Annotated in this window: 57 protein-coding genes (1 of these 57 running past the window's edge); 17 read left to right on the top strand and 40 right to left on the bottom strand. The window is 54.1% G+C overall.

The features are described from left to right. Nucleotides 1-129 precede the first annotated feature (129 nt). From JTP09_RS03670 to JTP09_RS03700, 7 genes are all read right to left on the bottom strand, one after another. Entirely contained in the window at nucleotides 130-1,413 is a 1,284-nt protein-coding gene (locus JTP09_RS03670; protein WP_204877082.1) for a citrate synthase, read from the bottom strand. A 157-nt stretch (nucleotides 1,414-1,570) separates the two neighbouring features. Further along, entirely contained in the window at nucleotides 1,571-2,710 is a 1,140-nt protein-coding gene (gene dapC / locus JTP09_RS03675; protein ID WP_204877083.1) for a succinyldiaminopimelate transaminase, read from the bottom strand. Nucleotides 2,711-2,880: 170 nt separating this feature from the next. After that, on the bottom strand, nucleotides 2,881-3,204 hold the full coding sequence (gene fdxA / locus JTP09_RS03680) for a ferredoxin (protein ID WP_204877084.1): 324 nt from the start codon (nucleotides 3,202-3,204) through the stop codon (nucleotides 2,881-2,883). A 166-nt stretch (nucleotides 3,205-3,370) separates the two neighbouring features. Then, nucleotides 3,371-3,799 carry a hypothetical protein gene (locus JTP09_RS03685; protein ID WP_204877085.1) on the bottom strand — a complete coding sequence of 143 codons (429 nt, stop codon included), beginning with the start codon at nucleotides 3,797-3,799 and terminating at the stop codon, nucleotides 3,371-3,373. Between the two features lie 3 nt (nucleotides 3,800-3,802). After that, nucleotides 3,803-4,684 carry a PIG-L family deacetylase gene (locus tag JTP09_RS03690; protein WP_370592487.1) on the bottom strand — a complete coding sequence of 294 codons (882 nt, stop codon included), beginning with the start codon at nucleotides 4,682-4,684 and terminating at the stop codon, nucleotides 3,803-3,805. 157 nt (nucleotides 4,685-4,841) lie between these two features. After that, nucleotides 4,842-6,749, bottom strand: coding sequence for a translational GTPase TypA (typA, locus tag JTP09_RS03695; RefSeq protein ID WP_204877086.1), 1,908 nt, complete (start codon nucleotides 6,747-6,749; stop codon nucleotides 4,842-4,844). A gap of 251 nt (nucleotides 6,750-7,000) precedes the next feature. Next, entirely contained in the window at nucleotides 7,001-8,932 is a 1,932-nt protein-coding gene (locus JTP09_RS03700; RefSeq protein WP_204877087.1) for a BCCT family transporter, read from the bottom strand. 435 nt (nucleotides 8,933-9,367) lie between these two features. Here JTP09_RS03700 and pgi point away from each other — a divergent pair, with 435 nt between their 5' ends. Both pgi and JTP09_RS03710 read left to right on the top strand, forming a co-directional pair. Continuing rightward, nucleotides 9,368-11,047 carry a glucose-6-phosphate isomerase gene (pgi, locus tag JTP09_RS03705; RefSeq protein ID WP_204877088.1) on the top strand — a complete coding sequence of 560 codons (1,680 nt, stop codon included), beginning with the start codon at nucleotides 9,368-9,370 and terminating at the stop codon, nucleotides 11,045-11,047. 125 nt (nucleotides 11,048-11,172) lie between these two features. Next, nucleotides 11,173-11,913: a DUF805 domain-containing protein gene (locus tag JTP09_RS03710; RefSeq protein ID WP_204877089.1), complete on the top strand. Its 741-nt coding sequence runs from the start codon at nucleotides 11,173-11,175 to the stop codon at nucleotides 11,911-11,913. A 63-nt stretch (nucleotides 11,914-11,976) separates the two neighbouring features. Here JTP09_RS03710 and JTP09_RS03715 read toward each other — a convergent pair whose 3' ends face one another. Beyond that, on the bottom strand, nucleotides 11,977-12,636 hold the full coding sequence (locus JTP09_RS03715; protein ID WP_204877090.1) for a pyroglutamyl-peptidase I: 660 nt from the start codon (nucleotides 12,634-12,636) through the stop codon (nucleotides 11,977-11,979). A gap of 417 nt (nucleotides 12,637-13,053) precedes the next feature. On the opposite strand from JTP09_RS03715, the gene JTP09_RS03720 reads away from it, so the two are divergent. Further along, complete coding sequence (locus JTP09_RS03720) at nucleotides 13,054-13,485, top strand: hypothetical protein (RefSeq protein WP_204877091.1); 432 nt, start codon at nucleotides 13,054-13,056, stop codon at nucleotides 13,483-13,485. 118 nt (nucleotides 13,486-13,603) lie between these two features. Here the strand turns inward: JTP09_RS03720 and JTP09_RS03725 are convergent, their stop codons facing one another. From JTP09_RS03725 to JTP09_RS03735, 3 genes are all read right to left on the bottom strand, one after another. Next, nucleotides 13,604-15,589, bottom strand: coding sequence for a S9 family peptidase (locus JTP09_RS03725; protein ID WP_204877092.1), 1,986 nt, complete (start codon nucleotides 15,587-15,589; stop codon nucleotides 13,604-13,606). A 97-nt stretch (nucleotides 15,590-15,686) separates the two neighbouring features. Further along, entirely contained in the window at nucleotides 15,687-16,154 is a 468-nt protein-coding gene (locus JTP09_RS03730; protein ID WP_204877093.1) for a hypothetical protein, read from the bottom strand. A gap of 81 nt (nucleotides 16,155-16,235) precedes the next feature. Beyond that, a complete protein-coding gene (locus tag JTP09_RS03735; RefSeq protein ID WP_239478682.1) occupies nucleotides 16,236-16,637 on the bottom strand; it encodes an NUDIX domain-containing protein in 402 nt (133 codons plus the stop codon). A 147-nt stretch (nucleotides 16,638-16,784) separates the two neighbouring features. Here JTP09_RS03735 and JTP09_RS03740 point away from each other — a divergent pair, with 147 nt between their 5' ends. Further along, the gene (locus JTP09_RS03740) at nucleotides 16,785-19,004 is read left to right on the top strand and encodes an NADP-dependent isocitrate dehydrogenase (protein ID WP_204877094.1); all 2,220 of its coding nucleotides are present in this window, start codon (nucleotides 16,785-16,787) and stop codon (nucleotides 19,002-19,004) included. 84 nt (nucleotides 19,005-19,088) lie between these two features. Here JTP09_RS03740 and JTP09_RS10310 read toward each other — a convergent pair whose 3' ends face one another. The 5 genes from JTP09_RS10310 to JTP09_RS03765 form a co-directional block, all read right to left on the bottom strand. After that, nucleotides 19,089-19,880, bottom strand: a complete 792-nt coding sequence (locus tag JTP09_RS10310) for a transposase family protein (protein WP_204877095.1) — start codon at nucleotides 19,878-19,880, stop codon at nucleotides 19,089-19,091. Nucleotides 19,881-19,956: 76 nt separating this feature from the next. Beyond that, entirely contained in the window at nucleotides 19,957-20,127 is a 171-nt protein-coding gene (locus JTP09_RS03750) for a hypothetical protein (RefSeq protein WP_204877096.1), read from the bottom strand. After that, nucleotides 20,128-20,286, bottom strand: a complete 159-nt coding sequence (locus tag JTP09_RS10315) for a nucleotidyltransferase family protein (RefSeq protein ID WP_370592488.1) — start codon at nucleotides 20,284-20,286, stop codon at nucleotides 20,128-20,130. It abuts the gene before it with no gap. Between the two features lie 635 nt (nucleotides 20,287-20,921). Next, on the bottom strand, nucleotides 20,922-21,242 hold the full coding sequence (locus JTP09_RS03760) for a hypothetical protein (protein WP_204877098.1): 321 nt from the start codon (nucleotides 21,240-21,242) through the stop codon (nucleotides 20,922-20,924). A gap of 379 nt (nucleotides 21,243-21,621) precedes the next feature. Further along, nucleotides 21,622-22,251: a thymidine kinase gene (locus JTP09_RS03765; protein WP_204877099.1), complete on the bottom strand. Its 630-nt coding sequence runs from the start codon at nucleotides 22,249-22,251 to the stop codon at nucleotides 21,622-21,624. A gap of 175 nt (nucleotides 22,252-22,426) precedes the next feature. Between JTP09_RS03765 and JTP09_RS03770 the strand changes: the two genes are divergently transcribed. After that, complete coding sequence (locus JTP09_RS03770) at nucleotides 22,427-23,764, top strand: DUF2252 domain-containing protein (protein WP_204877100.1); 1,338 nt, start codon at nucleotides 22,427-22,429, stop codon at nucleotides 23,762-23,764. 444 nt (nucleotides 23,765-24,208) lie between these two features. Continuing rightward, nucleotides 24,209-24,331 (top strand): hypothetical protein, encoded by a 123-nt coding sequence (locus JTP09_RS10150; RefSeq protein WP_255521023.1) that lies wholly within the window; start codon nucleotides 24,209-24,211, stop codon nucleotides 24,329-24,331. A gap of 80 nt (nucleotides 24,332-24,411) precedes the next feature. Here JTP09_RS10150 and JTP09_RS03775 read toward each other — a convergent pair whose 3' ends face one another. The 5 genes from JTP09_RS03775 to JTP09_RS03795 form a co-directional block, all read right to left on the bottom strand. Then, entirely contained in the window at nucleotides 24,412-25,896 is a 1,485-nt protein-coding gene (locus JTP09_RS03775; protein ID WP_239478684.1) for an amino acid permease, read from the bottom strand. 236 nt (nucleotides 25,897-26,132) lie between these two features. Beyond that, nucleotides 26,133-26,603, bottom strand: a complete 471-nt coding sequence (locus JTP09_RS03780; protein ID WP_204877101.1) for an OsmC family protein — start codon at nucleotides 26,601-26,603, stop codon at nucleotides 26,133-26,135. Between the two features lie 100 nt (nucleotides 26,604-26,703). Beyond that, entirely contained in the window at nucleotides 26,704-27,201 is a 498-nt protein-coding gene (gene tpx, locus JTP09_RS03785; RefSeq protein ID WP_204877102.1) for a thiol peroxidase, read from the bottom strand. Nucleotides 27,202-27,294: 93 nt separating this feature from the next. Then, the gene (locus tag JTP09_RS03790) at nucleotides 27,295-28,641 is read right to left on the bottom strand and encodes a nitrate/nitrite transporter (protein ID WP_204877103.1); all 1,347 of its coding nucleotides are present in this window, start codon (nucleotides 28,639-28,641) and stop codon (nucleotides 27,295-27,297) included. A gap of 86 nt (nucleotides 28,642-28,727) precedes the next feature. Next, on the bottom strand, nucleotides 28,728-29,663 hold the full coding sequence (locus JTP09_RS03795) for a patatin family protein (RefSeq protein WP_204877104.1): 936 nt from the start codon (nucleotides 29,661-29,663) through the stop codon (nucleotides 28,728-28,730). Nucleotides 29,664-29,745: 82 nt separating this feature from the next. Here JTP09_RS03795 and JTP09_RS03800 point away from each other — a divergent pair, with 82 nt between their 5' ends. Then, complete coding sequence (locus JTP09_RS03800; RefSeq protein WP_204877105.1) at nucleotides 29,746-30,087, top strand: DUF952 domain-containing protein; 342 nt, start codon at nucleotides 29,746-29,748, stop codon at nucleotides 30,085-30,087. Nucleotides 30,088-30,170: 83 nt separating this feature from the next. Here the strand turns inward: JTP09_RS03800 and JTP09_RS03805 are convergent, their stop codons facing one another. From JTP09_RS03805 to ychF, 5 genes are all read right to left on the bottom strand, one after another. Next, nucleotides 30,171-30,527, bottom strand: a complete 357-nt coding sequence (locus JTP09_RS03805; protein ID WP_204877106.1) for a zinc ribbon domain-containing protein YjdM — start codon at nucleotides 30,525-30,527, stop codon at nucleotides 30,171-30,173. Between the two features lie 109 nt (nucleotides 30,528-30,636). After that, complete coding sequence (locus JTP09_RS03810) at nucleotides 30,637-31,137, bottom strand: 2'-5' RNA ligase family protein (RefSeq protein WP_239478686.1); 501 nt, start codon at nucleotides 31,135-31,137, stop codon at nucleotides 30,637-30,639. A 114-nt stretch (nucleotides 31,138-31,251) separates the two neighbouring features. Beyond that, nucleotides 31,252-31,731, bottom strand: coding sequence for a hypothetical protein (locus tag JTP09_RS03815; protein WP_204877107.1), 480 nt, complete (start codon nucleotides 31,729-31,731; stop codon nucleotides 31,252-31,254). Between the two features lie 217 nt (nucleotides 31,732-31,948). Further along, nucleotides 31,949-32,101 (bottom strand): DUF86 domain-containing protein, encoded by a 153-nt coding sequence (locus JTP09_RS10320; protein ID WP_370592496.1) that lies wholly within the window; start codon nucleotides 32,099-32,101, stop codon nucleotides 31,949-31,951. A 133-nt stretch (nucleotides 32,102-32,234) separates the two neighbouring features. Further along, nucleotides 32,235-33,320 carry a redox-regulated ATPase YchF gene (gene ychF, locus JTP09_RS03825; protein ID WP_204877109.1) on the bottom strand — a complete coding sequence of 362 codons (1,086 nt, stop codon included), beginning with the start codon at nucleotides 33,318-33,320 and terminating at the stop codon, nucleotides 32,235-32,237. Between the two features lie 240 nt (nucleotides 33,321-33,560). On the opposite strand from ychF, the gene JTP09_RS03830 reads away from it, so the two are divergent. From JTP09_RS03830 to JTP09_RS03845, 4 genes are read left to right on the top strand one after another with little or no spacing between them, the layout of a single operon-like run. Continuing rightward, entirely contained in the window at nucleotides 33,561-34,460 is a 900-nt protein-coding gene (locus JTP09_RS03830; protein WP_370592489.1) for an ATP-binding cassette domain-containing protein, read from the top strand. Between the two features lie 26 nt (nucleotides 34,461-34,486). Beyond that, entirely contained in the window at nucleotides 34,487-35,251 is a 765-nt protein-coding gene (locus tag JTP09_RS03835; RefSeq protein WP_204877111.1) for an ABC transporter permease, read from the top strand. A 33-nt stretch (nucleotides 35,252-35,284) separates the two neighbouring features. Further along, nucleotides 35,285-36,409: a sensor histidine kinase gene (locus JTP09_RS10325; protein ID WP_204877112.1), complete on the top strand. Its 1,125-nt coding sequence runs from the start codon at nucleotides 35,285-35,287 to the stop codon at nucleotides 36,407-36,409. Then, nucleotides 36,406-37,011 carry a response regulator transcription factor gene (locus JTP09_RS03845; protein ID WP_204877113.1) on the top strand — a complete coding sequence of 202 codons (606 nt, stop codon included), beginning with the start codon at nucleotides 36,406-36,408 and terminating at the stop codon, nucleotides 37,009-37,011. Before JTP09_RS10325 ends, JTP09_RS03845 begins: the two co-directional genes overlap by 4 nt. A gap of 40 nt (nucleotides 37,012-37,051) precedes the next feature. Here the strand turns inward: JTP09_RS03845 and JTP09_RS03850 are convergent, their stop codons facing one another. Beyond that, entirely contained in the window at nucleotides 37,052-37,435 is a 384-nt protein-coding gene (locus JTP09_RS03850; protein ID WP_204877114.1) for a multidrug efflux SMR transporter, read from the bottom strand. 199 nt (nucleotides 37,436-37,634) lie between these two features. On the opposite strand from JTP09_RS03850, the gene JTP09_RS03855 reads away from it, so the two are divergent. Beyond that, nucleotides 37,635-38,948 carry an amino acid permease gene (locus JTP09_RS03855; RefSeq protein ID WP_204877115.1) on the top strand — a complete coding sequence of 438 codons (1,314 nt, stop codon included), beginning with the start codon at nucleotides 37,635-37,637 and terminating at the stop codon, nucleotides 38,946-38,948. A gap of 112 nt (nucleotides 38,949-39,060) precedes the next feature. On the opposite strand, the gene JTP09_RS03860 is transcribed toward JTP09_RS03855, so the two are convergent. Beyond that, nucleotides 39,061-40,152, bottom strand: a complete 1,092-nt coding sequence (locus JTP09_RS03860; RefSeq protein WP_204877116.1) for a 4-hydroxy-3-methylbut-2-enyl diphosphate reductase — start codon at nucleotides 40,150-40,152, stop codon at nucleotides 39,061-39,063. Between the two features lie 27 nt (nucleotides 40,153-40,179). Further along, on the bottom strand, nucleotides 40,180-41,595 hold the full coding sequence (locus JTP09_RS03865) for a hypothetical protein (RefSeq protein WP_204877117.1): 1,416 nt from the start codon (nucleotides 41,593-41,595) through the stop codon (nucleotides 40,180-40,182). A gap of 168 nt (nucleotides 41,596-41,763) precedes the next feature. On the opposite strand from JTP09_RS03865, the gene xseA reads away from it, so the two are divergent. Together xseA and JTP09_RS03875 are read left to right on the top strand one after the other, a co-directional pair. Continuing rightward, nucleotides 41,764-43,053, top strand: coding sequence for an exodeoxyribonuclease VII large subunit (xseA, locus tag JTP09_RS03870; RefSeq protein WP_204877118.1), 1,290 nt, complete (start codon nucleotides 41,764-41,766; stop codon nucleotides 43,051-43,053). Between the two features lie 57 nt (nucleotides 43,054-43,110). Continuing rightward, nucleotides 43,111-43,362: an exodeoxyribonuclease VII small subunit gene (locus JTP09_RS03875; RefSeq protein WP_204877119.1), complete on the top strand. Its 252-nt coding sequence runs from the start codon at nucleotides 43,111-43,113 to the stop codon at nucleotides 43,360-43,362. A 105-nt stretch (nucleotides 43,363-43,467) separates the two neighbouring features. Here JTP09_RS03875 and JTP09_RS03880 read toward each other — a convergent pair whose 3' ends face one another. From JTP09_RS03880 to JTP09_RS03890, 3 genes are read right to left on the bottom strand one after another with little or no spacing between them, the layout of a single operon-like run. Then, nucleotides 43,468-44,688, bottom strand: coding sequence for a pyridoxal phosphate-dependent aminotransferase (locus tag JTP09_RS03880; protein WP_204877120.1), 1,221 nt, complete (start codon nucleotides 44,686-44,688; stop codon nucleotides 43,468-43,470). 10 nt (nucleotides 44,689-44,698) lie between these two features. After that, nucleotides 44,699-45,838, bottom strand: a complete 1,140-nt coding sequence (locus JTP09_RS03885) for an ABC transporter substrate-binding protein (protein ID WP_204877121.1) — start codon at nucleotides 45,836-45,838, stop codon at nucleotides 44,699-44,701. A 7-nt stretch (nucleotides 45,839-45,845) separates the two neighbouring features. Next, entirely contained in the window at nucleotides 45,846-46,313 is a 468-nt protein-coding gene (locus tag JTP09_RS03890) for an NUDIX hydrolase (protein ID WP_204877122.1), read from the bottom strand. Nucleotides 46,314-46,406: 93 nt separating this feature from the next. Between JTP09_RS03890 and JTP09_RS03895 the strand changes: the two genes are divergently transcribed. Next, on the top strand, nucleotides 46,407-47,411 hold the full coding sequence (locus JTP09_RS03895) for a mechanosensitive ion channel family protein (RefSeq protein ID WP_239478688.1): 1,005 nt from the start codon (nucleotides 46,407-46,409) through the stop codon (nucleotides 47,409-47,411). 6 nt (nucleotides 47,412-47,417) lie between these two features. Here the strand turns inward: JTP09_RS03895 and JTP09_RS03900 are convergent, their stop codons facing one another. The 4 genes from JTP09_RS03900 to galU all read right to left on the bottom strand — a co-directional run bounded on the left by JTP09_RS03900 (nucleotide 47,418) and on the right by galU (nucleotide 51,149). Then, a complete protein-coding gene (locus JTP09_RS03900) occupies nucleotides 47,418-48,371 on the bottom strand; it encodes a LysR substrate-binding domain-containing protein (protein WP_204877123.1) in 954 nt (317 codons plus the stop codon). Further along, nucleotides 48,364-48,885 carry a DedA family protein gene (locus tag JTP09_RS03905; RefSeq protein WP_204877124.1) on the bottom strand — a complete coding sequence of 174 codons (522 nt, stop codon included), beginning with the start codon at nucleotides 48,883-48,885 and terminating at the stop codon, nucleotides 48,364-48,366. Before JTP09_RS03905 ends, JTP09_RS03900 begins: the two co-directional genes overlap by 8 nt. Before the next feature lie 327 nt (nucleotides 48,886-49,212). Then, nucleotides 49,213-50,079, bottom strand: a complete 867-nt coding sequence (locus JTP09_RS03910; protein WP_204877125.1) for a hypothetical protein — start codon at nucleotides 50,077-50,079, stop codon at nucleotides 49,213-49,215. A 164-nt stretch (nucleotides 50,080-50,243) separates the two neighbouring features. Beyond that, entirely contained in the window at nucleotides 50,244-51,149 is a 906-nt protein-coding gene (galU, locus tag JTP09_RS03915) for a UTP--glucose-1-phosphate uridylyltransferase GalU (RefSeq protein WP_204877126.1), read from the bottom strand. 59 nt (nucleotides 51,150-51,208) lie between these two features. Between galU and JTP09_RS03920 the strand changes: the two genes are divergently transcribed. Continuing rightward, the gene (locus JTP09_RS03920; protein ID WP_204877127.1) at nucleotides 51,209-51,826 is read left to right on the top strand and encodes a 5-formyltetrahydrofolate cyclo-ligase; all 618 of its coding nucleotides are present in this window, start codon (nucleotides 51,209-51,211) and stop codon (nucleotides 51,824-51,826) included. A gap of 88 nt (nucleotides 51,827-51,914) precedes the next feature. Beyond that, nucleotides 51,915-52,109, top strand: a complete 195-nt coding sequence (locus JTP09_RS03925) for an FmdB family zinc ribbon protein (protein WP_204877128.1) — start codon at nucleotides 51,915-51,917, stop codon at nucleotides 52,107-52,109. Nucleotides 52,110-52,217: 108 nt separating this feature from the next. On the opposite strand, the gene JTP09_RS03930 is transcribed toward JTP09_RS03925, so the two are convergent. The 4 genes from JTP09_RS03930 to JTP09_RS03945 form a co-directional block, all read right to left on the bottom strand. After that, nucleotides 52,218-52,421 (bottom strand): hypothetical protein, encoded by a 204-nt coding sequence (locus JTP09_RS03930; protein ID WP_204877129.1) that lies wholly within the window; start codon nucleotides 52,419-52,421, stop codon nucleotides 52,218-52,220. Further along, on the bottom strand, nucleotides 52,418-56,260 hold the full coding sequence (locus tag JTP09_RS03935; RefSeq protein ID WP_204877130.1) for a DNA helicase: 3,843 nt from the start codon (nucleotides 56,258-56,260) through the stop codon (nucleotides 52,418-52,420). The genes JTP09_RS03930 and JTP09_RS03935 overlap by 4 nt, the downstream gene beginning before the upstream one ends. A gap of 82 nt (nucleotides 56,261-56,342) precedes the next feature. Then, a complete protein-coding gene (locus JTP09_RS03940; RefSeq protein WP_204877131.1) occupies nucleotides 56,343-56,807 on the bottom strand; it encodes a hypothetical protein in 465 nt (154 codons plus the stop codon). 4 nt (nucleotides 56,808-56,811) lie between these two features. Next, nucleotides 56,812-57,154, bottom strand: the 3' portion of a protein-coding gene (locus tag JTP09_RS03945) for a MurR/RpiR family transcriptional regulator (protein WP_239478690.1). The gene runs 419 nt beyond the window's last position; the window shows 343 of its 762 coding nt (coding positions 420-762); the start codon falls outside the window, past its right edge; the stop codon is at nucleotides 56,812-56,814.

Raw genomic sequence — 57,154 nt, forward strand, 5'->3', positions numbered from 1 at the left:
GCAGCATCGCCGTTCAAAAGGCACCGTTAGATACCACTAGGTAGACGAGGACGCACCGCCCCCACTCCCCTGCGCAGGGCAGGTAAGTAGGGTGGCGCGTCCTTTAGCTGCTCAGAACTCTAGCGTGGTCTATGCACCGGGGTAGTGGCGCAGACCCTCACCAATGTATACCTGGCGGGGGCGACCAATCTTGGTCTCGGGATCCTGAATCATTTCACGCCACTGAGCAATCCAACCGGGCATACGACCCAGCGCGAAGAGCACGGTGAACATCTTTTCGGGGAAGCCCATAGCGGTGTAGATCAGACCGGTGTAGAAGTCTACGTTCGGGTAGAGCTTACGCTCAATGAAGTAGTCATCAGCCAGTGCCTTCTCTTCCAGACGCTGAGCAATCTCAAGCAACTCGTTGTCGCCGCCCATCTTGCCCAGAACCTCGTCTGCGGTCTTCTTAATGATGCGAGCGCGAGGATCGTAGTTCTTGTAGACGCGGTGACCGAAGCCCATGAGGCGTACGCCGTCTTCTTTGTTCTTGACCTTCTCCATGAAGTCTTCGGGTGCGATGCCTTCGTCGCGAATCTTGCGCAGCATATTGAGTACTGCCTCGTTGGCGCCGCCGTGCAGCGGACCGTAGAGGGCGTTGATGCCGCCTGAGACGGAGGTGAACATGTTGGCGTGGGCTGAACCTACCAGGCGCACGGTTGATGCTGAGCAGTTCTGCTCGTGGTCTGCGTGCAATAGCAGGAGGGTATCGAGTGCCTTTGCCATGGTGGGGTCTACTTCGTAGTCCTCGGTGGGGAAGCCGAAGCACATGCGCAAGAAGTTCTCTGAGTAGTTCAGATCGTTCTTGGGGTAGAGCAGGGGCTCGCCCTTGTCCTTGCGGAAGGCGTATGCTGCCAGGGTAGGCACCTTTGAGAGCAGACGGAAGGTTGAGACCTCAACCTGGTGATCGTCGAAGGGGTCCAGTGAGTCGTTGTAGAAGGTTGACATGGCTGAGACTGATGCAGCGAGTACCGCCATGGGGTGAGCACCGCGGGGGAAGCCCGAGAAGAAGGTCTTGAAATCTTCGTGTACCATGGTGTGGCGACGAATCATGGTGTCAAACTTCTCTAGCTGATCTGCTGTAGGTAGTTCACCGTAAATCAAAAGATAGGCAACTTCAACAAAGCTAGACTTCGCGGCGAGTTCTTCGATAGGGTAGCCGCGGTAGCGCAGAATGCCCTCATCACCATCAATATAGGTGATCGCTGATTTAGCGTTGGCGGTGTTCATGAAGCCGGGGTCGTAGGCTACGTGCCCGGTTTCTTTCAGCAGGCCAGCGGTTTCGAAAGCGTCGTTGCCTTCAACAGCCTTGATGCCTGGTAGAGTCAGCTTCTTTTCTTCGAAGTTGAGGGTTGCTGAGTGGTGATCGGTCATTTTTCCTCCAGATGACGGTGAGAGTAAGAACTGCACGGTATTCAGCGTTGAAGCGTGTGCAGAGTTTTTTCACCTCACAAAAGTTCTGTTGCTAGACTACCCTGATTTCATGCACCAGGTCACATTTGACAAGTCATAGCGTGTAATTTTTCTACTTTTAGGTGGTTTGGGACGTCAGACGGGCTACCGCCCGGTCGATATCAGCGTCAGTGCCGGTAAGGGCAATACGCACGTAGCCCTCCCCTGCGTCCCCGTAGAAAACACCAGGGCCGATGATGATTCCCAGACGAGCAAAGCGCTCGATAGTACCCCAGGTATCTTCATCAGATTTTGCCCACAGGTACAGACCGGCTTCTGAGTGCTCAACGGTCAGACCGAATGCTTCCACTGCCGGGAACAAGCGTTCACGACGGGCACGGTAGATATCTTTCTGCGCGTTCACGTGCGCGTCATCTGCCAGAGCCACTGCCATCGCCACCTGCACCGGGGCGGGAACAATCATGCCCGCATGCTTGCGCGAGTTCAAGAGATTGCCAATAATCTCGGGGTCACCGGCACAGAAAGCGGCGCGGTAGCCTGCAAGGTTGGACTGTTTTGACAGGGAATAGACGCTGAGCACCAGTTCTTGATTCTCGCCGCTCACGCGCGGGTCAAGAACTGAGGGGACGCGGGTGCCCCCACGTTGCTCGTCCCACTGCCCCCAGCCCAGCTCCGCGTAACACTCATCGGAGGCAACCACTGCACCCACAGCACGCGCGTCCGTCACCAGTGCGGCCAGCTCATTAACATCGCGCACAATACCGGTGGGGTTAGCCGGTGAATTGACCCAGACTAAACGTACCCGTGCGCGAGTTTCATCATCAAGTTCTGCCAGCGAATCAGCGGCGATAGGGGTCGCACCGGCAAGCTGCGCGCCAATGTCATAGGTGGGGTAGGCAACAGTTGGGCGCACCACGATATCGCCCTCACCCAACCCCAAAAGGAAGGGCAACCATGCCACTAATTCTTTCGACCCAACGGTCGGTAGCACCTGGTCAAGGCTCAGTCCCGGCACATCGCGGCGGCGGGCAAACCAATCAACAATAGCCTGGCGCACCTCAACTGTGCCATGTGTGGTGGGGTAACCGTGCGCGTCCGTAGCGGCAGCCAACGCCTCACGAATGACATCAGGGGTGGGATCAACCGGTGTGCCAATCGACAGGTTCACCACACCATCGGGGTGCTCCTCCGCCAGCTTTTTATAGGGAGCCATGGTGTCCCACGGGTAATCGGGTAGTTCTAAACCAAAAGTTCGCATTGAAGGCACTTTCTTGTGATTTTCTCTTACTAGCTAAGTCTAATGAAAGATCATGAAAAGACGATGAGCCTTACATGAGTGATTACACATCGGAATATTTCGGGTACAAAAAACCCGCCTACGGCACATGCCTAGGCGGGTTTGAAACCAGCTCAACGCTGAAAAAAATATTAGTCCTGATTCTGCGGGGGCAAAGCAGCAATCATGGGGTGATCCTTCTCTATCTTGCCCAAACGCGCAGCTCCACCGGGTGAACCCAAATCATCGAAGAAGTCAACGTTGGCGTTGTAGTAATCAGCCCATTCTTCGGGTACATCGTCTTCGTAGTAGATAGCTTCTACAGGGCACACGGGCTCGCAGGCACCGCAGTCAACACATTCATCGGGGTGAATATACAAGGAACGTTCACCCTCGTAGATGCAGTCAACAGGGCACTCATCAACGCATGCCCTATCTTTCACATCAACACAGGGTTGGGCAATAATGTAAGTCATGCCGCGGCCTTTCTTCTTCAACAACGGGTGAACCTCGGATGCGTCGGTAATTGCTGACGGAGGTACCGCTGGTATGCAGATATTTTCTTTTACAGTCTAAACCGCTCAACCAGTTTGCACAGATTTTAGTGGCAGACAATACATCATGTTCTTGATACAGAAACTTTTAGCGCCGGGCAGACTCGCTTGTGGAACGCGCGCCTACAAAACCGGCAACAAGAATTCCGGCTGCCACAGACACTAAAGAGCCCATACTCCACAGCGTGCCGGCAACCCCCGGTGCGTACTCAGTATTCATAAATACCAGCATCGATCCCTCGGATGCGCGTCCGAACGCCATATACATAAGGGCGAGAAAGAGGGTGAAACCCATCACCCCACCCGTCCAGGCTCTGCGGGTATGTGAGACCAACCAAATGGTAGCAGCAAACGTCAGAATCAGGGCAAGCACAGCGCCCCAGGGCAGGTAAACGCTAGCAGAGAAATAGTAGATAAAACCGTGCCACATGGTACCTGCCAGGGCAACGATAAGACCTAGTGCAGTGGCAGTGATAGCGCTAGTGGTTGTACCCGGTGAAAGCTCATGAGGTCGCATCCGCTACCCCTTTCCCGCCAGCAGGCGGTATGTTTCGGTGGCAGAGATCTTCTGCGGCACCCGGTTGGAGAATTCAAAAATATCGTCAGAGATAATAATGACCTGCGTAGCGTGGGCACGCATCGCCTCACGCTTGCGGGAGTGATCTCCGCGAATAACAGCCTGAACACGGGCGTCTTGGGCATCGAAGTCTCCTTCTAACCCCCAGAGTAGGGCGGGAGCGTCCGCCCCCAAGAGCTCAAACGCACGCACCACGATTTCGTGGGTTCGTACGTGGTCGGGGTGCCCGTAGCCGCCACCGTTATCGTAGGTCACTACCACTTGCGGTTCGAGGGTACGAATATGCTGGGCTACTGCCTGCGCCTGCGCCTCAGCTGAGAGTTTAGTCAGGCAGTCATCGGCGGCGTCAGGGTTAGCGATGGCTCGCCCATCAGCGCCCCATGCCATACCCGAATCGCGGTAAAGCTCAGGAGCCCCCTCAACATGTGCGCTCCCCTGCCCCAAATACTCGTGATGCTTCACGCCCAGCACTTCAAGTGCCTCTGTTAGTTCTTGTTCGCGGACGCGCCCTAGCCCCACCCCGCGGTCAGTAGTGCCGGGATGCCACGTTTCAAGGTGTTTGAGGTCTTCGGGAATGACCTCGCCCATCTCACCGCGTGTAGCCGTCAGCAAACTCACCTGCGCGCCAGCAGCAGCTAGGTGTCCCATGGTCGCACCGGTAGAGGTGGATTCGTCATCGGGGTGGGCATGCACAAAAAGCACCCGTGCGTCCTCACTATTCAGCCCCTCGGGCAGTAAGGAGTACACGGCATCATCGCTCACCTGCGTGCCCTGCTCAGGGTAGTAGGGAACCTCAGTGTTCTCACCCAGCGGTGTTGTCTTCACGGGTCTCTTCTCTCAACAAAGGTTTTTGCTCTTCCGCCATTTTATAGGCTCTGCCCGCGCTCAGCAGTCAGCATCTTGTTTCAGAGCTGTACGCACTCAACGGTTAACGAAAAGTGGGAACCCTCATTGCTGAAAGTTCCCACTAAGCGTTTAGACCTTAGGCGCGTGCGCGGCGACGGTACTCGCGGACGCGCTCGTTGGCGTCCAGGGTTACCTTGCGAATGCGGATTGCCTCGGGAGTAACCTCAACGCATTCGTCTTCACGAGCGAATTCAAGTGACTCTTCAAGGGTCAGTTTGCGCGGCGGGGTCAGGTTCTCGAAGTTGTCGGCAGATGCCGAACGCATGTTGGTCAGCTTCTTTTCCTTGGTGATGTTTACTTCCATGTCATCTGCACGGGAGTTCTCGCCAACGATCATGCCTTCATAAACCTCGGTGGTGGGTTCTACGAAGAATGAGCCACGCTCCTGCAGGTTAATCATCGCGTAGGGGGTAACAACACCGGGGCGGTCAGCAACCATTGAGCCGTTGGTGCGGTACTCGATGTCTCCGAACCAGGGCTCGTAACCGGTTGCGTAGGAGCTGGAGATACCCGCGCCACGGGTTTCAGTGAGGAACTGGGTGCGGAAGCCAATCAGACCACGTGCCGGAACAGCAAATTCCATGCGAACCCAGCCGGTGCCGTTGTTCGCCATGTTCTCCATGCGACCCTTACGAGCTGCCATGAGCTGGGTAACTGCACCCAAGTACTCTTCGGGAACATCAATAATCATGTGTTCCATAGGCTCGTGAACCTTGCCGTCGATAGTCTTGGTGACAACCTGGGGCTTACCCACGGTCAGCTCAAAACCTTCGCGGCGCATCTGCTCAACAAGAATAGCCAGTGCCAGCTCGCCACGACCCTGAACTTCCCATGCATCAGGACGCTGGGTGGGCAGAACCTTAATGGAGACGTTACCAATCAGTTCTTTATCAAGGCGATCCTTGACCTGACGGGCGGTTACCTTAGCGCCCTTGACCTTACCTGCCAAGGGTGAGGTATTAATACCGATAGTCATGGAGATCGCGGGATCATCAACCTTGATGAGGGGCAGGGGTTTGGGGTTCTCAAGATCGGTGAGGGTTTCACCAATGGTGATGTCTTCAATGCCTGCAACCGCAACGATTTCACCGGGACCAGCTGATTCAGCGGGCACGCGGTCAAGCGCCTTGGTAGCAAGCAGTTCAGAGATACGAACGCTCTTGGTCTGACCGTCATGGCGTACCCACGCTACGGTTTGCCCCTTGCGCAGGGTGCCGTTGAAAATACGCAACAGCGCCAGGCGACCCAAGAAGGGTGAAGAATCAAGGTTGGTGACGTGCGCCTGCAAAACCTCATCGGGGTTGTAGGTGGGGGCAGGAACGCGCTCAATGATGGTCTTAAACAGAGGCTCAAGGTCATCGTTATCGGGCAGCGAACCGTCAGCGGGCTGGTTCAAGGACGCAGCGCCAGCCTTACCCGAGGCAAAGACAACGGGGACGTTCAACAGTGACTCTTCGTCAAGATCGGGTACCTCGTCAGCCAAGTCTGATGCCAGACCCAGCAGAAGGTCCATAGTTTCGCCGATCACTTCGTCGATACGTGCGTCGGGGCGATCAACCTTGTTCACCACAACAATCACGGGAAGTTTAGCGGCAAGTGCCTTACGCAGCACGAAGCGGGTCTGAGGCAGGGGGCCTTCAGAGGCATCCACGAGCAGTACAACACCGTCAACCATTGACAGACCGCGCTCTACCTCGCCACCGAAGTCAGCGTGGCCGGGGGTGTCAATAACGTTAATGGTGATCGGCTCGCCGTTAGTGCTGGGACCGTCGTAGAACACGGTGGTGTTCTTTGCCAAGATGGTGATGCCTTTTTCTTTTTCAAGGTCACCGGAATCCATGACGCGGTCTTCTACGTCTGCGTGGGATGAAAATGCGTGGGTCTGCTTGAGCATCGCGTCAACAATGGTGGTCTTACCGTGGTCAACGTGGGCAACAATAGCCACGTTGCGTAGATCGCTACGTGATGCGGTATTTTCAGACATGCGTTAGGGTCTCGCTTTATTCTAGGAAATATAAGATGCTTGCGGCATGCCAAAGATTTTGGGCACGTAGAACCGCAGGCTTTAGGTATATCATACCCACTGGGCTGGGATTTCTAGCTATCAGGTACACCACAAATACCGCAGGTGTGGTGAGCTACACCTTTTAAAACAACACCGGCTGAGGGTGAACCTAATGCTTATGACAGCAGTAGGCTCGCCCTCAGCCGGTGTATTTTTAGGAAGTAAAAAGCTTAGTTTTTCTTCCAGGGGGCGCGGAACTTCGAATCCTTCTGAGTCTTCGCAGCCTGGTCAGCTGCGATTTCATCAGCAGTCAGCAAGCGTTGCGCCTGAGTGTCAGTCATCTGCTCGATAGCAACGTTGTGCAAATCAACCTGGTTGACGACCTTATCCAAGCGGGCATCAACATCAGCCACGGCGTCTGCCACGGCAGCATCGACAGCCGCTTCAACACGCGCGTCCACAACCTTTGACACACTGGTCTTCACTTCTGAAGCCACCATCTCATCGATGTTATCGGCAACGCGGTCTGAGATCGCACGTTCAATTTCACGGCGGGTCTGGCGGCGCTGGGCACGAACAATGAGATTGTGTTCGTGACGCAGGGTTTTAGCCAAGGACGCGCACATCAGCAGAATCACGGCTGAGAAAGGCAGCGCGGTGAGAATCGCGACAGTCTGAATCGTAGTCAGTGAGTCAGTACCACCTGCAACAAGCAAACCAACAGCGGCAAGACCAGCAACCATAGTCCAGAACACGCGAATCCAGGTCTTGGGTTCGGGTGAGCCGTGGGTTGAAATCATACCCAGAACCAGGGCACCGGAGTCAGCTGAGGTCACGAAGAAAATGATAATCAGCAGTACAGCACCGATGATCAGGGCGCTACTTGCGGGCATGCCCTCCAGCATACGGAAGAGGATGTTTTCTGCAACAGCTGAGCCGTCCTCTTCCAGCAGACCGCCGCCCTGAAAGAGCTGGCGATACAGAGCTGAACCGCCCATGACGGTGAACCAGAAGAATGAGATCAGTGAGGGTGCCAGCAGAACGCCCAGCACGAATTCACGCACGGTGCGTCCCTTAGAGACGCGGGCGATGAACATACCAACGAAGGGCGACCATGAAATCCACCAGCCCCAGTAGAAGGTGGTCCATGCAGCCTGGAACTGCTGACCCTCATCGCCGTAGAGTGCCAGAGTGTTGAAGGTCAGCGAGATGAAGTTCTGCAAGTACGCACCGATAGCAGCAACAAACTCGCGGAAGATGAAGAGGGTGGGACCAACCAGCAAAACAAAGATGCAGACAACCGCTGCCAGTATCAGGTTGCCGTTAGAGAGGATCTTCATGCCTTTTTCAAGACCGGTCACCACTGAAATGAGAGTAACGACGGTTAGCACAGCAATAATCGCAACGTAGCCCAGCTGGGTGTTGGCATCGATGTTCATGTAGCCCAGACCAGCTGCAATCTGCATCACGCCTAGACCCATGGAGGTTGCAACACCAAAGAGAGTACCTACCAGAGCGATGACGTCGATTACATCGCCCCAGCCGCCTTCAATGCGCTTGCCGAAAATAGGCTTGAGCGCGTAGCGGATAGAAAGGGGCAACCCCTGACGGTGGGTAGCGTATGCCAGTGCAAGACCAACAATCACATAGATTGCCCAGGGGTGCAGACCCCAGTGCAAGAAGGACTGGCTCATTGCTGCCTGAGCTACCTGAGCTTCATTACCGCCAACGCCAGGACGCGGGCTGACGTAGTGCATGAGGGGCTCTGAAGCACCGTAGAACACCAGACCAATACCCATACCTGCTGCGAACAGGAAGGAAAGCCAGGTCAGAAAGCTAAAATCAGGTTCATCGTCGTCACTACCGATTTTCACGTCGCCCAAGCGGGAGAAACCAACGTAGAGAGCGAAAACCACAAAGAATGCCACAAGGGCTACGTAGTACCAACCGAAGTAACCGATTACGGTGCTCTGGAGATCCGAGAAGATCTCTTGAGCGGTGTCGGGCATTGCCAGTACCCAGCCGATGAATGCGACCATGATGATGGTTGCGGGCCAGAAGACTCGCTTAGCGAGAACGCCAGATTCGACTTTCTCCATCATTTCGCGGGTCAAACCGTTGGGGGCTAGATCCCCAGGCGGCGTTTTGACTGTACGCGTCATTTATATCTCCTTGTATATTTCGTATGTGTCTTTTCGTCTTAGCCTCGCGAGCACCGAAAGCAGGTTTATCCGGCCATCGACGCGGGACCACACCGCAGCTTCACAACGGGGGCACACGAAAAATCCCTTTGAATTTATTTCAATTTTCAAAGGGAACAGTACCTCTACCTTATCTAACCGTCGCTCTCATTTCTACAGTGGTACACCGGTTAGCAATACATGATTCATCACGGTAAGCCCCTTGATAAGGCAATAGTTAGGCAGTGGCATGAGAAAAAGAGTGGTCTATTTCGCTCCGTTTCCCCACCCTATACGTGACGGTAGTCTCCACATTTTTGTGAGCTTATGGGTTTGTGAGGGAAAATTCTTAGGTTTTGCGCCTGTTTCTGCCCTTTGGGGTAGTTCTTTCATGAGGTGAGGGTTCAAAATGGAAGTATGGACTTTTCACAGCTAACAGATGCAACCACCACCTCAGAGTGGAAGGCACTTGCAGACCACCACGATTCACTGGCCCCCGACCTTCGCGAATGGTTCGCTAACGACCCGCAGCGCGCGTCCAAGAACACCCACCGCGCAGGCGACCTCTACGTTGATCTTTCAAAGAACCTCATCACCGATGAAACTGTTGAGCTGCTGGGCAAGCTCGCGGAAGCCGTCAACCTTACGGGCTACACCGAAGCGATGTTCACCGGTGAGCACATCAATATCACCGAAGACCGCGCTGTACTGCACACTGCGCTGCGTCGCCCCGAAGCCAAGACCCCCGAGCTCGTTGTTGATGGTCAGAACGTTGATAAAGACGTTCATACCGTGCTCAACAAAATCTATGCTTTTGCAGAGCGCGTACGCACCGGCGAGTGGGTAGGCATCACCGGCAAAAAGATTGAAACCATCGTCAACATCGGTATCGGCGGCTCAGACTTGGGGCCCGTCATGGTCTACGAGGCGCTCAAGCCCTACAAGCAGGAGGGTCTAAGCGCCCGCTTCATTTCAAATATCGATCCCACCGATGTTGCTGAAACCGTCGCTGATCTTGACCCCGAGACCACCCTCTTCATTGTTGCTTCCAAGACTTTCGGTACCTTGGAGACCCTCACCAACGCGCGCGTTGCCCGCGAATGGTTGCTGGACGCGCTGCGTGATGCTGACGCTTTGGAGGGTAAGGAAGAGACTGAAGCCGTTGCCAAGCACTTCGTCGCTGTTTCTACTGCCCTTGATAAGGTTGCAGAATTCGGCATCGATCCCGAGAACGCTTTTGGCTTCTGGAACTGGGTGGGCGGCCGCTACTCCGTTGATTCAGCAATCGGCACCTCACTGGTTATCGTTTTCGGTCAGCAGGTCTTTGAAGATTTCCTCGCAGGTTTCCACGCCATTGATGAGCATTTTCGCACCACTGAGTTCTCCCAGAATGTTCCTGCCCTCATGGGTATGCTGAACATTTGGAATGTCAACTTCCTGGGTGCTCACACCCACGCCGTACTGCCCTACGACCAGTATCTACACCGCTTCCCTGCCTACCTGCAGCAGCTCACGATGGAGTCCAACGGTAAGGGCGTTCGTATGGACGGCAGCCCCGTCACCTGCGAGACAGGTGAAGTGTTCTGGGGCGAACCCGGTACCAACGGTCAGCATGCCTTCTACCAGCTCATTCACCAGGGCACCCGCCTAATCCCTGCCGACTTCATCGCTTTCGCGAACCCCGTACACCCGGCGAAGGACGGCGAGCAGGACGTTCACGAACTCTTCCTGGCAAACTTCTTCGCGCAGACTCAGGCACTGGCATTCGGCAAGACCGCCGACGAAGTACGCGCAGAAGGCACCGCCGAGCAGATTGTGCCCGCTCGCGTCTTCACTGGCAACCGCCCCACCACCTCTATCATGGCGTCAAAGTTGACCCCGTCCGTCTTGGGTCAGCTGATTGCCCTCTACGAGCACATCACCTTCGTTCAGGGGGTTGTCTGGGGTATCGATTCCTTCGACCAGTGGGGTGTTGAGCTGGGTAAGAAGCTCGCCCTTGAAATTGCACCGGCTGTAGCAGGTGACCGCGAGGTGCTGGCACAGCAGGATTCATCAACCCAGGGTCTGGTAGATTTCTACCTAGAAAACCGTAGCTAGTCTCTAGCAAAAGGTTAACTAAAGGTGGTTGTCGCTCACAGGGCGGCAGCCACCTTTTTCGTGCCCCGCAAAGACCTCTGTAAAATAGTGAGGGACAAATTTTCCCTAGCTTGGAGGAAGGATCAATGACCTCGCAGAGCCCCTACGAACCCCGTATTCCACAAGAACCAGCTGAAACTGCCAGCGGGTCAGCCGAATCGTCAAACCCGTCATCTTCTACCGGCAGCCACAGCGCTGGTAGCTACGATCCAAGCGGCAACCGTACTGAATCAGTACAGAATTCGTACGTTGCCCCGGGCGCAGACAGCCAGCCATCGCCCTACAGTGGTCAGTACCCCTACGGACAGGGCGCTTACAATAGCGGCTACAGTACACCGGGTTACGGTGTTGCCGGGTACGGCAATGCTGGTTATGTTTCTAAGCCTCGCCCCCATGTGGGCTTCGGGCAGGCACACAAAAACTGGTTTAAGTACATGTTCCATTTTTCGGGCCGTGCCAGCCGCTCAGAGTATTGGTGGGTTCAGTTAAGCATGGGTCTTGTGCTGATGCTACTGCTCATCGGTTCTGTGGCAACTTTCGTTGCCGGGATACCTACCTCAGATTCATCCGGTGAGCTGACCGACGCCGGCGTTGTTGCTATGCTGACAGGTTTTGGTTTCTACACAGCACTTCTCCTTGTTGCGCTGATTTTCTCTGTCATGATTCTGGGTCTGGGCTTCCGTCGCCTGCAAGATGCGGGTTTCCCAGGTTGGCTCTACCTGCTCAGCTTCGTGGGTCTTTCAATCGTACCTTTCGTGATGTCGATCTTCCCCTCAAAAGTTGAGGGTTATCAGTACGACAAGCCCAAGGACATTGACCGCCCCTAACCTTTAGGTTTGAAAATGCCCTGCGCTGGTAACAGTGCAGGGCATTTTTGTGCTTTAACTGTTTTAAGAAGCTATCGGGTCTAACGTTAGTTCTACTGCGCGGCTGAGCGCGACCCCAACAGTTTCAAGAGGTAGCATCGGAACTGTTTTTCCCTCTACTCCCCCGGTATCTTGGTGGGCGGTGAGGGTTTGGGGTATTAAGCTGTTACCGATAGCCGGTATATGGATGAAACCGGCGGGAATACCCGTATCGGCTAGGGTGTGCATCAGGTGAAAAAAGACGTGGTTGCAGACGTAGGTACCTGCTGTGTTTGAGATTTCGAGGGGGTAAGTATTACCCAGCTCTGAAAAGATAGCGCGGTAGGGCAGGGTGCTGAAGTATGCCGCTGGAGCCCCACCAATGATGGGGGTATCTTGGCGCTGGTCTCCTGCATTGTCGGCGATGCGCGCGTCATCGCAGTTAATGGCGATGCGCTCAAGGCTGATTTTGTCTCGTCCCACGGCAACACCCGTGGCAATCACAGCATCAGGTTTGTGGGCTTTGATGAGCTGTCGTAACTCATTGGCTGAGGTATCGAAGGCGACCGGCAGCTCGGCAAGTACCAGGTTAAGGTGCGGACGCGTTTGTTCAAGGTGGGCACGAGCGTATTCTGCAACCTGCTGGGTGGGGTTCTCGGCGACACCTTCGAAGGCACCAAAGTAGGTGATGAGCGCGGTAGACATGAGAAACTTCCTCTGACTTTCTTTGCAGGGGTGGACTGTTTACTAGCTTAGCCCGAAGGTCCGCGGGCGGGTTAACACCGAAAAATATGGCTGAATGTGAAGCTGGTAATCTTTTGACTCTATTTCCATTCACAAGTGGCTGACTAGGATCTTTACGGGGGCTATAAAAGTTATCCACAGGTTGTCGGTACACGTTTTTTGGTAGCGCGGCTTGTTAGTATTCTGTGCATTGAACCACTACGCACCACAGCGTAAGAACCATTCACACCACAAAGAACCCCATGATTACCATCATGTCCCAACCGCCTGCTGTCTCTGTATCGGCACACGGTTAGCAATCCCCCGGTAACCGGGTTTGTCAGCCTTTCAGGACGCAGCGCGGTTTCCCTACCTGCCGCGGTCTGAGACAATGGTGAGGTGAGCAGACCTACCCATAACCCCGGAACCAGCCAACCCCTGTACCTTGAAGACACCCCGGAGGCACTTAGCGAGGGCGGTTTTCACGACGAGTTCGAAGCCGAGCAAGAAACCCGAAGCCCCGCTGTCGCTGTCCATAACGCGTCCTTCACCACCGCGCTTCATCGTTTCTACGCCCAATACTGGTTACGCACCGGCACTTCAAGCACCTCAGAACTCCTCTGGGCACTGGTGTGGTTAGTAGCAGTAACCGCCATTCTGTTCGGGGCTACCGGGTACACGCGAGCGCTGGTGGATGCAGGAACCGCTTCATCACTGACCCGCACCCTCTACATGCTGGTTTTTATGGTGGACTGCCTGTGGGTCATGGCGAATCTCGGACCGCTCGGCTCAGTCATTGCAAGGTACCGCAACTACAGAGCCGCCCGTTAGCTAAGATGCCACGGTGAAATACTCCAGAAGAGCATCAGGCGCTCGCTGACTTCCGTCGAATAATGGAAGCCAACGAGCGCCTGCTTTTATAAGATGCGCGGTAGAACTCTACAGGGAATCATTCGCCGCTACGTGCGGTGTATCCCAGGTTCTTGGGCGTTTCAAAGGCGCGGCCTAAAAGGTGGGTATCAAGCCATGCGCGCACGGTCTGGTACCAGAGTCGGGAGTTTTCGGGCTTGAGGATCCAGTGCCCCTCATCGGGGTAGTAGAGGTATTTGTGCCCGAGGTGGGAGCTGTGGCGGTTGAGCGCAGCCCATAGCGCCAGCCCCTCCCCGATGGGTACGCGGTAGTCCTTGTCGCCGTGAATCACGAGCACCGGTGCCTGCACGTTCTCGATGTGCTCGTGCGGTGAGTAGGAGTTGCGTTGACCGTTTTCAGGCTCGTACATCCATTCGTGCCACGTGCCGTTATCGGTAGTGAAGTACATGCTTTGCATGTTGAATAAGGACGCGTGGGTGACGTAGCACTTGAAGCGGGTGCCTGCGTGCCCTGCTACCCAATTGGTCATGTAGCCACCGTAGGAGCCTCCCATGAAGGCAGCGTTGTCACCGTCGATGTCGGTGCGGGCGCTGGCGACTTCAATGAGAGCCATGATGTCGGTGTAGGGGGTGTCGCCGATGGTGTCCCCGCCGCGATCGAGCATGGCGCGTCCGTAGCCGAGGGAAATTGCGGGGTCGGGTAGAAGCACGGCGTAACCTGCTTGGGTAAGTACCCAGGGGTTCCAGCGGTAGGTCCAAGAGTTCCACGAGCCCCAGGGGCCGCCGTGGGCGAAGGTCACCAGAGGTAGCTTATGTTCAGCTGTTTCGGGTAGTGCTAGCCAGGCGGTGACGGTGGTGCCGTCTTCGGCAACTGTCTTGATTTTTTCGAGCTTTCCGGCACCTCGCAGGGTTTTCACTGGGGTGGGCAGTAAAGTTTCTTCTGCGGTTTCGGGGTTGATAGTCACAGGTTCCGGCGAGTGCAGAATGGAGTCACGCAGGGCGATCAGTTGCCCGTTGCCAGCGCCCAGTGAGGAGTAGTGAGTGGTACCAGTTTCTATCAGCTGACGGGTTTCGCCATCAAGAGTCCCCACAAAAATTGCTCCCGCGCCCAGGTGATCGGTAGCGAAGGCAAAACGCTGATCGTCAAGCCATAGCGCGTCGCTGGGCCAACGATCAACATCAGCGCCCTGCCGTGTTAGGGCACCGGTAGCGAAGGTGTAACTGAAAAGTTGTAGGTCGAGGCTTTGACCCGGCAACCAGATTTCAGTGCGGTAGATGAAAGCACGCGAACCGTCGGGGCTAAATGCCCCAGCACTGTAGACTGCCCGGTCTTCGCCCTCGGCAATGAGCTGGGCGGGCGCGTCCTGCTCTAAATCAATGAGATAAACACTAGATCGCGGGTGAATACCGCGCACTTTTGTCTGTAGGGTGACCAGGGCACGGGTGCTATCCGGTGATACTTCATACCCTTCAAGGACGCCGGTGGGCAGGGAAAGGCGGCGGGGTTCAGAGCCTTCGTCCATGAGGTAGAGTGTCTTGGTGCCCAACCCTAAATCGTGATCCCAAAAACGCGTGGGAAAAGAATCGTAGAGTACCGCGCTGGCACCATTTTTCTCGCGGGCATCGAGAAGTTGCGCCTGATCCTGGAGTGAATCTGCAATATGCTGGGCAGTGAAGATAAGCCGTCTGCCCGCTGCGGTGTCGCGCACCTGAAGGTTGCTAATACCACCGGGGTAACTGAAAACCAGCTGCGGTTCGCCGCGCTTGCCCAACTTCCAGATGCCTTTCAGGCTCTTCGATTCGGCTTCATCAATATCTTTGTCAAGGGTGAGGTAGAGGTCGCCGTTCTCGGCAAGCGCCAGCAGCTTCGCGTTGCTCTCAATGGTGGTGAGCGCTACAGGTTTGGTGAGTTCGGTACCCGCCTGCGCGATAGCAAAAATCTGGGTGCGGTACTTTTTACCCTCTTTGTTCAGGGTGCTGACGCTCATCATAGCGTCGCCTGCCCGGTTGGTAGTGAGCGCACCGGTACGCGGTGCGGTGATGAGGTGGTCTAGGTAGTCAGTCATAGACCCAGCATAAGCCAGCTCATATGATGTGGGGCAGGTTGTCGCTCTCCATCCCCAAACCTAGGTAAACGGCTACTTACCACTGACTTTCAGCCGGTTATTCCGGGGGGCGTTGAAACTCAAGGACGCGTTCTCCCGTCTGGATTCGATACCCGCAAAAATAAGGCAGTCGCGGTAGAGTCCTACGCCCTTGCCTTCGGGGGGGGGTAGCCAAGTAGAAGGCTTCTGAGACAAGGTGATCGCCCAAACCTACGTAGCGGTCTTGGTGGCGTGACAGGGGGCTCGCTAAAGACAGCGCTACATTGTGCGGAGTGTCAGCTACGTGGAAGAGTCCCGCTTCTGTGCGCGCCGGCTGACGCAGGCGCGGATTGTAGTTTAAGAATTTGTTACCCAGACCCAGCCAGATATCTTTGCCGTCGTAAAGGATCTCGTGCAGCCCCACACCGCGGGTGTAAAACTTGTACACGGTTTTCATGTTGCGAACGCGCAGGCGAACGGCTCCTATGTCGAGAGCATCGGGCAGTCGGTCTTGGTGGGATGCAGTTGTCGTGGGCTTTCCTTCCACGGTAGGTTTCTTCACAAAAATTACTTTGCTCCTAAAGCAATTCTTTGGAGACTCATTGATGAAGCCCACGCGCAGACTTCCCTAGACCAGGGCAGGGAAAATATGCGAAAGGTTCAAATCAGCCTGGTTCTCGCGCTCCGTTGCAGGGTTCACCCATTTGAGTTCAGCAATCTCAGCCGCCGCCTGCACAGTATCTAGGACGCCGGGGGTAAGACCTCGCACGGTAAATACATGGGCACGCACCGTCATGTCAGGCTCATTCAAGGCTCGCGCTTCAAAAACACCCAGGTCTGCCAACTGATGACTTTCTAAAACCAACCCCAGTTCTTCCCTCACCTCGCGCAGGGCGCAGGTACGCGCGTCCTCACCTGTCTCAGGCTTGCCACCGGGCATCATAAAACCTGTGGTGCCGTTTTTACGAACGGTAAGAACCCAACCGTCCTCACGCACTATCACCACCGCGCTGACCGTAATAATTTTCATGCACGCCAGTTTACGCCACCACCCAGTCAAGGGTTTATGGATCAAAAAAATTACGAAAAATTCACAACTCATTTTGTAGTGAGCACAGGCACATAGAGTAATGTAAGAGACGACACTGCCCGTAATCTTCAAGGGAGAGGCCCCTACATGGCAAAGATCATTTACACCCACACCGACGAAGCACCCCTGCTCGCTACCTACTCGTTCAAGCCCATTCTTGAGGCTTTTGCAACCAGCGCAGGTGTTGCTATCGAAACTCGCGATATTTCGTTGGCTGGTCGTATTATTGCGCAGTTCCCTGAGCATCTCACCGAAGAGCAGCGCCAGCCGGACGCGCTGGCTGAGCTGGGCGAGCTGGCGAAGAAGCCCGAAGCTAACATCATTAAGTTGCCCAACATTTCGGCGTCAGTTCCGCAGCTCAAGGCTGCCGTGAAGGAGCTGCAGGCAAAGGGTTACGACCTGCCGGATTACCCCGATGACATCGAAACCGATGAAGACAAGGAGATCCGCGCACGTTACGACAAGGTTAAGGGTTCAGCGGTGAACCCTGTTCTGCGTGAGGGTAACTCAGACCGCCGTGCTCCCCTATCGGTGAAGAACTACGCCCGCAAGAACCCCCACAAGATGGGTGCTTGGTCAGCTGATTCAAAGACCAATGTAGCGACCATGGGCATTGACGATTTCAAGGCTAACGAGAAGTCAGTCATTCTTGAGCAGGACGACACCCTGGTGATCAAGCACCTTGCAGCAAACGGCGCAGAGACCATCCTCAAGGAATCCCTGCCTGTTCTTAAGGGTGAAATCATCGACGGTACCTTCATTGACGCGGCAAAGCTTGATGCTTTCTTGGCTGAGCAGATCAAGCGCGCCAAGGAAGAGGGCGTACTGTTCTCAGTACATCTGAAAGCAACCATGATGAAGGTTTCTGACCCCATCATTTTCGGTCACGTAGTACGCGCTTACTTCTCAGAGCTTTTCGCCAAGCACGGCGCAGCTCTTGAAGAAGCTGGTTTGAACGGCAATAACGGTCTGGCAGCTATCATCGACGGCATTGGTGAACTGCCCGCTGACATTCAGGACGATGTTCGCGCTCTGATTGAAAAGGGTCTTGACGAGGGCCCCGATTTGGCAATGGTGAACTCTGCTAAGGGCATCACCAACCTGCACGTTCCCTCAGACGTTATTGTGGATGCGTCCATGCCCGCGATGATTCGTACCTCCGGTCATATGTGGAACAAGAACGATGAAGAGCAGGACACCCTGGCGGTTATCCCCGATTCTTCATACGCTGGTGTTTACCAGGTAGTGATTGAGGACTGCAAAGTCAACGGCGCTTTTGACCCGACCACTATGGGTACTGTGCCCAACGTTGGTTTGATGGCTCAGAAGGCTGAAGAGTACGGTTCACACGATAAGACCTTTGAAATTGCCACTGATGGCAAGGTTCAGGTTGTGAACTCCGCCGGTGACGTGCTGATTGAACACGAAGTCTCAGCCGGTGACATCTGGCGTGCGTGCCAGACCAAGGACGTCCCCGTTCAGGACTGGGTCAAGTTGGCTGTTACCCGTGCACGTGATTCGAAGACTCCCACTATTTTCTGGCTGGATGAAAAGCGCGCCCACGACGCTAGCCTGATTAAGAAGGTGAACGAGTACCTGCCCCAGCATGATACCGAGGGCTTGGATATTCGCATCCTCTCCCCTGAGGAAGCTACCCAGGTTTCGATTGACCGCATCCGCAAGGGCGAGGACACCATTTCGGTGACCGGTAACGTTCTGCGTGATTACAACACCGACCTCTTCCCGATTCTGGAGCTGGGCACTTCAGCGAAGATGCTCTCTATCGTTCCTTTGATTAATGGTGGTGGCCTGTTTGAGACCGGTGCGGGCGGTTCTGCACCCAAGCACGTTCAGCAGCTGGTGGAGGAAAACCACCTGCGTTGGGATTCACTGGGTGAGTTCTTAGCGATTGCTGCGTCGTTCGAGCACTTGGCGAAGAACTACGACAACGCTGCGGCTCAGGTTCTGGCGGACACTCTGGACGCGGCAACCGGTACTTTCTTGAACGAGAACAAGTCCCCGTCACGTAAGACCGGTGAGCTGGATAACCGCGGTTCGCACTTCTACCTGGCGAAGTTCTGGGCTGAAGAGCTGGCTCAGCAGACTGCGGACGCAGATCTGGCGGCTAAGTTCGCTCCCGTGGCTAGAGCTATGGGTGAGAAAGAAGAGCAGATCGTAGCTGAGCTACTTGAGGTTCAGGGCAAGCCCGTAGATCTTGGCGGCTACTACCAGCCCAACACAGAGAAGGCAGACGACGCGATGCGCCCGTCAAAGACGCTAAATGAGATCGTGGAGGGCTTGAAGTAAGCGAGAAGCTTGCAAAAAGCGCTTTCAATAACTGAATAAAATATAAGAGTGGCTGGGCCTTCACGCGAGGAGCGTGGGGGCCCACTAATCTAGAGGCTTATTCAAAAGTCTCCCCAGCCGCAAAAAAACACCAACCCCCGCACCAGAAGAAAACACCCGCCGGTAAGACCCCAACGGCCGCCTGAACCCAGTGTGCAAAACACGCCAGGCCTTAACATTTGCAATGACTTGCTCAACGACCGAACGCAACCTATTGATCTGACGATTCACTGCCTTACGATTCCTGCCTAGTTTCTCACCAGCAGGCCTCTTGTTCGGTGTCACCAGCCCTAGCCCGATATAGCCCTTATCAGCCAAAGTCGAAGAATCTAGGAACCGATTCAACCCGTGCTCCTTGAAGCAATATGCATCATGCCTAGCCCCAGGTAACGGGTCTGTCATCGCTAAGAGTTTACCGTCAAGCGTGCAGATAACCTGATGATTAAAACCAGCCTTTTTGTGCTTGCCTGAGAAATTTGTTGTACCTAATGAACGCCAGTTCCAGATGGGTATGAGTGTCCCATCAACCACCAATGAGCCAGGGACTTTTAGACTTTCTCTCAAAGGTCGATTCAGTGGAGAGAGGATTTTCTCTAAGGCGTGTTCGATGGTGTTGATGCCCCGCGATATCGTTGGCTCAGAGGTGCCGAAGAGGTCTGCTAAGAGCTCTTCGGTGAGGTTGTGGCGGTGATAGAGTAAGGTGGCTTTGAGTCCTTGGGCTAGGGTGAGCGCTGGCGGTCTACCGCCTGGTTTGCCCCAGGTGAGATGGTGGCTGAGGTTTGTTAGTAGTGTGGCGAATTGCTGGCTGGTTAGTCCTGTTGTACGCTGGTTGGGCAACGGTCTTTTCCGGTGTGGCTTTGAGAATATTTGTAGTGATTTATCCTCAATTTTTTGCCGCTGGTGGGGTCGTTGTCTAGTTGGTGGGTGCGGGGTGGTTCCTTACTTTTGAATAAGCCTCAGTTTGCGAGACTTTCTCACAAAGAATCTCAGGAACAACAACATCCACATCAACTCCGAGAATCTGACGGAACAGCTCATTGATACCACCCATACGCATCAAAAACCGGTGCTCCGGGTTACGCAACTACACCATAAAATCGATGTCGCTCTCGCTACCAGCGTCTCCCCTGGCAACCGATCCAAAAACCCGCAGATCATGGGCATCATAATGGTCAAACACAGCCTGGAGCTCGGTTTTATGTTCCAGTACTTTATCCATCAGAACCTTGGATTCTGAGGTCATTAAGCTTATATCTCATATGCTACAAGACCAGATACCCAACCAACAGGTCTACTAGGTAGCGCTCAGCCCCATCATGTGTCGCCAAGCTAACGAGCTGCCCCCTCTCACAGCTGAACACGGCCTGTTGCCCTGCCGCTTGGTAAGAACAAAGTGGCGCAGGAGACCGTAGTCCTTACCCTTGCCCCAGAGGTTCTAAAAAGTTCTAGCCAGTTCTATAATTATTTTTAGAACTCACTATAAGTTTTTAGAAGTAAATGCTCGATCGATTGGTAGCTCAAACCCTATCCTGCCCCGGTGCTGGCATAGTTGCGCATGGGCTCGCCCGTAGCAACCGAGAACATCGCAACCCAGTTAAAGAAGCCCGCTTCGGGTACTAGCATCCTGCGCAGCTCCCTCATTGAAAATGGGTCTCATCTACTCCCCCGCCTACGGAAAAATCGCTTTCACCGTTCCCGGCATGAAAGATTATCTCTCTCGCGCTGGATTGTAGAAAGTCCCATAAGAGACGTAGTAGCACCAGCCTCGCGTCCTCAAGGGTTAAGCACAAAAATACCCACACAACCTCTCAGCCGTGCGGGTATTTTTGTTATCAGCTAGCTCTTTCAAACCGAAAGAGCTGCTAGAAGCTGTGAAGCTTATTCAGCGTCGGTCACTGGCTGAGTGATTGCGTCCACGACTGCTTTGTTGCCTTCGGTGGTTGCGCTTGAGACGGTAATCAGTGAGAAGCCCTTGTCATCGCCGGCAGGAACAACAGACTCAACTGCTGAATCGCTGGATTCTGATGCTGAAGCGGATGCTGATGACTCCATTGAAGCCTCAGTTGAAGGCATAGCAGCAGCTGAACTTACTACCGAGCTGGCGTCAGTTACTGCTGACTCAGCGGTATCGTTAGAGCCGTGACCAGCCAGAACAGCGATGCTCAATAGAGCCAGCGAAGGGGCTGCAAGGGGTTTCATGGTTACCTCAAAAAGTAATGGTTAGCGTTAGAGACCACACTTTTTACTTGAGAATCATCCCCGTATATTTCAAAAGCCTCGCACACCAGACACACAATCTGGCGGCTCTTCTTGCCATTGACACACCGTAACCCATGCCAAAATACTTGCTGCGGAAAATCAAGAGACCATGTCAACAGCACTATGAGAGTTCACTTTGATAACGGTACTGCCTCTTTAAGCAGAGCACATGGGCGGCCGTGGCAGGGCTCTTAGACCTCACTAAATGTAGGTAGTAATGTGGACGCCTTAAACCACCGGGCGGTTCTTCTATTTGACCGCGCCAGCGGCAGTGCGCGTCCGCCCATCCAGTTAAGAGACCGGGTGTACTGCCCTAGCGCTACTGGCTCAGCTTTCCACCCGATTCTTCGAGATAGCAGGACGCGCACAGTGACTCGTAACCCACGTGTACCCCGTCGATTGCCACCTGGCTGCCCTCAAAGATAAAGACCCCGTTTACAGTGCGACCGTTAAACATCGCCTTGCGTCCGCACCGGCAAATAGTCTTCAGTTCCTCTAGCGTGTGGGCAATTTCGAGCAGGCGTGCCGAACCGGGAAAAGCGTGGGTTCTAAAGTCAGTGCGAATACCGTACGCCATCACCGGAATGTTCTCAGTGACCGCAATACGCATCAAATCATCAATCTGCTCAACAGTCAGAAACTGCGCCTCATCAACCAGCAGACAAGAGACAGGTAGATGCCAGTGCATGCGTTCATCAGCGTGTTCGTGCTCTGCCTGCTCAGCAGCCTCGTGGAAAAGCTCCAATGCACTATCGCCAGAGCCAATCAAAAAATCAGCCTGGCGGGTCACGCCCAGACGCGAAACAATCTCGGTATCGCCCTTAGTATCTACGCGGGGTTTAGCCAGCAACACCCGCTGACCGCGCTCCTCATAGTTGTAAGCAGCCTGCAACAGCGCGGTAGATTTACCCGAATTCATCGCACCGTACCGAAAATATAACTTAGCCACTGTTTGCCCCGCCTTCACCGCGCTGACCCAAATAAAAAACCTCACCAATTCTAGCCCACACGCGCCTGCCCAACACTGTGCATCCGTCACATTTTCAGTGCCGGTTAACCGCTGAATGCTCCCAGCAGATAGGCTAGAAGTACCCCCTCATTACCCTGTGCGAAAGGCGTTCACTGTGCTTTCTAAATCCGATATTGCTGCCCTCTCAGAGCCAGTAAAACGCGAGCGCGCTCCGCTTGATATCTTGTTGGAACAGAACCAGACCCGCCTGGCGCATTTGGTGCCGGTGCGTATGGGGCGCATGTTGGAATCTCCTTTTGCGTATTATCGCGGTACTGCCGGAACGATGGCTGCTGATCTTTCGACGGTGCCCACCTCGAACGTCAGTATGCTCATTTGCGGGGACGCGCATATTTCGAACTTTGGTTTTTATGCTTCCCCCGAGCGCAAGCTACTCTTTGACCTCAATGATTTTGATGAAGCGGGTTACGGACCGTGGGAGTGGGATCTCAAGCGGCTGATGGCGTCCGTTTATTTGGCGGCCATTGATAATAAAGAGAGCAAGTCTACGGCGTTCGAGATTACCCGCAAGACCTCCAAGTACTACCGCGAGACGCTACTTCAAATGCTGGAGCTCAGCACGCTTGACCGCTTCTACTATTCGGTGAATGCCGACAGCATTGTGGACGCGATGGATCAGGGTAAAGCGCGCAAGCAGTTTGAGAAGGTCACGAATAAGGCGCGTACCCGTAACTCAGCGCAGGCGCTGGCGAAGTTCGCGGTGAAAGAAGAGAACGGTAGCCACCGCATTGTGGATCAGCCGCCGCTGACCATGCACTCAGATGCCCTGCCCAATGAGGTGAGGGAGCAACTGTGGAGTCAGTATGTGAACAGCGCGTCCAGCGAAATTCGTTATCTTTTGCAGAGTTTCACCGAGATAGATCAGGTGCTGCGTGTGGTAGGTGTTGGTTCTGTGGGCACTCGCTGCTACATTTCCTTGCTTGAAGATATTAACCGCGCTCCCCTGTTTTTGCAGATCAAAGAGGCGCAGACATCGGTGCTTTACAGCTACGGCAGGCAGGGTGCGCAGGCGCATATTCCGGGTGGACGCGAGATTCGCGGTAACGGCTACCGGGTAGTGGCATCGCAGAAAGTTTTGCAAGCGCAATCTGATATGTTCTTGGGTTGGGTTGACCGTATTCCTGGGCATGATGGTTTACCGCGCGATTACTACATTCGCCAGTTCCGTGATATGAAGGGTTCCATCAACCTAGCTGCCCTCGATGCTGACGGGCTGAAAACAACCGCGAAGCTCTGCGCGTCCTTGCTGGCACGCGCCCATGCCCAGTCGCATCGCATTGGCGATATCGCGATTTTTGCCGAGGGCGGTAAGCCACTCGATATGGCGCTGGCGCAGTGGTCCCAAGGTTACGCGAAACAGTGTACCGCTGACTTCGAAGACCTCAAATACGCCGCCGAGAAAGGCATTGTTCCCGTTCAGTACGGTCTGTAAAAGGGTATAAATATATCGCATTACATTCCCTATTTGGTGATGCCGGTACTGTGCGGTTTGCTGGCAAAAAGATGAGTCTTACTCCCCTGTTAGGTTTTTGGTCGGCGGGCTGATTATGAACTTTATCGGTTATGAAGAGCTGGGGTGTTATCACCGAGCTGGGTGATTCGGGTATCACACTCATGCTCTTCACTATCGGTCTGAAATTCGATATCCGTCTACGGCTGCGTAAAGAGGTCTGATTTACCGCCAGCACGCACCTTGTAACAACACACTCTCTTGGGCGCAGATTTGATGATGATGCTAGCCGCGGTGGGACTGACCGCTACCGGCATGCTGAGTCTGACAGAAGCGGCGTTGCTGGGTTTCTCATGCTTTCCTTTTTCTCCACTGTTTTGGTGGTAAAAACCTTTGAAGCGGGTGCCGATAATTCCTAAGCTCGCGTTGAAAAACTCTCAGTATATCGAAAAAGTCATCAATATTTACGACGGTGCGGGTGAGACTCTCACTGAGCACGCCTACGATACTGACATCGAGATGAAGCGCAAAAACAGCCCTACGGGGTAAAACCAAAAGGTCTCACCTATTCCCCACAGAAAACTCTGGGCAGGATAGGTGAGACCTTTTGAGTGTAAGGCTGGTGTTGCCTACTTGGTGAGATCCAAGCCGGTGACGTCCATCTGGTCCAGGGGAACAGTCTTAGACTTGGTTACTGCCTTGTGAATCAGCCACACAGCGATAAAGATGGGCAAGCCGATGTACGCGCTCAGAACCTCAGCGCCGCGTCCGGCAAACACAGCCTCGTAGTTCTGACCGAGAATAACAATGACGCACATGAACAAAGCAACCAGCGGTCCCAGCGGGAACAGGGGTGCCTTGTAAGGAAGGTCCTTCACATCATTGCCCTGCGCAACGTAAGCACGGCGGAAACGGTAGTGGCAGATCGCAACGCCCACCCAGACAATGAAGCCCGAAAGACCGGAGATATTAATAAGCCAGGTATAGGCAGAGCCAGTACCAACGATGGCGGTCAAGAAACCAAACAGACCGATAGCTGCGGTCATGAGCAACGCAGGAATGGGCACACCCGCCTTGTTCACGCGAGCGAAAATCTTGGGCGCCTGCCCCTCTTTCGCCAGACCGTAGAGCATACGTGATGAAACGTAGAGACCCGAGTTACCGGCTGAGAGAATCGCGGTCAGAATAACGGTGTTCATCAAACCAGCAGCAAACGCAAGACCTGCACGCTCAAACACCATCGTGAAGGGTGAGTAAGCGATATCGGTGGCGTCCGATCGCAAGAGGTTAGGGTCGGTGTAGACCACGAGGGTACCGATGATGAAGATAGCACCGATGTAAAACAGCATGATGCGCCAGAACACGCTCTTGATAGCCTTAGGCACATCACGACGAGGGTTCTCAGCTTCACCCGCAGCAACACCAATCATTTCAGTGCCTTGGAAGGAGAAGCCAGCCACCATGAAGATAGAGATAATGGAAAGCCAGCCGCCTACAAAGGGAGCATCTCCCTCACTCCAGTGAGCAAAACCCTCACCGTGACCACCAAAGATACCAAAAATCATGGCGACACCAGCAATCAAGAAGACGATGACGGTAACAACCTTGATGGTTGCCAGCCAGAACTCGCCCTCACCGTAGGCGCGAGCGCTCAGGGCGTTCAGTGCGGTGAGAACAACGAGGAATACGCCCGCCCAGATCCATCCGGGCACGTTGGGGAACCAGAATGCCATGATGATGCCGGCAGCAACGAGCTCAGCGGCAAGGGTAATCGCCCAGTTAAACCAATAGTTCCAGCCCATGGCGAAACCGAAGGAGGGTGAGACGTAGCGGGTTGCGTACGCCTGGAAAGAACCAGAAATAGGCAGGTGCGCTGCCATTTCACCCAGTGACTGCATGAGTAGCAGTACCATGATGCCGATCAAACCATAGGCGAGGAGGGCACCGCCAGGGCCAGCGGTAGCGATGGTTGAGCCGGATGCCACGAAGAGCCCGGTGCCAATAGCGCCACCGATTGCAATCATTTGCAGGTGGCGGTTTGCCAGACCGCGCTTGAGGTTTTTGTCGTCAGTGGTGACCGATGGTGTCTCCACTGGCGCTGAATGAGATGCCATAGAAAGTTACGTCCATTTGCTGTGAAAGGAATAAAGAGAGCTTCATAAGTTTTACTTATGCCCCCTAAGCTGCTCTTTAGACTACCACCGGGGTGGTACATTCAATAGCTACTTTTGAGATTTATTGTACAAATGTGGCTGGCATCAACCCGCTGTGGGCACGCAGGGGGGGGCAGATGCGTCCGCCCCCCCATGAAATGACAACCCGCAGGTGAGGTTGTGGTGCCCGGTAGAAGCTACCCCCTGGTGGGGTTTTCGTTGATGAACTCTACCCGGGTAGCGTGCTCAACGGTGCGAGAAACAGTGCAGTCTTTCTCTGCCGAAAGTTTGATAAGACGATCTACCATACTCTGAGCTTTAGCTCCCTCGTCGGTGGCAGGGAAGGTGACCTTGAAGCTGACCTCAACATCGTCAAGGCGAACCGCGCCCTCCTCTTCAACGCGCAGCGCTGAGGACTGCACCGAGAAATTCTCGGGTTCTGCTTTACGGGAGGTCACTATGTCCACGTCTACCGATGAGCATCCGGCAACAGCTGCAAGCAGCAGTTCTACGGGGGTCAGCAGACCCTCACCCTGACCAAAATCGAGGGTAGCTCCGTTAGCTCCCCTTGCACGGTAGTGCTTGAGACCAACACGCTCAACAGTGACAGAACGGTAGTTGGGGTCAGCGGTACGCTCCGCCGGTGAGGTTTCGTTAGAATCAGCCATGGTTTTCTCTTTCTACCCTTGGTGTTCTGAGGGCACCTGTGAGGGGTATAGGTAAGCCCCGGTTATTCTGGAACCGGGGCTAAACATCAGAGGTACGGATTTATTTCAGTGCCTTGAGAGCAGCTTCGTAATCCGGTTCGGTCTTGATTTCGGGAACAAGCTGGGTGTAGGTTACTTCGCCACCCTCGTTGATGATAACCACCGAACGCGCCAGCAGACCTTTGAGCGGCCCGTCAGTCATGGTTACACCGTAGTCTTGACCGAAGGACGAACGGAAAGCTGAAGTAGCTACCACATTCTCGATGCCCTCAGCACCGCAGAAACGACCCAGCGCAAAGGGCAGATCCTGCGAGATGCTTACAACAACGGTGTTCTCTAGACCGGCAGCTTCCTCATTGAACTGGCGTACCGACTGGGCGCAGATGCCGGTATCAACAGACGGAAAGATGTTGAGAACAATCTTTTTACCGGCGAAGGTCTCAGCGCTGACGTCTTCAAGGTCAGTGTTGACGGTCAAAAATGCCGGAGCGGTTGAGCCCACTGCGGGCAGTTCGCCGGTGGTGTGTACGGGAGTTCCATCAAAAGTAATATCAGCCATGTTCTTATTGTGACTCCCATCAAGGTATAAGCACAAGCGCACGCGAGGGGGTTAAGCTAAAACTGCCAACACTGCCTATAGCGCCTACTATCTTTAGAGGTACACGCCTTTACTGTTGAGGTACCTCTTAGCTTTGGGGTATTCCCAGCAGATAACGAGGATGCTGATAACACCGAAAACAAGCTGTGCCATCATGGCATTTTTAAAGGGCTGCAAGGCATAGCTTTCGGGGTTACCTGCACCCTGAATGTCGAGGAGCAGACCCACCACGAACATCATGACGAAGGTGCCGGTGTACCCGCCCATATTCGCTATTGCTGTTGCAACACCGCGCTGGGTCAAAGGAGCGTGCGAGCGCACCACGTCAAAGGCTACCATTGAGATTGGCCCTCCGGTGCCCAAGGCTACCGCCAGAACGGTAAGTAACCACAGCGGTGGTGTACCAGGGAAAAACAGGACGATTGCCCACAAGATTTGGTTTATAGTTGCCACACCGACTGCAATGTGAACGCGGTAGCGGGTAAAACGTCTGAGAATGCTGCCGGCAAAGAAACCAAAAACGAGCAGGGTCACGATGATGGTGGTAATCAAAAAGGCAGCGTTAGCTTCGGTATATCCCAAACCACCGGTGATAAAAGGGGTTCCCCACAGCAGGGTAAAATTAAAAACAGTGAAACACAGCGAAAGGTGAATCCAGAAAGCCATGCGGATTCCTGGGCGTTTGAGCAACGATTTCAGCGCCTTAGCGATACCCGATGAGTTGGGCCCAATAATGGGTAAAGCCTCAGTGATGGGTGACGATTGGCGGGCGTTGAGAACGGTGGAATGAAAACTTTTGCTCGATACGGACGCGGGTTTGTGGGTAATTTTCTGAAAAATAGTTTGTTGCTGGGGTTTGTCGCGCAGGCAGAATACAGCGGCTACGGCACACAGCAGACACAAAGCTGCCAGGACAGTGAAGCCGGTTTGCCAGCTGGTTGTTTGCACTAAAACCACGAGGGGGGTGACCGCAACAACCTGACCCATTTGGCCGATATTGCCGCTAATTTGGTTAACGACGGGAATCTGGCGGGGCAAGAACCACTCAGAGATGAGCCTGATCATCGAAACGAAAATGCAGGCGTCCCCCATACCCACCAGCAGACGTGCCAGAACAGCGCCCCATACAGTCTCTGCATTACCCAGCAGAAACTGACCAATACTCATACTCACCATGCCAGCGGTCACCAGGGCGGGCGCACCCCAGCGGTCAAGCACAACGCCCACGGGTATCTGCGCCATCGCATAAACCACCAGCTGCGCGGTAATAAAAGACGAAAGAACGGTAGCATCAACACCAAAATGCTCCTGAGCCACCGGGCCGAGTGCAGCAAACGATGACCTGTTGATGACCGCCAAGACGTAAGCTAGTACGCCAACTGCCCAAACCAACCACTTCATCTGCATGAGACCTTTCGCCATTTTTCGCCCTTATAAGCATAGTCCCTGCCACACCGGTATTACGTTAGCACAGTAAATATAAGGGCTTATTTCAGATGTATCGTGCCCTCGTGTAGTGCCCGGCGCATCGCATCCTTACCAATATTTACCGCTTGTTTAAGGATTGCCGGGTTTGAGTCGGTCATCGAAATACTCGGTGCATCATGCGGCGGGGCGACCTGCAGCACGCGCGCAGACTCTTTTTGCAGCAGAACCTCAAGTTCTTGTTTGCGGCGGTTGCGTGCCTCCCACGCAGAAACAGCCCCCGGTGCGTGTTTAGCTAGCCACCTAGCAATAACTGCCTGGGTATATTTGTTAGTGGTTGCCAGCTCGGTGCTGGGTGCTTTAGTGCGAATCACCAGCACGTGCGTAGCGCCCTGCGCCAAAGCGGTCTCAATAGGTACATTCTCGGTCATACCGCCGTCGATAAAACGTCGCTCTGCAAGCTCAACAGGTAGACCTGAAAGTAGCGGGATGCGCGCGGTTGATTTCATGGCGCGCTTAAGAGAATTGAGGTCTTGGATCAGCGACGCTAAATCTGTGTTCTCGCCGGTATCAGCATCCGTAGCTATAGGGTGGTACTCAATGGGCGAAGAGAGCACCTCTTCAAAGCCCATTTCGGTGACGTTCACGTACACATGATCGATGAGTAAATCCCCATCAACCACGGGTTTGCCCCTGAAAAAGTTACTGATTTTAATGGCAGCTTTCATCGACTCAGGATCCCACCAACCGTGCATATTGGCGTTGGCACGCTCACACAAAAACCAGGCGGCGTTCAAAGCACCGGCGCTTGTACCGTACACAGCGTCAAAGACATTGAGGTAACCTAATTCTTCGAGCACCCCCACCATTCCCCCGCCGTAAGCAGCGCGGGAACTGCCGCCCTCCAATACTAGGACAAGCCGGGAATCATCATCACGGTTCAGAGGTAAAGAGCCACTGCGCTTGCGGGCATTCATCAGTTCAAGAGTAGGGTGCATACGCCCCACTTTACCCGCGGCATGCACTCGCAACAGTTTTTGTTTCACAGTAAGAACAGCGCAACCGGGCTACACTGAAAATATGCTCTTTCATATTGCCCTTCCCGAAGACTACGCAGCTGCCCAACACGACGGTGAGTACGCCCTCTCAACGCGCAATACACCACTGACCGCCGATGGCTTTGTTCATGCGTGCGCCTCCATTGAGCAGGTGCGTACCGTCTGGAGTGCCCACTACAGCGACCGTGATGACATCATCATTCTCGCCATCGACGATAGCTCTCTTGAAGATCACCAGCTCACCGTGCGCTTCGAACCCGGCACTCCGGACGACGGGGAAGAAGAACTGTTCCCGCATATCTACGGTGGTCCACTGCCCATTGGAGTTCTCAAAATCTACTCTTCAGGGTTGCCTATCAACTAATCTTTCTCCAACCCACGTACAAGGGCCAGTAGATTTCTCTACCGACCCTTGTACATGGTGCTCTTTAGCTATATCGCAGCAAGTTAGCTGACCTTTTTTACAACTGATGACTTGAGGTACATCTGCCCGGCACCGGGTACTTTAGCCTCAATATCGTGACCGTTCACAGGAGATTCCAGCAGGCGAATACCGCGCACCTTAGTGCCAGCCTTGATATCAGCACCGCCCTTAACCTTCAGACCCTTAGCGATGGTTACGGTGTCGCCATCAACAAGCTCATTACCCACCGCGTCCTTAACTACACTGGTGGATGCATCCACTGAATCTTCTGCAGCATCAGCATTCCACTCGTGGCCGCACATAGGGCACACCAGCAGATCGCCGTTCTCGTAGGTGAAATCTTCTGAACATTCGGGGCAAGCGGGCAAAGTATCAGCCATAGCTTTCTTCCTATCTCATCTGTGTGTAGAGGCTCTCCCCATTCTACCGGGTGTGCAAACAACCGCCCACCTGAAACCGTGTGCAGTGAGCTTTTGAGGAAAGACACCCTTAGGGAGTAAGTACCTGCGCCAGCTGAACAGCAGGACGCCAGTAGACCGCTCGCTCGGCGGTGAGACTTTTAACGTGGGGTGAAGTCAATTCGTCGAGGGCGCGAATATAATCAGGTACGACCTCCCGCGGTAGCCGCAAACCCATGGTCAGGTGAGGAACCCAACGCCTGCCCCGCCCCTCGGGATTGGCAGAACTGAGCTGCTGCGCCACGTCCTCAAGCTCAGTGGGAGCCTCCAATAACCAGGCAACTGTCTGTTTACGCTTAATACCGAAGGTCACGAAACCTACCCTGCGCATCTCAGCGGGAATCACCGGCGGCAAAAGTTGCTGAGCCAGCTCCACCACACGCGGTTCTAGGGTAGGAGCGAATGTCAATGAAATATGAGGCGTCTGGTGTTGTCGAGGAAAGCCCCTCTGTTCCAACTCATCAAAAAGACCGTAAACATAAGCCTCATCGCGCGGACTCAGTCGCAAAAGAATATTCTCGGGTGAAGTCATCAGTAGTACCCTACCAAAATCCTATAGGCGTCTACGGGGTAAAGAAAAACCGTAGCGCTTCATCTGTTCGGCGCTACGGTTTTGCTGTTTAAGGCAAAAGCTCAAAAGGTGACCTTAGTTGTTAATGGGACCTTCATCTTCGATTGCGGTTGCGGGGTCTGAGATGACGTCCTCAGGTGCCTCGTCAGCGATCTTTTCAGCCTTCTTCTTAGCTTTTTCGTTTTCTTTACGAATCTTGTCGGCTTCTTTTTCTGTCTCAGTGATTTCTTTGTCTACCTTCTTTTCAATTTTCGCAGATTCTTTTTCAGCAACTTTTTCAGCTTTAGCTTCTTCGCGGTTTTCTTTAACCTCTTCAGCCTTAGCCTTGGTTGCCTCAGCTGCAGTAGCGGCAGCTTCCTTCGCTTTTTCGGCTACGATGGGCGCCTTCTCAGCGATAGTCTCCTGCGCGGTCTTGAGACCGTCCTGAACCTTGGGGTCGTTCCACACGGCGGATGCCTGATTCTTGATTTCCTCGTAGCGTGAACGACCTGCGCGTGTGCCCAGCACGTAACCAAGGCCAGCGCCAGCAATGAATGCGATGCGAGTTTTCATCATGTACCTCATCTGTATAGGTGAATAGTGTTCACTCATTATGCCAAACCCACCTAAGGGGAGGCGCACAACACACCGAATCTTAAAAATTTATCAGGACGCTGAGTATTTAGGTGCGCGGTCAGAGCGGTGGGGTGATGGCTAGTTTTCTCGGACCTAGAGCCGCCCCGATACCGTGGAGAAAACCTTAAACATTAGAGCGACATTCCACTAATTCTCGCTAATATTGGGGGCCTGTACTCAGGTAATCCTTTAAGGCTTCCTGTAGCTGAGGTAGATGATTTTCAATCACATCACGCACAACTTCACTGTCAATCCCAACATACTCATAAACCAAGATATTCCTAAAACCTTGAATATTATGACCGTTGATAGCATGAAATCAGTCTATCGCCAAGGTCACCCAAAAGTAAGAGCCGAGATTACTGCCCCAGAGGACGCAAAAAGGCGGTCGACCGCTCCCCTACTGGCAGTAGCCGACCGCCTAAACTTCAGACCGTTGCGGGTTAGACGTTGAAGCGGAACTCCACCACGTCGCCATCAGCCATGATGTAGTCCTTGCCTTCGATACGCACCTTGCCCTTAGCCTTGGCTTCAGCCATAGAACCGGCAGCGTCCAGATCAGCGAAAGAAACAACCTCAGCCTTAATGAAGCCGCGCTCAAAGTCAGTGTGAATCACACCGGCAGCCTGAGGCGCGGTGTCGCCCTTAGCGATAGTCCAAGCGCGGGTTTCCTTAGGACCAGCGGTCAGGTAGGTCTGCAAACCAAGAGTTGAGAAACCAACGCGAGCCAGCTGATCCAAACCGGATTCGTCCTGACCGTTCATTTCCAGCATCTCGCGAGCCTCCTCATCAGAAAGCTCCACCATGTCAGCCTCCAACTTCGCGTCCAAGAAAACAGCCTCAGCCGGGGCAACCATATCGCGCAGCTCCTGCTGCTTCTCCTCAGAAGCCAGCACGCCCTCGTCCGAGTTGAAAACATAGATGAAAGGCTTGGTAGTCAGCAGGTTCAGCTCACGCAACAGAGCAAAGTCGAGCTTAGCCTCGTCCTGCTTGGAAGTCAGGGTATCGCCCCCTTCCAAGATCTTCTGAGCCTTCTGGTACTCCTCAAGCTGAGCAGGGTCGCCCTTCTTAATCTTCACAGCCTTCTCAAGACGCGGAATAGCGTTCTCAAGAGTCTGCAAATCAGCCAGTACCAGCTCAGTGTTAATGGTTTCCATATCTGAGGCAGGGTCAACCTTGCCGTCCACGTGAATCACATCGGGGTCATCAAAAGCACGCACCACCTGCGCGATAGCGTGCGCCTCGCGGATATTTGCCAAGAACTGGTTACCCAAGCCTTCGCCCTCTGATGCACCGCGAACGATACCCGCAATATCAACGAAGGAGACGGTAGCCGGCAGAATACGCTCCGACCCAAAAATCTCAGCCAAACGAGCCAGACGCTCATCGGGCAGGCTCACCACACCGATGTTCGGTTCGATGGTTGCGAAGGGGTAGTTCGCTGCCAGAATGTTGTTTTTGGTCAGTGCGTTAAAGAGGGTGGACTTGCCAACGTTGGGCAGACCGACAATACCAATAGTGAGAGCCACGGAAAAATAACCTTTGTTTTAGGGTGTTCTTAGCACCTAGTTTACTAGGCGGGACGCGCGGCACGCTTCTTTCAGCCGCCACCGCACAGGTGAGTTTGCTTGTACTTTGGCAGTAACCAGCTCGTGCGACCGGTGGAACCTATGACAATTGTCAGGGGCAAGTCATGACTTTTGACATTCTTAGCCCCTGCCAGTAGCCGGCAGACTAGAACCATGAACACAGTAACCAGGTACGCAGCGGTGAGCACCTCTCACCTGTCCCAGAGCTTTCACAGCCGTAGCGGCACAGTCGATGCCGTCAGAGATGTCAGCTTTAGTATTGCCCCCGGCGAGATTGTTGCCCTGCTCGGAGAAAACGGTGCGGGCAAATCTACTCTCATTGACATGCTACTGGGGCTAGCCTCCCCTGCCTCCGGATCAGTGACCGTTTTCGGTACTGCCCCGCGTGCCGCCATCCAGAACTCGCAGGTGACGGCAGTCTTGCAATCGGGTGGGTTGCTCAAAGACCTCTCGGTCAAAGACCAGGTTGCGATGGTCGCCGCCACTTACCCCCACGCACCCGATGTACAAGCGGTGTTAGAAACAGCCGGTATCGCAGATATCGCCCGCCGAAAAATCGGCAAGTGCTCAGGCGGCCAGCAACAGAAAATTCGTTTTGCTCTTGCGCTTCTGGGCAACCCAGACCTACTGATCTTAGATGAGCCAACCACCGGTATGGACGTCAATGCCCGCGCGTCCTTTTGGTCTTCTATGCGAGCGCAGGCCGCAACCGGTAAGACCATCATTTTTGCAACCCACTATTTAGAAGAGGCTGAAGATTTTGCAGACAGGGCTCTTGTGCTCGCAGATGGTCAGCTCGTTGCCGATGGAAGGTTAGAGGATCTGCGGGCACGGGCAGGTTTTCGTGAGGTTTCTTTTAATCTGGACGACACCGCTCCCCTGGAACTGACCCAGCAGCACACTCATGATTGGGGTATTTCTCACCTGAGATGCGCTGATGGGCGGTACACTCTGCGTTGCACTCTCGTTGAAGAATTTCTTACCTACCTACTGCCCCGGCAATCTATCAGCAATCTTGAGGTGATTCAGCCCAGCTTGGCTGATGTTTTCACCAAGCTGACAGGCAACCCTTCTAAGTAACCTCCCCCCCCCTGAAAGTTTTTCCCATGTGCCTTCTTCGTTTCATCGGCTTTGATCTCAAACAGTCGCTCTTCAATATTTCTGGCGTTTTCTATCTCATCATCATGCCGGTAGGTTTCTACCTGCTCTTTGGTGGTATGCAGACCTACGGTGAGTATGCTTTTCGTGAGGGTAACGCCGCAGCTTATGTGATGATTGGTATGGCTGTTTACGGTGCTGTTTCGGGCGCTGTCTCTGCTTCTGCATCATCGGTAGTTGAGATTGAGTCGGGCTGGGGCAGGCAGCTTGCGCTAACACCCCTAACCAGCAAGCAAGTGTTGCTCGCTCAGGTGGCTCGGGCTCTAGTTACAACTGCACTTCCAGTGCTGTGTGTAAACATCATTGCACGATTCACCAAGGCAGAGATACCGCTTGAACAGCAGATACTGTGCGCGCTAGTAACCTTCTTAGCGTCCTCTATCTTTGTGTTCTACGGGGTCGCTTTTGCCCGTATCTTCAAAAATCCCAGTGCCATTTCGGTGGCAGCAGGCTTGCTCGTGTTCTTTAGCTTTTTCGGCACGACCTTCAGCCCGCTTTCCCCCAGCCTCCTAGAATTTGCCCGTTTTACGCCCCTCTACGGCGTCACTCAGTTATCGCGCTACTTCTTCACGGGTGGCGATACCGTGACCACGGATGCAGTCAATTGGTTTGTTACAGAACCGCTGGAATACGCCGTCCTCAATTTCCTCTGCTGGAGTGTTGTCTTTGTTCTTAGCGCCTGGTTGTTGCGTCACCGTGCCCGCAGCCGCTAAGGCTAGGCTAGATATCGATAGGAGAATAAAACAGTGAATTTCTCAGCGCTCAAAGAATTCGATAAGGTAGCCACAGGTTTCTCGGGAATCTGGCTGGTGTTTCAGGTCTACCCTATCCTTTACCTGATGCAGAACGATTCTTTCAGCCCCCTATCTAAGGGGCTAGGACTCCTTTGTTTCCTAATCTTTTCTTTGACCTATCTTCTGTCTTTCGGCGCCTACCGTCTTCTGACAGCACCCAACCCTGTCAAGAAAACCCTCTACTGGAGCCTGCTTCTGCTTCTTCCCTTAGGAGGTCTGACCTTCTTTCTAGGGCCCTGGGTTCTCTACGGTACAACCTACTTTGTGGCTCTATGGTGCTTTCATGAACCCCAGCTACTGGGTATTCGCGTTGGAATTTCTATCACCGTCCTCTCTTTCATCACTCTCTTGGTATTCTTCCCACAGATATTTGAAGCAGGTGGCTTTGGTTTTATTGCCGGCTCCGGGTTTGTGGTGTTCATGGCGATACTCAGCTACTTGTCAGACCAGCATCAGCGCAAAGAAGAGGAACTTGCCCAAGCACAACAGGCTGAGAGCATCGCCCGCGACGTCCACGATATTCTCGGGCACACGCTGACAGTCATCAGCCTCAAAGCCGAGTTGGCATCGGCGCTCGCTGAAACCCAGCCAGAGAAAGCAAGCCAGGAAATGCGGCAGGTCGCTGAGCTGTCGCGCACCGCGCTGGCAGAGGTCCGAGCAACCGTCACCCGACTCAAACGCCCCGACTTCGCCGGCGAGATCGAAGCCGCATACCGGGCACTCGAAACAGCCCAAATTACCGCCCACCTCCCTCAACCAGCAGACGCCACAAAGGCAGGAAACAATGCTGCCCTCTTTAGCTGGGTTTTACGAGAAGCGATTACGAACATCGTCCGGCACTCATCGGCACAGAACTGCTGGGTTAATCTCACCGCCGAACGCCTTGAAATAATAGATGACGGTGCAACCGGTGAATTTGTGATGGGCGAGGGACTTACCGGGCTCAAAAATCGGGTGACTGAAGCAGGCGGCGACCTCATTCTCACCCACCACCCGAACACCAGCCTGCTGGTGACAATGAACGGGCAAGATACCCCAGATATTCCGTCAGCGCCCACCACAGAAAGCAAGCCATGATTAAAATTCTGATAGCCGATGACCAGCAGCTAATCCGTGAAGCTCTGGGTACGCTGCTCTCCTTACAACCAGATATTGAGCTTGTAGGAACCTGCGGACGCGGCGATGAAGTGCTGAATCTTGTGCAGGAAACTCAGCCGGACGTCATCCTCCTCGATATAGAAATGCCGGGAATGACCGGCATTGAGATCGCCGCGCAACTTACTGAATGCAAGGTAGCTACCCGCTCCCTCATAGTGACGACTTTCGGTAGACCGGGTTATCTCTCCCGCGCACTAGAAGCCGGTGCTTCAGGCTTCATTGTCAAAGACACTCCCGCCGCCCAGCTAGCTGAGACCATTCGTAAGGTTTATGCAGGGTTGAGAGTAGTTGATCCTGCGCTGGTTGCCGAAAGTTTCTCGGTAGGAGCTTGCCCACTCACCGACCGTGAGAGCGATGTACTGATAGCAGCTCAGGACGGTGCATCTGTGGCGAGCATTGCCCGGCAGCTACATCTCAGCCAAGGAACGGTACGCAACCATCTCTCGAACGCCATCGCAAAGGTGGGCGCAGAAAACCGTTTCGATGCCGCGCGCAAGGCAGAAGCAAACGGCTGGTTGTAGGTAGCGCCCCGTGACAAGTTACCCCAGCCAGCCTTTTTGATTAGTGGGTTGGTGGTGGGGTGCCAACGATTTCCAGGATGCCTGTCGCAGGGCCAGCAGCTTGGTGGGTGCTACCGCCCACGTTGAGTATGACAACCCCGGCGATAATCAGCGACACGCCCACAACTTTCACCACCGTGACCGGCTCACCCAAGAAAACAGCACCAATAGCCACAATCGCGGCGGTGCCCAGCCCACTCCACATCGCATAGGCGACACCCACCGGAATGTCTTTCACAACGTTCGCCAGAGCGAAAAAAGAAAACCCGTAGAGGGCTAGACATCCCAGCGTGGGTAGAAGTCGAGTGAACCCCTCCGTCGTTTTTAGTAGCGAGGTCGCCAACAACTCAGCAGCAATTGCCAGTATCAAAAATAGATAGGGCACAGCGTTATCCTCCCAGCTCACATAGCAATTTCACTCGTACTGTACCCATTATCGTCATCTTTACTCTCAGTCTGAACTCCAACATCATAAGACACACTTAGCAGTGTTTGGGCTTACATTCATTCTGCGCTAGTCTCAGAGATAGTGAGCTGGGGAAGATCCCCCACTATACACCCACTATTAAATAAAAAGGACTCTGATGAGCTCATCACAAACACCCCACGAGTATTCAGATACCTCAACCGCAGCCATTGAGATGAACCCGAATGCTCCCGCTAAACCCAAGTGGAACGCAAGCGACAGTACCTGGACTATTAGCCTCTTCGGTACCGCTATTGGCGCAGGCATCCTATTTCTGCCCATCAACGCTGGCTCCGGTGGCGTCTGGCCGCTCCTTTTGGCAACCATCGTTATTTGGCCCATGATTTACTTCTCGCACCGTGCGCTCTCTCGCATGGTGTGCGCCTCGCAGAACCCAGATAGCGACATCACCAACCTCACCGAGCAGTACTTTGGCGTCAGCATTGGACGCATTTTCACAGTTCTGTACTTCTGCTCCATTTTTCCCGTTCTTCTGATTTACGGCGTAGGTATCACCAACACCGTTAATTCAGTCATGGTGAACCAGCTGGGCATGGACCCCTGGCCCCGCTGGTTGCTCTCGGGCATCCTGGTTGCAGTTCTCACCGGCGTCATGCTGATGAACCAGAAAATCATGCTGACCATCACCAACGCCCTGGTCTACCCACTGATTCTGATTCTGCTGGCTGTTTCTGTTTACCTGATTCCGCGCTGGTCTTTTGACAGCTTCTCGCAGGCTCCCAGTCTCGGCGACTTCACGCTGACCTTCTGGCTGATGCTCCCCGTATTGGTTTTTAGCTTCTACCATGCACCGGCTATTTCGCAGTTCTCCGTGTCAATGCGCGAACGCTACGGTCTGCAATCAGCAGCAAAAGCAAGCCAGATCCTGCGAGCTACCTCTACCATTCTCGTAGTATTCACTATGATTTTCGTGTGGTCCTGCGTTTTGGCGCTGGGCAGCGAGGGCGTGCAAGAAGCTCGCGAGTCGAACCTTCCAATTCTTTCTTTCTTGGCTAATGAGTTGGACGCTCCCTTCATCGAAATTCTGGGACCGATTGTTGCGATTACCGCGATTTCATCGTCCTATTTCGGTCACTGGCTGGGCGCACACGAGGGTGCCATGGGCATCATTCGTTCCAACTTCAAGACCGAAGAAAAGGGTATTTCTAAGAACAAGGTCAGCCTCGCTGTTTCGGTGGTGCTGTTCTTCTGCGTGTGGATTGCAGCTATTCTCAACCCCAGCATCTTAGGTCTGATCGAGACCCTGGTGGGCCCCATCATGGCTGTGGTGCTGTTCTTGATGCCGATGTACGCTATTCACAAAGTTGAGGTTCTTGCCCCCTACCGTGGCAAGCTCACCAATGTCTTTGTGGTAATCGCTGGTCTGGCTGCTTTCAGCGCTATTGTGTACAAGCTCGGTGATCTGTTCTAAACCGCAGATACTGACTGCACGCCGTTTGTAGGTAAGACCAACCGCATATAAAACTGCCGCCCTCTAAGTCATAGAGGGCGGCAGTTTTATAGGTGTAACTGGTGAGCGAGCTTTAGCGCATGGGCTTCGCGCCGCGTCCACCTAAGTGGTTTTCGGCAGTGCCCTTGAGCGCTGAGCGCAGTTCTTTGGGCAGGGAGAAGAGGATGTCCTCGGTAGCGGTCTCTACCGGTTCTACATCAGAGTAACCGTAGTCTGAGAGCAAGTTCAGCACATCTTGCACCAGCACCTCGGGCACGGACGCGCCAGAGGTTACACCAACAGTGGCACCCCCCTCAAACCAGGCTTCATCAACTTCGTGAGCGAAGTCCACCAAGTATGCCTGCTTGGCACCGTATTCAAGGGCAACTTCTTTTAGACGCACCGAGTTCGAGGAGTTAGTGGAACCCACTACAATTACCAAATCAGCCTGGGGAGCGATCTCCTTGATAGCGCCCTGGCGGTTAGAGGTCGCATAGCAAATATCATCGGACGGCGGGTTCTGCAGCGACGGGAACTTCTCCTTCAACCGACCCACGGTCTCTAAGGTTTCGTCCACCGAGAGAGTGGTCTGCGAAAGCCACACCACCTTTTCAGGATCGCGTACAGTTACCCGCTCTACCTCATCAGGGGAGTTCACAATCTGAATGTGTTCAGGTGCCTCGCCCGCGGTGCCCTCAACTTCTTCGTGACCGGTATGACCAATCAACAAAATGTCATAGTCCTGCTTGGCAAAGCGCACAGCCTCACGGTGAACCTTATTCACCAGCGGGCAGGTGGCATCAATCGTGTTCAGCTGCCGTTCCTCAGCGGCGTTCACCACAGCGGGTGATACACCGTGAGCAGAGAAAACGGTGACAGAACCCTCAGGAACTTCCTCCACCTCGTCCACGAAAATAGCGCCCTGCGCTTCAAGGGTTTCTACCACGTGACGGTTATGCACAATCTGCTTGCGCACGTATACGGGGGCGCCATAATGCTCCAGAGCCTTTTCAACAGCGATGACAGCGCGGTCGACGCCAGCGCAGTAGCCGCGAGGGGCTGCCAACAGAACCTTTTTGGCTCCGTTCACAGGCGCAGCGGCTTCAACATCTTCGCGGGTACGGCGAACTTTGGGAACGCGGGGCAGTCCCAGGGAAATCGAGGTGTTTTCTACAGGTGCAGACATAATCTCCATTCTAAAGGTTCTTGACGCCTATGCGGTACGCCTTGTGATGCCCCTGACGGCAGCTACTACCACAGCTAGCACCAGCAGACCCGCCGAGACCAGAGCAACAGTACCGGCTAGGGAATTGTTGAAAGACGCCAAGGAGTAGGTGAACGTTGAAATCAGCTGCTGCACGAAGGTCTGACCGGTGCTGGTGGGAATATTGAAAGCGTCAGTACCGAAAGCAGAACTGTGTGCAAGTGCTCCCCCTAGCGTCAGCATGCCAGCACCCAAGAAACCAACTATTGCGGCAAATAGCAGTCGGCGGCCGGGCCACAGAGCGAACATAAACGCGCCCACGGCAATGGTCAGCGCAGTAAGAATCTGCCAGCTATCAGCAAAATTCATGAGACTTTGCACGAAACCATTGATGGGGTACCCGCCCTCAGCACCATCGAGCAAGATGAGGCGCTGATCCGCGTCCGCATTGAGGTCAAACCCCAGCGGTTTGCCCACAAACGCATCCAGCTGATCGTAGAAGTAGTTGAGGTCTATAGCAGCGGCTTTGCGTTCACCGTTGAACAGGTAAGCATGGGTATCAGCCATAACGGTCTCCCATACTTTCGGGTAAGAATCGTGGTTCACCATCGCTTGGGCAGAATCGTGTACAACGGTATTGACTTGATTGTGCAACCAGTTTTGAGCGCCCCCGTACCAGGCAGTTGAATTGCCGTCTCCCAAGATTGCTGTGGCACTGGATGAGTTCATGAAGTCATCAGCAGCAGCGCGGGCAAGATTGCCTTGGAATTCGGTGTCGTATGCCATCGACGCGCTTAGCGCCTTAAAGCTCGCGGGGTTAATGATGGTGCTTTGAACCCAGTAGGCAAGGGCACTTGCAGATCCCAAGGCTAAGAATACGGGCACGAGCAAAACGCACAGTAGTCTACGCAGGGCTGAAAAGCGAGGTTTACGGGCGGGTACGCGCACCGGTGATACCTGAGGCTGCGCATAAGTGGGCGGCGAATATGCCGGTGAGGCGTACCCCGATACTGCCGGCTGGGCGGGTGGTGCGTAGACAGGTACTTTCTGCGGTGCCCTGTATGCTGCCGTAGGCTGAGCTGATGGCTGGCTGGCTATTTGGTAGCTGACTGGCAGCGGGGGTGCCTGAACGCTGGGGTTACCCCAGTTACCATCGCCGTAGGCTTCAAGGTTTTCAAGTTTGCTGACTTTAGGACGCGCGGGAGAAGTCTGAGGCTCTACTACCCGATGCGCCGCTAACGGTTGGGTGCTCTCGGCGGTAAAAGGCACTGTTTCTTCAGCAGAAAAGGCTACCTGTTCCGCACTTGTCTTCTCAGATGCACGAACATCAGGTGCATCTCGGTGTACCGGCATGGGCAGGGTCGCGTCGGTATTTGCTGCCGGCGCCTCTGTAGTGAAATGCGAGTAATCACCAGGTGGAAGCACCTGTGTCGCTTCAAGAGGGGGGTGTTTTTTCTGCTGTGCCATGCCACCTAATCTACTGGTAGTTACTGAAAACTTGCTAGATGCTCTGCAACACATCACTTTTTATTTTTTGTACGTTTAGTTTTGTGAGCAGGCTAAAATGTCAGTCTGACTGGTTAGGCTATAGGTATGACTTCTTCTTTTGAACCATCACCATATCAGGTGCAGGTGCCTAACGCTCACCGGCAGTTAGCTCCCACTGCTGGGTCTACGTCGCCGGAGAATCCTTGGCCCCTCAAATTGCTTTCGACAAAACTTCACGAGCACGTGGCGAAAGCATCTCCTACCTGGGTTGAGGGCCAGATTATTGAGCTGAACAAGCGCGCCCGCGTCACCTACCTGACCTTGCGCGATATAGATGAGGAGATATCAGTCTCGGTTACTCTCTTCGATCAAGAAACCGCGAAAATTCAGGGTACATTAGAACGCGGTCAGCGCGTCATCATTCAACTCAAACCTGATTACTGGGTGAAAACAGGCAGGCTTTCCATGCACGGCCGCAATTTGCGGACGGTGGGCACCGGTTCAATGCTGGAACGCATTGAAAAGCTCAAGCAGTCTTTAGCTGCCGAGGGGCTTTTTGACCAGCGGCACAAAAAACCTCTGCCACTATTGCCGCATCGTATCGGTCTTATTACCGGTCGTGATTCTGATGCGATGAAAGACGTTATTCGTAACGCTTCTCTGCGTTGGCCAGCAGTTGCTTTCGAGGTCAGAGAGGTAGCGGTTCAGGGAGTTCACGCGCTGAGAGAGGTGACCCAGGCTCTCAGCGAACTCGATGCGCACCCAGAGGTTGATGTTATCGTTATTGCCCGCGGCGGCGGTTCTCTAGAAGATTTACTGCCTTTTAGCGAAGAGGCAATGGTTCGTGCCCTTTTTGTTGCTCGCACCCCTGTGGTGTCAGCTATCGGGCACGAGGCTGATAGCCCCCTCATTGACCATGTAGCCGACGTGCGCGCGTCCACCCCCACCGATGCAGGCAAGCGGGTGGTACCCGATGTTGCAGAAGAAAAAGCGCGTATCACCCAGGCGCGTGCCTTTGTTGAACGTTCAGTTCAGAATTTTATCGGCAATGAACGTGCCAGTATTGCCCAGGTTAAATCCCGCCCGGTTCTGTTGGCTCCTCGCACCAGTTTGTTGGCGTGTGAAGAAGACCTGGAACGTCTACGCTCGCGCGCTCTGACAGCGGCACGTTCTTCAGTGGTACGCCACCATGAAAATATTCGCCAGCTGCGAGCGCGTGTCACGGCTCTCTCGCCCCAGCGCACTTTGGAGCGAGGTTATGCCGTGGTGCAAACCGTTTCGGGTGAGTTGGTGCGAGACGCGCGGAATCTGCCTGAGGGTACCGAGGTAATGGTGCGAGCAGCTCAGGGTTTAGCGAAGGCAACTGTTACTGAGACCTTTGAATCGAATATTTAGGTACAGGGGTCGCTGCCCCTGACTGAGTAAAACTAAATGGCTATGAAAGGCATAATAATGAGCGAAAATATTACTTTTAATGATTCAACCGGCGGCGCTCCGGTAGAGCAGCTGTCATACGAGCAGGCGCGTGCAGAACTCATGCAGGTGGTGCAGCGTATGGAATCTGGGGCGTCTTCGTTGGAGGATTCTATCGCTCTCTGGGAACGCGGTGAGGCGCTGGCGGCTCGTTGTGAAGCATGGCTAGATGGTGCTCAGGCGCGGTTGCAGGCAGCTCAGAATAATCAGCAAGAGCACAACAACTCCTAGCACCGCTCGCAGCAGCGTCGTCTAAAAATCTGTTATAAAAATCCCACGCTGTACATACACTAGCGTGGGATTTTTATATGGGTTAAGCAGGCACCGGCGCGCGGGCTAGTTTTGCTTGTACTCAGCCAAGAAGTTTCCGAGACGTTCAAGGGCTGAGTGCAGGGTCTGAGTATCGGGCAAGAAGACCAGTCTGAAATGATCTGGCTGATCCCAGTTGAAGGCTGTGCCTGTGCTGATGAGAATTTTTTGTTCGTGCAACAAGTCTAGAGCGAACTGTTCATCTGAGGTGATGTTGAAGTGATCAACGTCGAGCTTGGGGAACAGGTAGAGCGCGCCCTCTGCTTGGTTAACGGTGATGCCTTCCATGTCACTGAGCATTTTGTAGGCTAGATCGCGCTGTTCAATCAGGCGTCCACCGGGCAAAATCAGTTCATTAATCGACTGGTAGCCACCCAAAGCAGTCTGAATGGCGTGCTGACCGGGCACGTTGGCGCACAGGCGCATGGATGCGAGCAGCTGAATACCTTCAAGATAGTCGGTTGCCTGCCACTTGGGGCCGGTGATAGCAACCCAGCCCGCACGGTAACCACACACGCGGTAGGCTTTGGAAAGCCCCGAGAAAGTCAGGCACAGCACGTCATCACCGCAGATGGATGCGGTATGAATCATCTGCGCGTCCTCGTAGGTAATTTTTTCATAGATTTCATCGGCGAATACCACTAGCCCGTGCTCACGCGCCAGCTCAACGATGCTTTCTAGAATTTCCTTCGAATAGACCGCACCGGTGGGGTTATTCGGGTTGATAATGACGATGCCCTTGGTGCGGGAGGTAATTTTCGAGGCGATATCCTCGATATCTGGGAACCAACCGTTTTCTTCGTCGCAACGGTAGTGGACGGGTTTACCACCGGCTAGAGCAGTTGAGGCTGTCCACAGCGGGTAATCCGGCATCGGCACCAGAATCTCATCCCCTGTATCGAGCAGAGCCTGCAAGGTCATGGGGATCAGCTCTGATACCCCGTTGCCCAGGTAGACATCGTTGGGCTCCATGGTGAGGATACCTTTGGTCTGGTAGTACTGCACGATGGCGGTGCGGGCTGTATACAGGCCACGAGAATCTGAGTACCCCTGGGTTTCGGGTAGGTGCTGAATGATGTCCATCATGATGGCATCGGGCGCTTCAAAGCCGAAGGGGGCTGGGTTACCGATATTGAGTTTGAGAATACGATGCCCGCGTGACTCCATATGTTCTGCTTCTTCGAGCAGGGGACCGCGAATATCGTAAAGAACGTTCTGTAGCTTCTTGGACTGCTTGTAAACTGCCATGCGATATAGATTACTCCGTCAGGCTGTCAAACCAGAACATTGCCGCCTCTTGGTGCGTAATAGAGTTCTCACCGGTGGTAAGTCTGCCGAGCCTGACGAGATCCTGGGTGGTGAGTCTGCCAGATACAGTGTTGATGGCGTCCCGAGCGCCCTGGGGCACTTCGTCAGTGCGTATCATTGGCACAATTTGCTGGGCAATAAAATTGTTGGCGTTGTCTTCTAGCACCACAAATGCGTTGTCTTCAATGTCTGGTGAGCTGGTGAAAATATCAGCGATTTGCACTGTATCGTTGGCTAGTTGATCTGATAGCTCGCCCTGGTTATTGACCGCCACAAACTTTTTCGGCTCGCACCCGTAGACCGTCTTAAGCGCGTCCAGCCCGTGACTTCTGTGCTCAAAAGTCGCGGGTGCCCCCAGAGTCAGGTCGGGGCAGTGTTTGGCTATGTCTGCGATGGAGTTGATGCCGTACTTCTCAGCGGTGGCGCGGGTGACCACCAGAGCGTCCTTGTTTTCTGCGGTGGCGGCGTTGAGAAGAGAGGTGTCAAGGGGCAGTGCTTTGTCGAGGGCCGAGATGATGTCGCTGCTAGACATGCCTCGGACGTTCAGGGGCGGCTCAGTAGCAACCGCGCTGGAGCTTGGGCTCGCAGTGGCGCTAGCTGAGGCGCTTGCGGTGGTACTGGGTTCAACCGTGGGTACTCTTGTAGCACGGTCTTTTGCCGCAGCTATATCGGTGGGGCTGAGGGTGCCCTCGGCTGTCAGGTGTAAGAGTAAGTTGCCCGTGTAGTCGGGGGTGATATCAACGGTCTGGGGGTTGTTGGTGGCGGTAGATCGCGCAGAGACTTCGGGGCTTGCCAGTATAGGTGGCGCCGCTACATCTTGGGCTGTGAGAGGACGCGCCTGCATAGCTTCTAAATACTCGGCACGTGTGTTGCCGGTGTCGGTAATTTCGACCGTGTACCCCGCCTCTTTGAGGGCAAAGGCATAGAGGTGAGCGACCATCTTTGTTTCATGGGAAATACCGGCTGAGATAGTGATGGTCCCAAAGGACGTAGCTTCTGGATCAACCGTAATAGCTGGCTTTGTGGGGACGCACGCCGATAAGAGCAAGACCAAAGCTGAACAAGTACCGGCAAGAAACCTACTCTTCACACTGCACCTACCGGCTCAGCTGGCGTTCGCGAAAACGGCGTGCCCAGTCGGTGCTGTTGGCGTACCCCATCATGGTTGCCGCAGCATCAACCAGGTGTACCTTCTGGATCTTGTCAAGATCGGCAATAGGCACCCACCGAGCTTCATCAGATGAACCACCAATTTCGTGCCGCAAAGTGCCGCCCTCAATATGTGCGCGGTAAACGATGCGCAGCGCACAAAAAACGTTCTCCGAACCGGCGTTGGGGTCAAAATAACCCGCGTCCACGCCCAAGAGGTCCTCGGGGGCTGCTTCATAGCCCGTTTCTTCGTAAACCTCACGCACCACGGTGTCGTAGGGCTGCTCGCCGGGGTCCATGCCTCCACCGGGCAGCGTCCAAGCAGGAGAGTTTCTGCGGTCGGCAGGCACCCAGCGGGTCAGAAGAATCTTTCCCTGCTCAATAATGACTGCGTAAGCTGAAGGGCGAGTATCCATAGAAAGCGGCATACTTTCCATAGTAAAGGCTGATCCCTTATGATGCATCCTTATGAAGACTCCTCAGGTGCATCAGTCAGCTAGGCTTGAAGTATGAGTTTTCAAACTATCATTGCGCAGAACGCGCAACCTGTTACTTTCATGGATTCGATTATTGACGATCTGAGCAGTCTCGATTTCTGGCTGGGAAAACCCCTGCGCATCCTGCTCATTATTGTGGTAGCGCTGTTCGTGAGTGCCCTGGTACGCCTGGTCATCAAGCACATCACAGCATCCATTGCTCGCGGTACGCACGCACGCATTATCTCCGGTGGCACCGGGGTGGGACGCTGGATGCAAGATACCGGCATTTCGAATACCCGCCAGGCCCAACGCGCCAAAACGGTAGGTTCAGTCTTACGATCAGTAGCCTCCATTGCCATTTGGGCGATGGCAATCGTCATGATTATCGCAGAACTGGGTTTCAATATCGCCCCCGTTCTCGCCTCAGCCGGCGTCGTCGGTGTTGCTCTTTCCTTCGGCGCACAATCGCTTGTCAAGGATTACCTCACCGGTATTTTCATCGTCGCAGAAGACCAGTTAGGCATTGGCGACTGGGTCGATTTGGGCGAAGCCTCGGGCGAGGTAGAGGCTGTGGGTCTTCGCACCACACAGGTACGCGATATCAATGGCACCCTCTGGCATGTGCGAAACGGCGAAATTCTGCGCGTCGGAAACTCATCCCAGGGTTGGGCGCGTACCAACATTGATATGCCTGTTCCCTACGACGCTGATATCGGCAAGGTTAATGAGGTTCTACTCAGCGCCGCCCAACGAGCTGTAGAATCCAGCGATATCAGCGAACACGTTGTGGGAAAGCCTGAGATCAGAGGCGTTGAAAAGGTCAGCGGAGAATCGATGATCGTTCGAGTGACGGTAAAAACCGCTCCCTCCGAGCAGTGGACGGTTGCGCGCGTCCTGCGTTTAGAGCTCAAGCAAGCCTTGGACGCTGCTGGCTACTGCATTCCCCTACTCAACCAGTCGGTGGTGCGTTCGGCAGATGGCACCCCGCCGACTGCTGTAGCGCCGACTTCCACTGGCACAGGCACCACAGCCTAGTCGTATTTAGCGGCGTTTCTTGCCACCGGGTTTGCCCGTCACCTTCGCCTTCTGGGCGCTGTGCTGGCGGGCATTTCCGTTTTTGCGAGCGTTACGCGCTTTACGGTCTTGCTCCTCACGGCGGGCATTAGCGGCTCGACGCTTACGCTGCGCTTCTTCTTTCTCTTTGCGTTTTTTCTCTAGCGCCTGTTGCTTACTATCGGTTCCGCGGTCTGAAGCGGCAGTGCGCCCGCGGCAAATGCCCACGAAGTCCTGCACCATTGCCTCATCAATATCTTCGCGGAACTCACGCTTCCACACCAAAGCAACAGCGCTAGTTTTGATATCAGGCACCGGGCGGTGGGTGAGATCTTTACGGTGGTACAGACGGGCAATAGAAAGCGGAACAATCAACAGCCCCAAACCGGCAGCCACCAGCTCCACTGCGTCCTTGGTGTGGCGCATCTGCGGAAGTTTTTGAGGGTTGGACGCGCGGTAGGGCTCAAAAGCAGCAGCCCACTCAGGTACAGTCTCGGGTTCCTGCAACAAAAATTCTTCAGCGAGTTCAGCAACCGGAACCTCATCGAGAATACTGAGAAGGTGATCCTGCGGCATCACCACCACCTGTTGTTCACGGTAAAGCTCAATGCGGTGGTAGCGGTCTTTATCAGCAGAGACCGGTTCGTGTTCGGGGCGTATCAAGACCATACGGGCGAAGCCATCGAGAGCCGCTAACCCAGCTTTTTCGGCGAGAGGAATTTCAGCCAGCGGGCGCACCTGCCCGTAGCGGTCATGCCAGCGCCCAAACCATTTACCCGGCATCACACCGGGCACGAACCCCACCCGCATGGGGTAGGCGTGCGCGTCAAAAGAGTGCAGGCGTTCAAAAACATCGTGGTCTGCCAGTAGCGGGGCATGTTCTTCTGCTACGAGGGGCAAACGCTCAGCAGCGGTGACGTCTTCTACCGGTATTTCAGTCATGGGTCTTCTCTCTCAACGTTGTAGCGGGCAGGGTGTGCAGCGAATGGGTGTGAAGGTGAGAGGCTCGGCGGTGCTTTCGGCGCACCAGAAGAAAAACAGAGATGAGCGCAGCTACAGCCAGTAGTGCCGCTATCCAGGGACGCTCTAACCACGCCCATACTACTGCCATACCTACGGTGCCGTAGATGCTCCCCCAGATGAGAGTGCCCGCTAGCATTGCCGGGATCCATCGTACGAGCGGCATTTTAGTGAACCCGGTGGTCATAATGACCGCGGTTTGGAGCCCCACGGTAAGAAAACAGGCAGGCACGGCCAGTACTCCCCAGGTGTTCACCAGCTTTTGGGCTCGCTGGTAGGCAGGGTGTTTGAACACTGAGCGGACGCGCTCCCAGCGTTGACCACCGGATGCAGCAAGCCTACCTAAGCTGTAGACAATGCTGGTTCGCGCAATACCCACAGCCCAGAAGAAGCTAACGGCTCCCACCAGGCTCAGGTTATCGATCCACTCTTTCATCTGCACCAGTTTACCGGCTAAAGGCTGTAGTTGACAGGTGCCGTGGGGCACGTTGGGGGCGGGCAGACAGCGATAGATGAAGGCTTACCTAAGTAAAAGATTAGGTTTTTCAAACTTTTTCTCTGTTGAGACTATACAAGAGGCACAGAATTAGGTTATATTTTTATTACCAAATAGTTCAGCTTGTGGGAAGTTTGAGCTAGACGGTATGAGGAAACTTTTTTCTTCTGCGTGTGTGATGCCAAGGGCCAGAACCCCCAACGGAGTTCTGGCCCTTATCTTTTACTTTACCCCCCCCCCAAAAAAAAATGTATGGGAGAGGTTCTCTTACGCTCGGCGGCGGTTCAATACCTGATCCAAATCAATGCTCTTGCTGCCGCGCGCTGCCGCCTCAACAACGGTCTTCGACTCAGCATGCACAGGAGCCGGTGCCTGCAACGGTTCAACAGTTCTTTCTGCATACACCACCTCAGCCTCTAAATAGGTGGGAACAGGCACCTCAACCGGAGTCCATGTATTAGCAGCAGGCACCTCAAAACTACGGTGCGCCTCGTAGCGTGCAGGTGCATCATTGGGCCCCAACACCTCAGGTTCAACGGCAGCGGCATCCACCCTACGATGTTCAACCGGGCGGTGAGTACGCGCACGACGCAGATTTTTAGCCGCTGAGGCTACAGCAGCCGGGCGGTAGACCCGCTCAGTCTCGTAAGGAGCTGCCATCTCAACAGGATTTTCCTCGTGAGCGACTGCCTCAGCTACCGTAAGATTCATCGAGCGCGGACGCGCGTCCCCGCGCTCTGCGAAAGAGACAGACTTCTTCTTCATATCTGCCACTGCGAGTGCTCGTAGGGTAGCTAATCCAGTAAAGCTAAAGCCACCCAAGAGCAGGGGCACCCACCAGCTAACAGCGGTAAACGGTGCGGCAAGGGCGGTCAGCAAAGCCAACAGCAGGCAGATTGCTGCGGCAACAAAAATCGCAGTGCGACCTTTTTTGAGAATGAAAGACTGAGCCGGATTTTCGTCAGCGACTAGAGGGTGGGAGGGGTTTTCTTCTTGCCCGTCAATGACGTCAGAAGCAAACTTTTCAGCGTTAATAGCCTCAAAAAGCGGGGTTTTAAAGCGCGATTGAGAAAACCAGATAATGACACCGGCGATGATTACGAGAAGACTCGATGCGCCAACCACAGAAGTCATATCAGACCCCACCCCTTTTAAACTCTTGCGAACACCCCCGCTGGGTGTTTCTATCACTTTACCGAAATTACACATGTGTGACTAATCAAGTGTGTCATAAAAAATCGGTGGAGCGACACATAGTCACCCCACCGATCTCTTCAGCTTCTGACGTTCTTTATTTTCTAAAGTTCAGCAGCGAATTCTTTAACCCAGGCACGCAAATCAGGGCCGAGGTCTTCGCGTTCTGCAGCGAGAATAATGTTCGCCTTGAGGTAGCTGAGCTTGTCGCCGGTATCAAAACGACGACCCTTGAAGACAACACCGTAAACGCCTTCACCTTCGCTCTCACCCTTAGCAAGAGTCTGCAGGGCGTCGGTGAGCTGAATTTCACCGCCACGACCGGGAGCGGTGTTTTCAAGAACCTCAAAAACCTGAGGTGCCAATACATAGCGTCCGATTACGGCGTAGTTTGAGGGTGCTTCTTCTACGGCAGGCTTTTCAACAAGTTCTGAGACCTTAAAGAAGTTTTCGCCCTCAACCTGAGAAATCGCAGCACAACCGTATGCTGAAATCTGGTCTTCGGGAACTTCCATCAGCGCAATGACAGAGCCACCGGTCTTCTGCTGCACAGCAACCATCTCTGACAGCAGGTCATCTTTTTCATCAATGAGATCATCACCCAGCAGCACGGCAAAAGGCTCATTGCCCACGTGTACCTTAGCGCGCAAAACAGCATGCCCCAAGCCCTTGGGATCGCCCTGGCGCACGTAGTGGATTTCGCCCAAATCATTGGTGTCACGCACCGAACGCAGCAGCTTATCTTTGCCTTGGTCTTCAAGCTGTTCCTCAAGAGTGGGAACGCGGTCGAAGTGATCCTCAAGGGCTCGCTTGTTGCGTCCGGTAATCATGAGTACATCGGTCAGACCGGCGTCTACGGCTTCCTGCACCACATACTGAATAGCGGGACGGTCAACAACAGGCAACATTTCCTTAGGGGTCGCCTTGGTTGCGGGAAGAAAACGGGTGCCCAAACCAGCAGCAGGAATTACTGCTTTAGTGATAGCACGCGATACATTAGTTTCAGTCATAACTTAAAGGATAACTGATAATGCGAAGTATTTCGCTGATGATATAGCGGGGGCTGGTTATGCCACATTTATCGAGTGCCTCACACAATAAATCTTTGTTGAGGTTTCATATTCGTCAGAATCGCGTACGTCAGCACCGTCTTTTGCAGGGATCACAAGTTGCTCAGGGGCTCTTGGCATCCGGTGTACCGCTGATCGAGGGTCTAGCCCCAAGCTCAGTGCTTGCAGCTTTTCTTCCGCTGAACACAGAACCGCCAATATTCCCCCTCCTGCACACAGCGTACGCCACAGGGCTCCAAGTGATTGTGCCGGTGGTTAAAGCTCAGCGCCAATTAGCGTGGGTAGAGTGGACGCCTCAGGGCACAACCTCCACGAACTCACTGGGAATAGCAGAACCAACCGGCAAAGACCTGGGGGCAGAAGCATTCCTTCAGGCTGATCTTCGCCTCATTCCGGCACTAGCTGTAGCGTCTGACGGCGCGCGTTTGGGCCAGGGCGGCGGCTTTTACGACCTGCTGACGCAGCCCCTGAGCGCCCCGGCGCGAGCACGCACCTACGCCGTTATTTTTGATCATGAGTTGCTGGACGCTCTCCCCGCAGAATCTCATGATTTCAGGGCACAGGCTGTGCTAACTCCCAGTGGAGTACACAAGCTGACGTCTTCTCCTCTATCTTAGGCGCCGTCCTCTCCGGTTCCCGCGGAGCGGTATGATATTTTCAGAAAATTTTACGTCTGAGCACTACATCGCGAAAGAAGTTTTACCTATGCCGGTATATGTTTATCAATGCAAAAACTGCGAATATATTTTTGAACAGCACCAGTCTTTCTCTGAAGATGCCCTCAAGACCTGCCCGGAATGCGACCAGGATCAGTTGCGTAAAAAATTCGGCAACGTAGGCGTTGTTTTTAAGGGGTCAGGCTTCTACGCTAACGACTCGAAAAAATCAGCGGACTCCTAAAATTTCGCTGTTTATTGCAGCCTCTCATCGCGGCAGCAAAAACTCCGGTGGTTCTCACCCTGTCAGGGTGAGAACCACCGGAGTTTTCGTGGTTAGGTAATTTTTAGTTTATAAGCCGTAGTGCGGAGGTTTCTGGGCTTTCATCCATTCATCCCGTTGTGCATCCTGTGATTGCTCCACGGGGGTAGCGGATGGAGTCAGTCCTGCAAGGCGGGGTTCTGAACCACCGACAGCGCTACCGCCGGTGGCTCGCCTATTGCCGCGCCGGGCACGCGGGGTAGACGAGTACTCTGGCTCTTTTCTCTCGGTCATGATGCCTTGTGCTCCCCCATCCCCAGGTAGGTGCTCATACGCTCCACTACAGCCTCAGGATCCGAGAACACTTCGATGGTCCACAGGGTCAGGTAGTTCCACCCGGTGCGTGCCAGACGCTCAGGCAGAAGGCGGGTACGTTCACGCACCGATAAGTCAGCCCAAGAGTCTGCCCCATCAGAGGAAACAGCAAGGGGAATACGCATACTTGCCCCGTCGTGGAGCATAGCGCGGGCACGCGGGCTGCGCATGGCACCAGCAGAGAGGGACTCTCCCTCAGCGGTGACAACCAAAGAAATATCGTTATTTTCAGAAGAGTGAACGCGAGCCCCGCGCTCTTTAAGACGGCGCACCAAATCGTTGAGTAGCCAGTCTCCCATATCGGTTGCCTCAATTGCATCGTTCGTCAAGAACTCATTGGCTGGCAGCTTGTCGGTAATCTGCGCACCGAAAGCCATTTCGGTATCAGCTTCTTGTTGGCGTGAGTACTCCTGGATCAAACGGTATATATCGAGTGCGCCCCCTTTGAGCAGAGCCGGGTTCATATCGTCCAGGCTCAGGCTGGTGATGATGCGGGTTTCGTGGCGGGCACGAGTCATCGCTGTTACAAAATGCTTGCCACCGTGTGCCTCCGAGAATTCCCCGAGAGAGTGGACCTCCGGTTTATGCGGAGCGCGCCCGAACCCCAGCGCCACAAAAACAACATCGCGTTCAATAGTTTCGGCGCGGGCAACATTGACAACGCGGAAAGGTTCTTTACCGGGGGCAAAGAATCCAGCTGCCTGCGGGTAGCTTTCCAACGCTCGACGCACGAAATCAGCAATACGCTGGGCATGACGCGCGGTAGAGGCAATGACCGCCAGCGACTGGTGGGGACGCTTGATGGCATGCTCAATGACGCGCCACCCCACCTGCTCCACCTCAACGGAGGGGGAATCCATGCTGGCGTTATCGCTCATACGCCCCTCAAGGCTCACGTATTCCACGCTGAGCCCCGCGACGCTCTCGGTGATTTCTTCACCCCAGGGGTAGTGGATGAGCTGACCGTTGTAGTAGTGCTCATTCAAGTACCTAAAGAGAGCGGGGTCTATGGCACGGTTGACGATGGCGAGCGAGCGCTGAGGAACGATCTTTGCTAGCACATCGATGGTGGATTCCAAATTGTCATCAACGTCCATCACTGCGTTGTGGGCAACTGCTGACACCATGAAGGGTACAGGGCGGCCGCTCACCGAGTCGCCGAAGGCAATGACCTGGTCTGCGCGAGTAATCGCTGGTAGGTTAGCTGCCAGCGGGGTCGATTCAGCGTCCAAGAGAATCACCGTGTCAAAGCGTTGATGGGCAGGAATCTTGCGGCTGATAGCAAAGGGCGAAGAAACCCACAGAGGGTAGAGAGTAGTGGCTAGGTGCGGGGCGTGGGTGAGAATCTCATAAAGGCTAAACTCGTGGGAACGCAGGTGAGATTTAAGGTATGCAGCTTCATCGGCGTACTCGCTGATCGCTTTTTGCCACTGCATCGCCAAGCGGTGTAGCAAGCGTGCAGGGGTGGACGCGATATGACGGTAGTCTGCACGGCGGAAGCGAGCTTCGAGTTCTCTTAGCTGGTTGCCGTCAAGAATTTCAATTTCTTGCGAAGCGATCATCATTTCCAGAGCAGTCTGCCACCAGGCAAGCTCTAGTTCAGCGGGTGCGTGTTCAGCGGGAATTTGACGCTCGCGTAAGTCATCCAGCAGCTCGCCGAGGCCCTGTTCTGTGAGTGAACGAATCAAGCCATCGCGCTCAGGCAGGGTGTGCAACAGGTATTCGTCATCGATGAGGTGACTCAAGCGTTTGAGTATATCTGCCGCCGGTGCGGTAATAAAATCATTGCCCTGAGGGCTGTTTTCGAGAACGAGTTCGAGACCGGTAAATTCGGCACGCAACTCATCATGATGAGCGCGCAATTCGTCAAGGTTTGCCGGTGGTACAGGAAGGCTGCCCTCTGCTGCCCAGGTAATCCACTCTTCGCGCTGGCTTTGCACCACAACCAGCGCATCGTGAATATCGCTCAGGTGTACGCCGGGGCGAATGTATTCCTTGGCAGCTTTACGCAGGCGTGAGCGTTGCATGGTGCTCATCTCGATGCCGCGTTCGCGTCGCCAGCTACCCGAGGCGGTCGCAGCGATTAAATCGGTCACCGGGCGTTCGAAGATATCACCCGTGAACTCTTTGAGAGTTTCGCGGATTCGTTCTAGCAAACCCAACTGTTCATTCCACTGCTCAAGGCTGTTGCCGGTTCGCATACCAGTTTCGTTGCCCATCAGGCTCATGGCGGCACGAAGGTTGGTCATAGATTCGTGCAGCGATTTCACCAGCTCATGAGCAGCTTGGCTTTCCTGGGTGTCTACGAGGGTGGCTTGATGCCAAGGCGAAAATTGGGTGGACGAGCGGTAGCCTGCCAGTTCGCCCAACCGCACGAGCTGTCGGGTGATAGCGGAGCGGTCGGTGAGCGCGTCCATGACATCACGGTTGAAACGAACGTGAGTTGAAGGAGCAGGCTGCTGTGCAGTCAGCGCCGCCAGGGTCTGCATCGCATCAAAGGGTGAGCAGCCCCATCGTGACTCTGTGTATTTCAAAGCGTTAAGGTGCTCAGCGAGCTGGTTGCGGGTGGTTTCAAGCTCAGCGTACACCTCAGAATAATCAGGTTCAACAGCGTTCTCATTGCGTACAATTGCTTGAATGAGTAGCTGACGGGTTTCTTCGCTCTCTCTATCTTTGAGCACGTCAAAAACGGTATCGCCCAGACCCAGCGCTGCGGTTTGCGCGGCAATAGTGCGTAGAGTAGAGCTCTTCTCCCCTACAATCAGCACCGATTTATTCTGGCTCATCAGAGTAGAGGCAATATTGAGGGCCGTGCGAATGTCGTCGGTACCGGGTGCCGAGGTGATAGCCAAAGAATGACCGCTGGAAGCTAAATCTACAACCTCCTGGGCAGATGCATCTGCATCGGCAACTAAGAATTCATCGGCTACTGGACGTGTATCAATTGGGGGTAGCGGGTTCACCGCCACGGGCGCGTGTGAGGAGAGCTCGATGCCTGATTTGAGGGCAGCGAGATCACGCACAACTTTGGTGTGCGCTGTAGCAGGTAGGGCACCGGTGCTCTCTTTAAGATCGGCGAAGGTGGAGACCAGGTACTTCGACTCAATCATCATGCCGGGGATCTTCGCGGTGGATGAGCGCATACGGTCAATCACTGGCTCAGGGTCAAGGCGCGACATTGAGTTCGCCAGGGCAGCCACATCCATGCTGCTCAAATCAATGTTGTACTCTTTACGCAGCTGACGCACCAATGCCGGATTCAGTTTGGCGGCACCCGTCAAGCGCAACTCAAAATCATCGCCGCTTGTATGCGGGGTAATAGCCAAAGGTGCAAGCAAGATGGGGGCAATGAACCGTTTCTCGGTAGCCAACCGTTGGGCTGATCCGAGATCACGAGAAAGCCATGAGGCGGTGCCAGCCACAAAATAGCCGGCATCCAAACCGTGCTCTGTCTCAAGCTCAAAAATCTTAGCCCGCAAAACACGTGCCGCGCTCATCCCCGATTCCAAGAGGGACTTCTCACGCAAAATTGTTGAGAGGCGAGTTTTGCGCCCCATCATCAACTGCGCGACGCCAGAGGGGTTAGCATTCGACAAATCAATATGAACGTAATCAACCTGGTTAAAATCAAGCAGCGCGTCAGGCCCGGTGTACAGGTCCATCTGCTCAGCCCACCGCTCAAGACCGGCAGCGCTTTCTTCATTAAAACTATCTGCTGCGGTGTAGTCTTGTTGCTGATTCTGGGCGGATTCACTCACGTTCAAACAATCCTTCGTAGTACACGTCATCGCCCCTACAGGGCGCACTCTTTATGCCAATGGTGATATAAGAAAAGGAAAACTAGCTGCCCGGCGTCATCTGGTTATAGCGGGCAATAAGGGTCAAGAGGGTAAGGACACCAATCAGCACCATACCTCCGACCAGCGCCCACCTCCATTGCGGAGCGAACTGCTCCGTGCGGTCTTCAAAGCGCAGAGAACGCACGAGGAAAAAAGCAACGAGCGCGGCGATAAGGTTGCCCACCAGAATCTGCTGAACCACGCTGAAAATACCAAAAAGTCGTACCGTTTGAGGGTTCTCGCTCTCAGCGACCTTCAGCATGACCGACTGAATCACAGACATACACGCCACTAAAAATGAAAGAGCAATAGCAGGGTGCTGCAGAGTTTCACTGAAGCTCTGTCCCACCGTCATTGACTGTGTATAGGCAAAAAACACAAAACCAGCGGCGCTGAGCATCCACACCCAAAAAAGCACAGTTCTCAGGCGCGATGAATTTTCTAAAAAGTTATAAATAGCGTTCATGGGGTTATAAATCTTGATCAATCAAGTCAATATAGCGGCGTACCACGTAATCCAATAGTACGTTGAGACCAATAAAGGAATGAAAGGGGGTGCGTTGCATGGGGATAGGACGCGGGGTCGCGGCGTATCGCAGACTGAAGTTCGCTACCGAAGACATATAGTTCATGCCAAATGCGGTCACCACAATCATGGGAATCTTCCGCAATGACAGTAAGTTAACCGTCTCTCGAATCTGCTCTGTATTGCCCGAAAGCGAAACAATGATGACAAGGTCTTCGGCGGTCATCACGTGAGCGCTGCCGGCAAACTCATTGTGAGCCGGGATCACGTGCGTAAAGCGTCCGCAC

It is taken from the genome of Rothia sp. ZJ1223 (genome assembly GCF_016900985.1).
In the GTDB taxonomy this organism is placed as follows: domain Bacteria; phylum Actinomycetota; class Actinomycetes; order Actinomycetales; family Micrococcaceae; genus Rothia.

Bases quoted from the DNA above. Each gene is read 5' to 3' on its own strand.
- JTP09_RS03670 (WP_204877082.1), bottom strand. From the start codon at position 1,413: ATGACCGATCACCACTCAGCAACCCTCAACTTCGAAGAAAAGAAGCTG.
- dapC (WP_204877083.1), bottom strand. From the start codon at position 2,710: ATGCGAACTTTTGGTTTAGAACTACCCGATTACCCGTGGGACACCATG.
- fdxA (WP_204877084.1), bottom strand. From the start codon at position 3,204: ATGACTTACATTATTGCCCAACCCTGTGTTGATGTGAAAGATAGGGCA.
- JTP09_RS03685 (WP_204877085.1), bottom strand. From the start codon at position 3,799: ATGCGACCTCATGAGCTTTCACCGGGTACAACCACTAGCGCTATCACT.
- typA (WP_204877086.1), bottom strand. From the start codon at position 6,749: ATGTCTGAAAATACCGCATCACGTAGCGATCTACGCAACGTGGCTATT.
- JTP09_RS03700 (WP_204877087.1), bottom strand. From the start codon at position 8,932: ATGACGCGTACAGTCAAAACGCCGCCTGGGGATCTAGCCCCCAACGGT.
- pgi (WP_204877088.1), top strand. From the start codon at position 9,368: ATGGACTTTTCACAGCTAACAGATGCAACCACCACCTCAGAGTGGAAG.
- JTP09_RS03710 (WP_204877089.1), top strand. From the start codon at position 11,173: ATGACCTCGCAGAGCCCCTACGAACCCCGTATTCCACAAGAACCAGCT.
- JTP09_RS03715 (WP_204877090.1), bottom strand. From the start codon at position 12,636: ATGTCTACCGCGCTCATCACCTACTTTGGTGCCTTCGAAGGTGTCGCC.
- JTP09_RS03725 (WP_204877092.1), bottom strand. From the start codon at position 15,589: ATGACTGACTACCTAGACCACCTCATCACCGCACCGCGTACCGGTGCG.
- JTP09_RS03735 (WP_239478682.1), bottom strand. From the start codon at position 16,637: ATGAAAATTATTACGGTCAGCGCGGTGGTGATAGTGCGTGAGGACGGT.
- JTP09_RS03740 (WP_204877094.1), top strand. From the start codon at position 16,785: ATGGCAAAGATCATTTACACCCACACCGACGAAGCACCCCTGCTCGCT.
- JTP09_RS10315 (WP_370592488.1), bottom strand. From the start codon at position 20,286: ATGACCTCAGAATCCAAGGTTCTGATGGATAAAGTACTGGAACATAAA.
- JTP09_RS03760 (WP_204877098.1), bottom strand. From the start codon at position 21,242: ATGAAACCCCTTGCAGCCCCTTCGCTGGCTCTATTGAGCATCGCTGTT.
- JTP09_RS03775 (WP_239478684.1), bottom strand. From the start codon at position 25,896: ATGGCATCTCATTCAGCGCCAGTGGAGACACCATCGGTCACCACTGAC.
- JTP09_RS03780 (WP_204877101.1), bottom strand. From the start codon at position 26,603: ATGGCTGATTCTAACGAAACCTCACCGGCGGAGCGTACCGCTGACCCC.
- tpx (WP_204877102.1), bottom strand. From the start codon at position 27,201: ATGGCTGATATTACTTTTGATGGAACTCCCGTACACACCACCGGCGAA.
- JTP09_RS03790 (WP_204877103.1), bottom strand. From the start codon at position 28,641: ATGAAGTGGTTGGTTTGGGCAGTTGGCGTACTAGCTTACGTCTTGGCG.
- JTP09_RS03795 (WP_204877104.1), bottom strand. From the start codon at position 29,663: ATGCACCCTACTCTTGAACTGATGAATGCCCGCAAGCGCAGTGGCTCT.
- JTP09_RS03800 (WP_204877105.1), top strand. From the start codon at position 29,746: ATGCTCTTTCATATTGCCCTTCCCGAAGACTACGCAGCTGCCCAACAC.
- JTP09_RS03805 (WP_204877106.1), bottom strand. From the start codon at position 30,527: ATGGCTGATACTTTGCCCGCTTGCCCCGAATGTTCAGAAGATTTCACC.
- JTP09_RS03810 (WP_239478686.1), bottom strand. From the start codon at position 31,137: ATGACTTCACCCGAGAATATTCTTTTGCGACTGAGTCCGCGCGATGAG.
- JTP09_RS03815 (WP_204877107.1), bottom strand. From the start codon at position 31,731: ATGATGAAAACTCGCATCGCATTCATTGCTGGCGCTGGCCTTGGTTAC.
- JTP09_RS03835 (WP_204877111.1), top strand. From the start codon at position 34,487: ATGTGCCTTCTTCGTTTCATCGGCTTTGATCTCAAACAGTCGCTCTTC.
- JTP09_RS03845 (WP_204877113.1), top strand. From the start codon at position 36,406: ATGATTAAAATTCTGATAGCCGATGACCAGCAGCTAATCCGTGAAGCT.
- JTP09_RS03855 (WP_204877115.1), top strand. From the start codon at position 37,635: ATGAGCTCATCACAAACACCCCACGAGTATTCAGATACCTCAACCGCA.
- JTP09_RS03860 (WP_204877116.1), bottom strand. From the start codon at position 40,152: ATGTCTGCACCTGTAGAAAACACCTCGATTTCCCTGGGACTGCCCCGC.
- xseA (WP_204877118.1), top strand. From the start codon at position 41,764: ATGACTTCTTCTTTTGAACCATCACCATATCAGGTGCAGGTGCCTAAC.
- JTP09_RS03875 (WP_204877119.1), top strand. From the start codon at position 43,111: ATGAGCGAAAATATTACTTTTAATGATTCAACCGGCGGCGCTCCGGTA.
- JTP09_RS03880 (WP_204877120.1), bottom strand. From the start codon at position 44,688: ATGGCAGTTTACAAGCAGTCCAAGAAGCTACAGAACGTTCTTTACGAT.
- JTP09_RS03890 (WP_204877122.1), bottom strand. From the start codon at position 46,313: ATGGATACTCGCCCTTCAGCTTACGCAGTCATTATTGAGCAGGGAAAG.
- JTP09_RS03895 (WP_239478688.1), top strand. From the start codon at position 46,407: ATGAGTTTTCAAACTATCATTGCGCAGAACGCGCAACCTGTTACTTTC.
- JTP09_RS03900 (WP_204877123.1), bottom strand. From the start codon at position 48,371: ATGACTGAAATACCGGTAGAAGACGTCACCGCTGCTGAGCGTTTGCCC.
- JTP09_RS03905 (WP_204877124.1), bottom strand. From the start codon at position 48,885: ATGAAAGAGTGGATCGATAACCTGAGCCTGGTGGGAGCCGTTAGCTTC.
- JTP09_RS03910 (WP_204877125.1), bottom strand. From the start codon at position 50,079: ATGACTTCTGTGGTTGGCGCATCGAGTCTTCTCGTAATCATCGCCGGT.
- galU (WP_204877126.1), bottom strand. From the start codon at position 51,149: ATGACTGAAACTAATGTATCGCGTGCTATCACTAAAGCAGTAATTCCT.
- JTP09_RS03920 (WP_204877127.1), top strand. From the start codon at position 51,209: ATGCCACATTTATCGAGTGCCTCACACAATAAATCTTTGTTGAGGTTT.
- JTP09_RS03925 (WP_204877128.1), top strand. From the start codon at position 51,915: ATGCCGGTATATGTTTATCAATGCAAAAACTGCGAATATATTTTTGAA.
- JTP09_RS03930 (WP_204877129.1), bottom strand. From the start codon at position 52,421: ATGACCGAGAGAAAAGAGCCAGAGTACTCGTCTACCCCGCGTGCCCGG.
- JTP09_RS03940 (WP_204877131.1), bottom strand. From the start codon at position 56,807: ATGAACGCTATTTATAACTTTTTAGAAAATTCATCGCGCCTGAGAACT.